The following is a 57,671-nucleotide window of genomic DNA, read 5'->3' as shown; positions in this document are numbered from 1 at the left end:
AGTAGCGCCTTCACGAATAGACATGATGCCTTCGTAACTTATATATCTTGTTACAAAAGCTCCAATCAGAATTAAAATAAATGCCAAATGCAGTGTTAGGGTTGCCCATTTTTCTTTTTTATACAATCTAAATCTGAAAATATTACCTGTGAAATTTATAACAAAGAACACCATAATGGCTTCAAACCACCAAGCATTATAAATTAGGTTTCTGGTTAATGGTGTTGGCGATGTATCTTGACTTGCATCTAAAAATGTTCCTGTTGCCATGGCAGCAGCAAAAAGTATGAATAAGACTGCCGTAAGACGTGTTGAAAAAAGTATTTTGATAAGTTTGTTTTGCATGTTAGAATATCTCTAAAAATGGGTCGTGCAAATTTAGTGTATTTAGTTTATTTGGCTATGTTAAAAAGGATGAAAATTTTAAGTTATGTTGATCTTGCCTCAAAAATCTTAAGATATAAAAATGTTCCCATTTTTCTTGCTCTGCGTTTAGCATTTTCTGCATGATCACCTTCAAAATGTTCTTCAATGGTTCCATACCAAAGATTTAACCAAACACCAAAATGTAATTCTGTAAGACTATTGTTATTTTCTTTATCTACTTTAACATGGGCCTCAAGCGGATTACCATAATATTTGGTTTTTAAAAACAAACTGGATTCCCAAAAATTGGTGAGTCGTTCTAAATGTTCGTCCCAATCTTTAATTTTATCATTAAAAAAAGGACCTAAAAGTTTATCCTTTCTAACTTTTCTATAGAATGATGTAACCAATAAATATACATCTTCTCTTGTTTTAATATCTTTTCGCTTCATTGTTTACAAAGATACCTTAACAAACTTTTAAATCATACTTTACTTACTTATTTTAGCACTATGATATCAGTTGTGATTTTAGGCGCAGGAAACGTTGCAACACATTTATTTAAGGCTTTTACTAAATCTGATGAGGTACAGGTGAAAACTTGGTACAATAGAGATATTGATAAATTAAAATCCTATAAGAATGATGTCTATATTACTAACAATTTAGCGCTTCTAAAAGAAGCTGATATCTATATTCTAGCTGTTAGTGATGATGCCATTTCAAAATTGTCATCAGCTTTACCTTTTGAAAATAAATTCTTGGTTCACACATCAGGAAGCGTAAGTGTTCATACACTGGATAAAAAAAACAGACGAGGTGTTTTGTATCCAATACAAACATTATCTAAAGATGCTGAAATAGATTTTAGCAATGTCCCTCTATGTCTAGAAACTTTAGAAAAAACTGACTTAAAAACACTAAAAAACCTTGCTGAAGCTATTGATAGTCCATATTATAAAATTAGCACCGAGCAACGTCTTACTTTGCATCTGGTTGCAATCTTTATCAATAATTTCACAAATCAATTGTACAGAATTGGTCATGAAATAGCTGATGCCAAACATATTGATTTTAATATCTTAAAACCACTTATATTGGAAACCGCAAATAAAGTACAAAATATGTCTCCGTATCTAGCACAAACAGGTCCTGCTATACGAAACGATGAAAAAACCATAAAGAAGCATTTAAAGCTTTTAGAAAACGAAAACTATAAAGAAATATACCGACTACTAACCCACTCGATACAACAAACACATGGAAGAAAAAAGTTATAAGGAATACCTAGAACATATTACAACATTTATTTTTGATGCTGATGGCGTTTTAACTTCTGGCGCTGTTATGATTACAACTGCAGGAGAGCTTTTAAGAACCATGACCACAAAAGATGGTTTTGCTCTAAAGACCGCGACGCAAGCAGGCTTTAATGTTTGTGTTATTTCTGGAGGAACCAATGAAGGCATAAGAAAACGCTTGGAAGGATTAGGAATAAAAGATATTTTTCTGGGTGCTCATAATAAGATCGAACAGTTTAACACCTATATAGATATTAACCAAATTAAAGCCAAAAATGTTTTGTATATGGGAGATGATATACCAGATATTCCTGTTATGAAATTAGTCGGTTTACCATGCAGCCCTCAAGATGCTGTACCTGAAGTAAAAGCTATATCAAAGTATGTGTCACATAAAAAAGGTGGTGAAGGTTGTGCACGTGATGTTATTGAGCAAGTCTTAAAAGTACAAGGCAAGTGGAACGGAAATTTCGATGCTAAATATGATTAGTTTCTTAAACCTCATTCGCTGGAAAAATTTATTACTGATTGCCATAGTGCAATATTTAATAAAATACGCTTTACTTATACCATTTGGTGTTACCATAACATTAAACTGGTTTGGTTTTCTACTTTTGGTTTTAGCTACACTATGTATTGCAGCTGCTGGAAATGTGGTTAATGATATTTTTGATGTAGAAACCGATACTATAAATAAACCTGATAAGGTTATTGTTGGTAAAACCATCTCTGAAAAAAGAGCTTATAACTTTTTTATCATTTTTAATATTATAGGAGTTGGAATCGGATTTTACCTATCAAATCTTGTTGGTAAAAATGGGTTCTTTGCCTTATTTGTTATCATTTCTGCTCTACTGTATATCTATGCTAGCTATTTAAAACAAATACTTTTGGTTGGAAATATAATAATCTCTATACTAATTGCATTGAGTATTATTATTGTAGGTTTGTTTGAACTGCTTCCAGTCATCAATACACAAAATCAAGAAACACAACTTACTTTTTTTAAGATTATTTTAGATTACGCACTATTTGCTTTCATTATTAATTTCATTCGTGAAATTGCTAAAGACATTGAAGACATTGATGGCGACTATAAAGCAGGTATGAATACACTGCCAATAGCAATTGGTAAAGAAAGAGCAGGAAAAATACTTTTTGTATTGTCTTTAATACCACTAATCGCAGTGGTCTATTATGTATTTACCTATTTGTATAAACAACTTATCGCAACTGGGTATTTTTTACTTTTTATTATTGCTCCCTTAATTTATGTGAGTATTAAGTTTTTTAGTGCTACAACAAAAAAGGATTTTCACAACATTAGTAATATGCTCAAAATTATCATGCTGTTTGGTATGCTTTCTTTGTTGCTTTATAAATACATTCTGTTGAATTAATGTTAAAAGAAAAACTAAAAAACCATCATATAATTTTAGCATCAGGGTCACCTAGACGTCAACAGTTTTTAAAAGAACTTGATTTAGATTTTGAAATACGTTTAAAACCAGTTGTCGAAGAGTATCCTGAATGCCTTTCTCATTATGAAATCACAGATTATCTGGCACAACTAAAAGCATTACCATTTAAGGAAGAATTAAAAGAGAAAGACATTTTAATTACAAGTGATACCATTGTTTGGCATAATAATCAAGCACTTGGAAAACCCAAAGATGAGCAAGATGCCTTCAATATGATACAAAGCATGAGCGGTAAAGCTCATGAGGTTATTACATCAATATGTTTTACATCTGTTGACTATCAAAAAACAGTAAATAATATTACCAAAGTAACGTTTAAAGATTTAACGGACGTGGAAATTTGGTATTACGTAAAAACATTTAAACCAATGGATAAAGCTGGCGCTTATGGTATTCAAGACTGGATTGGTTTAATTGGTGTCACAAAACTGGAAGGTTCTTATTTTAATGTTATGGGAATGCCAGTACATTTGCTTTACAAAACAATATTAGAGATTGTAAACTAAATTCAATATCTTTAATTTTACTTGATCAATTAATTTTACTAATGAACAATTTTTTTACGAGATACCAAGAAGAATTAATACAATCTATTATACTACTTTTTATATTTTTTATTCTTTGGTACATTTTAAGGTTTTCAATAAAAAAAATAGGAAAAAAGAGCAATATCAATGATGCACGAGTTCATTTAATTATAAGGTATACTAGTGTAACGCTATTGCTAATTGGGGTACTGATAGAAGCATTTATTTTAGGAGCAAAACCCGAAGATTTGACGGTTGTTTTTTCATCCGTTTTTGCGGTATTAGGTATAGCATTGTTTGCAATTTGGTCGATTTTAAGTAATGTCTCTTCTGGAATTATTATGTTCTTCTCTTTTCCATATAAGGTTGGTGATAAAATACAAATTCATGATAAAGATTTTCCAGTAGAGGCAATTATTGAAGATATAAGGGCTTTTCATTTGCATTTAAGATTAGATAATGGAGATTTGGTGACTTATCCAAATAACTTAATGCTCCAAAAAGCAGTGACGCTTGTTGAAAAAGATGCCATTGAAGACGATGGTGCTGATGTAGTTTAAATTAAACAATTATGGCAAAAAAAAGAACGACTGCATATAAAAAAAAGCTAGGAACAGCTCCTGGTTCAGTTATTTACACTGGGAAAAAAGAATCACAAAAACTTTATATTGAATCTTTTAGCTATACCACCGAAAGTTTAGAAGAAAAGGAACTTTTAAACATAGAAGAAGCCTTTAAAGATATAACTTCTGAAGCTATTTCATGGATTAATATCAACGGTCTTAATCATACAGATGCCATTGAAAAAATTGGAGAACACTATAATTTACATTCACTTGTTTTGGAAGATATCGTTAATGTTGGCCAAAGACCCAAAATTGATGAATACGAAGATTACCTCTTTGTAGTTTTAAAAATGATGTATTACGACAAAGATGAAAATGTGATTTCAGAACAGGTCAGCTTTATTATGGGCGAAAATTATGTGCTTACTTTTCAAGAAGCAGAAGGAGATGTTTTTGATAGCTTAAGAGATAGGATTAGATCTGCAAAGGGTAGGATAAGAACTTTGGGGTCTGATTATTTGTTATATGCACTTATAGATTCTGTAATAGATCACTACTATGTAGTTATTGAAACTATGGGAAATAAAATTGAAGACCTGGAAGATAGTTTATTCAGTGGCTCTTCTGAAAAAGAATTAAGTCATCAAATTCAAGGTCTTAAACGCGAAGTTTTAAAAGTGAGACGTGCTATTTTTCCTTTAAGAGAAATTATAAGTAGAATAGAAAAAATAGAAAGCAAACTTATTAAAAAGAAAACACTGCATTTTTACAGAGATATTTATGACCACATCATTCAAATCTCTGAAAATATTGATATCTATCGCGAAATGATTTGGGGACTTATGGATATGTATATGACCAATATAAGCAACAAAATGAATGAAGTCATGAAAGTCCTTACCATCATAGCCACAATTTTTATTCCTTTAACATTTATTGCAGGTATTTACGGAATGAATTTCGATAATATCCCAGAACTGCATTACAAGTACAGTTACTTCATTCTTTGGGGTATCATGATTATTCTTTTTGTTGCAATGCTTTATTATTTCAGAAGAAAGAAATGGCTATAATACATCTAAAATGACATGTTGACATTTTAATATTTCCTATGAGTCATTTGGCATATTTTTTGAAAAATTGCTTGTAAAAGTATTGTGTAATTTCAAAATATAAGATGATGAAAACATTAAAGTTAACTCTATTGTTTTGTCTTTTATTTTTTAATTGTTCAGGGCAAGACAAATCAAAAACTAAAGAAAACAGCATTAAACCAAATGAAAACATACAAGTAAATAAGGAATATGACGAGTTTGGAAATTTAACAAAGTATGATTCTATTTATTCCTATAGTTATTCATCAAATGGAAAATTAAACGATAGTATTAAAATGCAATTTCAAAGCCATTTTAATAATCATTCTTTTTTTAATGATTCTTTTTTTGATGACTTTTTTAAACAAGACTCTTTAACTGGTCATTTTAATCCCAAAAACTTTTTCTTTGATGGTTTTACAAATCAAGATGATGAAATAAAAAGTATGATGAAACGTATGGATTCAATACAAGACCTATTTTTTAATCAATACCAAAGAAGCATTATTCCACCAGAATCAGAATAAAAACAATAAAACCAAAAAGATCAATTTGAAATCTATAAAGAGTTAAATAAAAATTAAAACCAGCACTATTGCTGGTTTCTTTTTTATATTTGGTTTTGAGCAATTAAATACCAACTATGCCGAAATCACTTTTTACTTTAATTTTATCAACCTTATCTTTAGCTGTTATATCGGCACAACAGCCCAAAAAACCAAATACTTCAGATATATATGAATCTATAAAAAAACTTAACTTTTTAGGTTCTGTTATGTACGTTGCAGCTCATCCTGATGATGAGAACACACGTTTGATTTCCTATTTTTCAAATGAAGTAAAAGCACGAACTGCCTATTTGGCTATTACTCGTGGTGATGGTGGGCAAAATTTAATTGGTCCTGAAATTAGTGAAGAACTTGGCGTTATTAGAACACAAGAACTTTTGGCAGCAAGAAGAGTTGATGGTGGTGAGCAACGCTTTACAAGAGCCAATGATTTTGGGTTTTCTAAACATCCGGACGAAACTCTTAAAATTTGGAACAAGAATGATGTTTTGAATGATGTAGTATTATATGTAAGGACTTTTAAACCGGATGTAATAATCAATAGATTCGATCATAGAACACCAGGAACGACTCATGGTCACCATACCAGTTCTGCCATGTTAAGTGTTGAAGCTTTTGACCTTGCTAGTAACAGAAATATATTTCCTGAACAACTAAAAGTTGTTGATACTTGGCAACCAAAACGTGTCTTTTTTAACACCACGTGGTGGTTTTATGGTAGTCCTGAAAATTTTGAAAAAGCAGACAAGAGCAATATGCTCTATTTTGATACAGGAGTGTATTATCCGCAAAAAGGCCTTTCTAATAACGAATTAGCCGCTATTGCAAGTAGTCAGCATTTATCACAAGGGTTTGGCAGAACAACAACTCGTGGAACTGAAAAAGAATATATAGAATTAATTAAAGGCGATTTTCCGGCAGATGGACAAAATCCTTTTTACGGAATTGATACCTCTTGGAGTAGAATAAAAGGCGGACAAGCCATAGGGAATATATTATATGATGTTGAAGAAAATTTCAACTTTAAAGATCCTTCTGTACATATTCCAAATTTAATTGAAGCCTATAAATTAATTAATCAAATTGAAGATATACACTGGAAGGAAATTAAACTTAAAGAATTAAAATCTATAATTGAAGCCTGTGCTGGTTTATACCTTGAAGTCTCTGCTAATGAACCAACATTGGCTCCTAGAAGTCATGTAAACGTTGGTGTTGAAGTTGTAAACCGAAGTAACTCTAAAATTAATTTAAAAAGTGTTAGTATATCTTTAATTGGTTCGGTTGAAAATCCTAATATTAAATTAGAAAATAATATTAAACATAATTATGAGCTTTCTGGGACTATTCCAAATGATACGAAACCATCAAGTCCATATTGGTTAAATAAAAAAGGTACTTTGGGAATGTATAAAGTAGAAGACAAAAGTTTAATTGGTTTGCCTGAAAGTCCAAGACCGTTACAAGTACATTTTATTTTAGATTTCGATGGCTATTCAATTCCATTTTCAAAAGATGTTGTTTATAGATATTCAAAGCCAGATAAAGGTGAATTGTACAGACCTTTCGAAATCATTCCAGAGGCTTCAGCTAAAATTTCTGAAAAGGTGATTATTTTCGAAAATGATAAACAAAAAAATATTCAGGTTCTAGTAAAAGCTGGTAAAGACAGTTTACATGGTTTTGTGCAAATTGCACATCCAAATGATTGGACTGTATTTCCAGAAAAGCAAGAATTCGAAATAGTAAATAAAGATCAAGAGAAGACTCTAGAATTTACCATTATTCCTCCAAAAAATCAGAGCGAAGGTTTATTAACACCAATGGTTCATGTCGAAGATAATATATATACAAGAAAGTTAGTAGAAATAGATTATGAACATATTCCTTTCCAAACAGTACTTATACCTAGCGAAAGCAAAGTAGTAAGATTAAATATCCAAAAAAGAGGAGAAAATATTGCCTATGTTGAAGGTGCTGGTGATGTGCTTCCAGAAAGTTTAGAACAAATAGGATATCATGTTGCAATATTAAAACCAGAAGACATCAATCCTGAAACTTTAAGCCGGTTTGATGCTGTAGTTGTTGGTATTAGAGCTTATAATACCATAGACGAACTTAAACACAAACAGTCTATTTTATTTGATTTTGTTGAAAAAGGTGGTAATATGATCGTTCAGTACAATACCAATTTTAGGTTAAATGTTGATGAAATAGCACCTTATGATTTAAAATTGTCTAGAGATAGAGTGACCGAAGAAGATGCAGAAGTCAGATTACTAAATCCTAACCATGAAGTCTTGAATTTTCCAAATAAAATAACGGAAGATGATTTTGATGGCTGGACGCAAGAACGTGGATTATATTTTCCAAATGAATGGTCAGAAGAGTTCTCTCCTATTCTGTCTATGAATGATAAAGGTGAAACACCTAAAGATGGCAGTTTGTTGGTTGCAAAATATGGTAAAGGATATTATATCTATACTGGATTAAGTTTCTTCAGAGAATTTCCAGAAGGTGTTTCTGGCGCATATCGATTATTTGCTAATATGCTTTCTATCGGAAAAGAAAATCTGAAATTAGAAGCCAAACTAAATGATTAAAACATGAGTGAAAAAAAACTACATAATCAACCATGGCTTAAATTATACTCTATTGTTTTAATCGCCAATGCTATTTATATTATTTTGTTTTACCTAATCATGCAAACCTTTTAAATTATGCAAACTTTAAACTGGATTGATTGGGTTGTTCTTGCCTTAACTTTACTAACTATAGTTGGTTATGGTACATGGAAAACAAGAGGTAGTAAAAGTGTACATGAATATGTAAAAGGAGGAAATTCTGCACAATGGTGGACCATTGGTTTGTCAGTTATGGCAACACAGGCAAGTGCAATTACTTTTTTATCTACAACTGGTCAAGCATTTTCGGATGGGATGGGCTTTGTGCAATTCTATTTTGGTTTGCCTATTGCAATGGTTATTATTTGTTTGGTTTTTATTCCATTATATCATCGTTTAAAAGTTTACACTGCATACGAATTTCTGGAAAACAGATTCGATTTAAAAACCCGGAGACTAACAGCAATTCTATTTTTAATCCAGCGAGGTTTGGCAGCTGGTATTACCATTTTCGCACCGGCCATAATTCTTTCCGTTGTTTTAGGTTGGGATATCATTTTACTTAATATCATTATTGGTGTTCTAGTAATAATTTATACCGTTTCGGGTGGCACTAAAGCTGTTACAGTTACACAAAAACAACAGATGTTTGTCATCTTTTTTGGTATGCTTGTGGCTTTATTTGTGATTTTAAACTTAATTCCCGATGATGTTTCATTCACTAAAGCATTGGATATTGCTGGTGCTAACGGAAGAATGGAAATATTAGATTTTTCTTTTGATCTAGAAAACAGATACACCGTTTGGTCGGGATTAATTGGAGGTACTTTCCTTGCTCTAGCCTATTTTGGAACAGACCAAAGTCAGGTGCAACGCTATCTTTCTGGTAAATCTATGAAAGAAATGCAAATGGGTCTACTATTTAATGGTCTGTTGAAAGTACCTATGCAATTCTTTATTTTATTGGTTGGTGTGATGGTATTTGTGTTTTATCAATTTAATCAGGCACCATTAAATTTTATTGATGCATCAACCGAAAAAGTTATGGCTTCAGAATATTCGCAACAATATCTGGATCTTCAAGAAAAACAAAATTCGCTATTCAATAGAAAAAAAGAATTAAGTCTTGAACTTTCAAAAAGTGAAAATGAAGATCTACGTAAGGATTTGTTTTATTTGGATAGCATTGAAAAATTACACAGACTACAATCAAAATATCTTATTAAACGCGCTATAGATACATCTTATGCTAACAAATATGATAAGTTGAATGAAGAATTCAATAAATTGGCTCTTGATAGCGATGGGTATTTTGAAAAGAAAGAAGAATTGAATGCTTTGTATAAGGATGCTGCCAAAGACACACAAACCAATGATAGAGATTACATGTTCATTACGTTTATTCTTAAATATTTACCCAAAGGTTTAATTGGTTTATTATTAGCGGTAATTTTAAGTGCAGCCATGTCTTCTACAGCTTCAGAAATTAATGCTTTAGCTACAATTACTTCTATAGATCTATACGGAAGAAATACAAAGACAAAGAAAGATGATAATCATATGGTTAAAGCCTCTAAAGTCTTTACACTTATTTGGGGAATTTTAGCTATTATCATTGCATGTTTTGCGAATCTCGCAGAAAACTTAATTCAGTTAGTTAATATTATAGGTTCTATTTTCTACGGAAATGTTTTGGGTATATTTTTGCTAGCTTTCTTCTTTAAGTTTATAAAAGCTAATGCTGTTTTTATAGCAGCCATTATTACTCAAGTTATTGTCATCGTTGGTTGGTGGTTTGATTGGATGCCTTATTTATGGTTAAACCTTTTTGGTTGTATATTAGTCATCCTAATAGCTGTAATCATTCAACTAACACAAAAAACAAATGTCACAACAACTTAAACCCATTCGTTGGGGAATTATTGGCCTAGGTAATATAGCTCATAAATTTGCCAAAGATTTACTCACTATTGAAGACTCACAGCTTTATGCTGTTGCATCGAGAACACAAGATAAAGCCAATGAATTTGCTAATCTATATAACGCTGAAAAAGCTTATGCTATATATGAGGATTTAGCAAATGATAAAAATATAGATGCCGTTTACATTGCGACACCTCATGTGTTCCATAAAGAAAATACCATAATGTGTCTCAAAAAAGGTATTGCTGTGTTATGCGAAAAACCATTTGCTATGAATGTCCAAGAAGTGGAAGACATGATAGCTTGTGCCAGAGAAAATAACACTTTGTTGATGGAGGCCTTATGGACTTACTTCTTACCGCATTATCAATATGTTCTAGATATAATAAAAAATAAAAAGTATGGCGAAGTTTTAAAATTTGAGGCTGATTTTGGGTTCGTTGTAACACCTGACGAATCTTCAAGAACTTATAATAAATCTTTAGGCGGTGGCAGTTTATTAGATATTGGCATCTACCCTATTTTTGCTGCCTTGTCAAATTTTGGTGAGCCAAAAAGTATTGAGGCTAAAGCAACTTTTTTTAAGAACGAAACTGATTCTTCGTGTGATATGGTATTTCAATATAATAATCACAATTCCTATTTAAAAAGTTCTTTTATAGAAAACACACCTGTTGAAGCTATTATTACATGTGAAAAGGCTACTATTAAAATCAATAGAATGTTTCATATGCCTACTACAGTTTCAATAATCATTAATGGAAATGAGGAAATAATAGACTTTAGAAATAATACTATTGGCTATAATTTTGAAGCCATACATTTTAATAATCTTATTAAAGAAGGAAAAAAAGAAAGTGATGTCATGACCTTTGACTTTAGCCGAAAACTAATCAAACTACTTGATAATGTTAGCGATATTATTGGACTGAAATATTAAATAAAGAAATATATTTTTTACTTTAAGTAATTTTTGTTTGTCTATTTGTAAAGTTTGTTTTACTTTTGAACATCAATTTTAAAAACGAACAGTTATGCAAACAAATTATTTATTACCAAACAAGTATAAAATTCTAGGATGGGTTTTATTTACTATTGGATTAGCCTTTGGCATCTTTTTATTGTTAAACGAGTACGAATCAGATTTACTTAATGCAAAAGTGCTCGCAATTTACTACGAAGGAATTTTTGACAGTCAAGATGGATTCTTTAAAATAATCAATAATAATATTGTAGACGAGTTGGCAACTATTTGTATAATCATTGGAGGCTTGATCGTAGGCTTTACCAAAGAAAAAATAGAAGACGAATTTATTTATAAGTTGAGAAAGGATTCTTTGGTTTGGGCCATCATAGTCAACTATCTTATACTCATTTTTACCATTGTTTTTATTTATAACATGACCTTTTTCCATGTTTTGGTTTTAAACATGTTTACACCATTAATATTCTTCATTATTCGTTTTAATTTTTTAAAATTTAAATCTCAAAATCATGAAGAATAGTATCAAAGTACAGCGTGCTATACATGATATGACACAAGCAGATTTAGCATCCAAAATAGGAGTTAGCAGACAGTCTATAAACGCCATAGAAAAGAACAAGTACGTACCATCAACTGTTTTGGCATTAAAAATTGCCAAACTATTCAATACAACTGTTGAAGATATATTCTTTTTGGAAGAAAACGAATAAAAAAAGCGCAACTCAAGTTGCGCTTTTCATTTATATAATTAGAGTTTTATAAAGCTCCCCATTCTTTAAGAGAGTCTTTATTCATTTTTATGTAATCATCATTTTCAGATTTTTCAGCATCTGCTAACGATTTTTTAGCAAGCTCTATCGCTCCAGTTTTATCTCCTGCTTTAGCATAAATTAAAGATTGTTGTCTTAATTGCCAAAAACGAGGATTGTCGTTCATACTCATGGCTTTATCTATCCATTCTTTAGCTTTATTAATGTCTTTGCCTTCACTTAAATAATACGTTGCAGCAGCAAAATAATCGTTAAATCCTGGACCACTCATTACACTGGTTATGCTCTCGCTAACAATTTTATCTGTAGGAACAGCAAATGGAACTCCAACGTAAGCATTTTCCCAATAAAAATCTAGTGTAGCACCAGAATTTTTTAGGTTGCTAACACTTATTGTGAAGGTTTCTACACTAAAAGGAAGAGGATATACTTCGGCAGTCACTCTTGCAGCAACTTTAGATTCGTCTAATTCTGCAGGTGCTCCACCTCCATTATGGTCTGTATAAAAAATAATATCCCAACTTTCTGCTTGTGGTATTGTAAGTATGCCATAAGAACCAGCTCTTACTGCTTTACCATCTATAGAAACATCATCGCTAAAAGTAACTTTAGTTCTATAGTTAGCTCCTGTTCTCCATAGTTTTCCATACGGTACTAAATCGCCAAAAACGGTTCTACCTTTAACACTTGGACGAGAATATTCTATAGTAACATCTGTTAATCCTACTTTTTGTTCAATTTTACTTGCTGGGCTTGGTGCTGGTGTTTGTACTTGAGCATTAACGCTAATGGTAAGCGCCAAAGCAATCATCATAAGGGTGATTTTTTTCATAATTTTTTCGAGTTTTAGAGTTGTTATTTATGTATTCCATAAAAATACATATTTAATGACCTTCAAATGTTAACAAAAACTTAAATTAAGATAGCTTTTCTTCTATTTTAATTTAAGGTATAGAAAAGTTTATCTTGTAAACATATTGCAATTATTGATTTTGCAATTAATTAAAGCTAACTTCGCTAATGGTGTGATATAAACAATAATTAAAGTTCATATCATATCTTCGGCGGTAATTGGATAAATGATATCCTAAAAATCATTTATAAAATAGTATTATGGACAAGAATAAACTATTCCCTAAAACCCATATCTGGTTAATACTGCCTTTCATTGTCACAATTAGTGGCTTTTATTTTACCTATTGGACAAAATTCCTCGATGTCCCAATTTGACAGCACATACATGGACTTACTGCAACTTGCTGGTTTATATTGGTTATTGTTCAACCATACTTGTATCAAAATGGAAATATACGATTACATCGAAAAATTGGACTTATCGGATTGTTTCTAGCAGGTGGAGTTGTTTTCTCTATGTTACAAATGCTTCCTTTTATATTAAGTTCGGGAATACCTTCGGACATCGCATATGGAATTCTCTTCTTGGATTTTATTGCACTAGGAGGATTTTCTTTTTCTATTTGGATGGGTATTCGGAATGTTAAGAACATCCGCATTCATGGAAGATGGATGGTCGCGACTGTGATATGGTCATTTCAACCTGCTGTAATTAGGTTGATAGATTTTTCAATACCGAAGACTACTAATGGAAATTCCCCGTTCAATTTTACAGAATTGGTCTATATATCAAATGGAATAATATTTTTATCTATTCTTATTATAATGCTTGATGATTATAGAAAAGAAAAAGTTGTGTACTCAAGCTATACAGTGATATGCATTACGATGATTTTGATGTCTACTCTGTATAGTTATATGACTAAAGCATCATGGTGGGGTTATTTTTTAGAATCTGCATTAAAAAGTTAAATGAATCAACCTACCCTAAGATTGTATAAAAAATAATGCTTAAGTTTAATCCTAAATTTAAAGGCCAGTGCGTATTTGGTCACGCTGATTTTCCTGTGGAAAATCTTCGAATACAAAACCGCACTATTCTTATACGAAACCGATAAGCGTAACTCAAAAAACTTATCCTAAATACTCCAAAACATTCTCTTCTATCCTTTTTTGTATATCCGTGACATTTGCTTTTATAAATTCATCACCTGTAATATTTTCGTAAAGCTCTATATAACGTTCGCTCACAGTTCCTATATATTCGTCACTCATAAAAGGCACAGATTGTCCTGGTAACCCCTGAAATTTATTGGCTATAAGCCATTGTCGTACAAATTCTTTAGACAATTGTTTTTGAGCTTCTCCTCTATCCTGCCTTTCTTGGTAGCCGTTAGCATAAAAATAACGTGAAGAATCTGGCGTGTGTATTTCGTCAATCAAAACAATTTTACCCTCTTTTGTTTTACCAAATTCGTATTTAGTATCTACCAATATTAAACCTCTACCAGCAGCAATTTCGGTTCCTCTTTGAAATAGTTTTCTGGTGTAATCTTCCAATATCACATAATCTTCTTCACTAACAATGCCACGTTTTAAAATATCTTCGCGAGAAATATCCTCGTCGTGGTTACCCATTTCGGCTTTGGTAGCAGGGGTGATTATTGGTTCTGGGAATTTGTCATTTTCTTTCATACCGTCTGGCATTGGTACACCACAAAGTACTCGTTTTCCAGCTTTGTATTCTCTTGCTGCATGACCAGACAGATAACCTCTTATAACCATCTCTACTTTAAACGGTTCGCATAAATGACCAACAGCAACATTTGGATCTGGTGTAGCAATCAACCAGTTGGGTACCAAATCTTCAGTAGCTTTCATCATGCTGGTTGCAATCTGGTTCAAGATCTGTCCTTTATATGGAATCCCTTTTGGCATCACGACATCAAAAGCACTTAATCTATCGGTCGCAATCATGACTAGAACCTCATCATTAATGTTATAAACTTCTCTTACTTTTCCTTTATACACACTTTTTTGTCCTGGGAAATTGAAATTGGTATCTATAATAGTATTCTTCATTCTACTTAATTAAGCCTTTATTATTATCATTTGGCTGTAGCAAATCCCACTTATTGCCATATAAATCCTCAAACACAGCTACAGTACCATAATCATACTCTTGCGGTGGTCTAATAAAATTAACATTCTTACTCTTTAACTTTTCATAATCTCGTGAAAAATCATCAGTAAAAAGAAACAAAAACACTCTACCTCCTGTTTGATTTCCAATACTATTAGCTTGTTCTTCATTGGCAGCTTTAGCCAACAGTAAGCTACACTCTCTAGCTCCTTTCGGAGCAATAACAACCCATCTTTTCTCTTGACTCAATTTAGTGTCCTCCAACAAACTAAATTCAAGCTTGTTAATGTAAAAGTCAATAGCTTCATCATAGTCTTTAACAACTAGAGCAATATGCCCAATTCTTTGATACATGTCCTATTTAAAGTAAGAATAAAAGTTTCTATTCCCGGTTTTCTATACTCTTATATGCTGAAATAATCTTTTTAACCAATTTATGTCGAATTACATCCTTGTCATCCAGAAAGATCATACCAACACCTTCTACATCCTTTAAAATAAGTAATGCTTCTTTAAGACCAGAAATGGTACGACGAGGTAGATCTATTTGGCCTGGATCACCAGTTAACAAAAATTTTGCGTTTTTACCCATTCTGGTTAAGAACATTTTCATTTGATTGTGTGTTGTGTTTTGTCCTTCATCAAGAATCACGAAAGCATCATCTAGTGTGCGGCCGCGCATAAATGCTAAAGGCGCAATTTGAATGGTCCCATTTTCTATATACATGGCCAGTTTTTCAGCAGGAATCATATCTCGTAATGCATCATATAAGGGCTGCATATATGGGTCCAGTTTTTCTTTTAGATCTCCAGGAAGGAAACCTAAATTTTCTCCAGCTTCAACTGCAGGGCGTGTTAAGATAATTCTTCTTACCTCTTTATTCTTTAATGCTTGAACTGCCAAAGCAACACCAGTATATGTTTTTCCTGTTCCTGCAGGACCTATGGCAAAAACCATATCGTTTTTGCGCATACTTTCCACCAACCTACGTTGATTGACGGTTTGAGCCTTTATGATTTTTCCACTTACACCATGAACAATCACTTCTCCACCTTTATCAGAGGTATTGTAATCATCACTAGTATTGCTAGTTAAAACGCGCTCTATAGCATTTTCATCTAATTTGTTGTATTTGGCAAAATGCTTAAAAAGCATGGTTAATCTACGATCAAATTCTTCTAGTAGTTCTTCATCACCATAGGCTTTGATTTTATTTCCTCTGGCAACAATTTTAAGTTTTGGAAAGTATTTTTTTAAAAGTTCAATATTTAGGTTTTGGGCTCCAAAAAATTCCTTTGGACTTATCTCTTCAAGTTCAATAATTATTTCATTCAAAAGCTATTCGATTTAATTAAATTTATCAGTTAAGTTTTATTAGTTTTGTGCTTGAACAAAGCTACATAATTTTACTAGAGAACACTTAAAAAAATATCAACAATTAATACATGGCAATTATCACATTAACGACTGATTTTGGTGAAAAAGATCACTTTGCTGGTGCGGTAAAAGGAGCTATTTATAGTGAACTTCCAGAAGTAAGAATTGTTGATATCTCACACTCTGTTTCACCTTTTAACATTCCAGAGGCTGCTTATATTATTCAAAATGTGTATCATAGTTTTCCAAAGGGGACCATACATATTATAGGTATTGATTCTGAATTGAATGATGATAACAAACATATTGCTGTAAAATTAGACGATCATTATTTTATCTGTGCCAATAATGGGATTATGAGTATGCTGTGCAGTGAAATAGCGCCAGAAAAAATTGTGAAAATTAATATTCATGATAAGATACATTCCAATTTTCCTGTTCTGGATGTCTTTGTAAAAGTGGCTTGCCATATTGCAAGAGGTGGAACTTTGGAAGTTATTGGTAAAAATATTGATAGCATAAAACCAATTAAAAATATTTCACCTTATGTGAACGATGATAAAACACAAATTATTGGCAGTATCATTTACATAGATAACTACGGAAACGTAGTGACCAATATTAGAAAGAAGTTTTTTGAAACCATACAAAAAGGCAGAGCATTCGAAATATCTGCTCGCAATTATAAATTTAAAACCATTCATTCCAAATACAGTGATATTGTTAATTTTGAAATTCCAGAAGAAAAACGAAATGATGAAGGTCGTGGATTAGTAGTATTTAACTCATCTGGTTATGTGGAAATTGCGGTTTATAAAAGTAACAGTGCCACTGTTGGAAGTGCTTCTACTCTCATGGGATTAAATATTATGGATACTGTAACCGTTAACTTTTTAAAAGAATAAAGAATGTTAGTAAGAATTGTAAAAATGCATTACTTTAAAAATCACATTGGTGTTTTTCTTACTAGATTTAATCCTGCTAAATTAAGCCTACCATAATGTTTGCAATTTTAAGAAAAGAAATTAATTCATTTTTTGCATCGTCAATTGGGTATGTAGTTATTGCTATTTTTTTAATACTCAATGGATTATTTTTATGGGTTTTTAAAGGTGAATTCAATATTCTTGATTATGGATTTGCCGATTTGTCTTCGTTTTTTTTATTGGTACCATGGGTATTGATTTTTTTAATTCCTGCTGTAACTATGCGATCTTTTTCTGATGAAAAGAAGCAAGGTACATTAGAACTTTTACTCACTAAACCCATTGCTAAAAGCCAAATAGTTTTAGGAAAATATTTAGGTGCTTTCATTTTAATTCTTATCGCACTTGTACCTACTTTTTTATATGTATTCACCATCTACAACCTTGGAAATCCTGCTGGAAATCTTGACATGGGAAGCATTATTGGATCTTATTTTGGATTGTTGTTTTTAGTTGGTGCTTATACATCTATTGGCGTTTTCTCATCTACATTATCTGATAATCAGATTGTAGCTTTTATAATAGCCGTGTTTATATGTTTCTTTTTTTACATAGGATTTGAAGGCGTATCAGATTTTGTCTCAAGCAATTTTGTTGAGCAATTGGGTATGAACTCACATTATAAAAGTATGGGTCGTGGCGTCATTGATTCTCGTGATATTCTATACTTTTTAAGCATCACTATTTTCTTTATTTATTTAACAGTTAAACATATTAAAACCAAACCATTTAGTAAAAAAGACTATTCAACTCTTTTAATTATTCCTTTAGGTTTATTGGTTATTAATGCTTTTACTGTTAAAGTTGGAATATATAAACGATTTGATCTCACTGAAGATAAACGCTATACCTTAAATGATTCTTCATTAAATGTAATAAGTGAAGTTAATTCTCCCATAATTGTAGATGTTTTTCTTCAAGGTGATGATTTTCCATCAGAATTTAAGCGTTTACAAGCTGAAACCAAGCAATTACTTGAAGAATTTGCTGCTTATAACAGTCAGATAAAATTTAGTTTCATTAATCCACTTCAAGACGAATCCACTCGTGAACGTAACATACAGCAATTGAGTCAACGCGGTTTAAAACCCTTGCAGTTAAATGTTCAGGAAAATGGAAGATCGAGTCAGGAAGTTATTTTTCCATGGGCATTGGCCAGCTATAATAACAAAACGATTATTATTTCTTTGGTGAAGAATAAAATAGGTGCTTCTCAACAGGAATTAGTGACTAATTCTGTTCAAAATTTAGAATACGCATTTGCAGATGGTTTTAGTAAATTATTATTTCCCAAAAGACGAAACATAGCTGTTTTAAAAGGAAATAATCAGCTGGATGATAGGTTTTTACAAGACTTTATCTTAACACTTTCTGAATATTATAACATAGCACCTTTTACTCTGGATAGTGTTGCTAATAGTCCACAAAAAACACTTAAACAATTAGAAGATTATCATTTAATAATTTCAGCAAAACCTACAGAAGCATTTACTGAAAATGAAAAATATGTTTTGGATCAATACACAATGAACGGTGGTAAAAGTTTGTGGTTAGTAGATGTAGTTGCCATAGATAAGGATAGCTTATATAATGATTCTGGTAGTAATGTTGCTGTAACTAGAGATTTGAATTTAAATGATTTCTTTTTTAAGTATGGAGTACGTATCAATCCTGTTGTTGTGAGTTCTATGTACTCCGCACCAATTACATTGGCAATTGGAGAAGGCAGTGAGTCACAATTTCAACCTGTACAATGGCCTTATTCACCATTGGCACAAAGCACCAATAATCATCCTATTGTAAGCAATATTAATTTTGTGAAGCTTGATTTTGCCAATCAGATAGATACTTTAAAAAATGATATAAAAAAGACTATTTTATTAGAAAGTGCACCTGAAAGTAAAGTTGAAGGCACACCAATTGAAATTAGTCTGGATATTGTTACACAAGAACCAGATCCTTCTGTTTTCAATAAAGGAAGTCAAACTTTGTCTGTATTGTTGGAAGGTGAGTTTACTTCGGTGTACAATAACAGAATTAAACCATTTGAATTACAAAACCAAAAGGAAAAAAGTTTACCTACAAAAATGATTGTTATTGCTGATGGAGATGTCGTAAAAAATGACGTAAATAGAAATGGCCCACAAGAGTTAGGTTTTGATCGTTGGACAGGTCAAGTTTTTGGGAATAAAGAATTCTTATTGAATGCCGTGAATTATCTTTTGGATGACGACGGACTTATAAACATTAGAACAAAGAATATAGAAGTTGCTTTTCTGGACCATAGAAAAATAGCTGAACAAAAAATAACATGGCAAATAACTAATATCTTGTTACCATTGGTCTTAATAGGTGGATTTGGACTTGCTTTTAATTACATCAGAAAGAAAAAGTACGCTGCTTAAATGTTAATAAGTTTGTTTCCTATATTAAGCACTATAAGATATATTTGTATAATTAATTAATTTAGAATATAAACTCTTCAAGAGACCTATGAAATTTATAGTATCAAGTACATATTTACTCAAACAATTACAAGTTTTAGGAGGTGTCATAAACAACTCTAATACCTTACCTATTTTAGATAATTTTTTATTTGAATTAAACAATACTGCATTAACAGTTTCTGCAAGTGATTTAGAAACTACTATATCAGCAACATTAAAAGTAGAAAGTGATAATAGTGGAAGCGTAGCATTACCTGCGCGATTATTGTTAGACACTTTAAAAACATTTCCGGAACAACCTTTAACTTTTATCGTTGAAGAGAATAATACAGTAGAAATTAGTTCTAATCACGGAAAATACGCATTGGCCTATGCAAATGGTTCAGAGTTTCCTAAAGCAGTGGCACTTGAAGATCCAAGCTCAACTACATTAACAGGAGATGTTTTGGCAACGGCAATTAGCAAAACTATTTTTGCAGCTGGCAATGACGATTTAAGGCCTGTAATGAGTGGTGTATTCTTTCAGTTTTCTAAAAACGGCTTGACTTTTGTCTCAACAGACGCACACAAATTGGTAAAATATAGACGAGATGATGTAAGTGCAAATCAAGAAGCAGAATTTATTATGCCAAAAAAACCTTTGAATCTTTTAAAGGGAATTTTACTAGGTAGCGAAGAAAATGTGACTATTGAATATAATGATTCCAATGCAAAATTCTCTTTTGATAATACAGAATTGGTTTGTCGATTAATAGATGGTAAATATCCAAATTACGAAGCTGTAATACCTAAAGAAAATCCAAATAAATTGGTTATAGACCGAACACAGTTTCTAAATTCTGTGCGTCGTGTAAGCATCTTTTCAAATAAGACCACACATCAAATTCGCTTGAAGGTTGCTGGGGCCGAGTTGAATATTTCTGCTGAAGATATTGACTATAGTAACAAAGCTGAAGAGCGTCTTACTTGTGATTATCAAGGTGACGATATGCAAATAGGATTTAATTCTCGTTTTTTAACCGAAATGATCAATAACTTAAATTCTGATGAGGTTCAACTGGAAATGAGCTTACCTAATAGAGCTGGACTTTTAACTCCAGTAGATGGTCTCGACGAAGGCGAGCAAATTACAATGCTGGTGATGCCTGTGATGCTTAATAATTAAAGTTTTAATTGCATTAATTAAGATGTTGAGATAAAATGCCTTTCATGATTTCGGAATTATCATCCAAATCATGGTATTTAATGCGCTCATTAATAATTTCGGTTTTCATCTCCTCAATGATATCAGCATATTTTTTGTCATGAATAGCGTTGTATAATTCATGAGGATCATTTTGTAAATCGTAAAACTCCCAATTAGGTGTTGTTGTCACTTTTGAGGTTCCTTTTTTACCAAGATCCTGTCCATAAAAAAATATAAGTTTATATCTCTTATTTCTTAAGCCGAAATGTGAAGGACGTTCTGGGCTATGAAGCCAATATCTATAATACATTTGAGACCTCCAATTCGGAGAATTATTTTCTATTAAATTATCTCTGAAGCTCTCTCCTTGTACAAACTCTGGTTTTTCAATACCTGCATAATCTGCTAACAAAGCTGCAAAATCTATATTCAGAATAATATCATCAATTTCTTTGCCTCCTTTAATTTCTTTTGGGTAACGAATCACAAATGGCATTCTCAAAGATTCTTCATAAATAAGTCGTTTGTCAAAAAAACCATGTTCACCCAAAAAATATCCTTGATCTGCCGTATAAATTACAATGGTATTGTTAGCAATACCTTCTTCTTCTAAAAAATCCAAAAGTTTCCCAATATTATCATCAATTGCCGCTCCAGATCTCATAAAATCCTTTACAAGTTTTTGATAGATTTTTTTTCTGGCTTGAATACTATTTAATCCGTCTATTGAAAACGGTAAGCCAGGATATGTAGTCCACCAATTTTCTGGATCTTTTGTAGCCTGTACCCAACGATTTGCTAAAACTTCAAGTTTTTGACCTATGAATGTTCTACCTGTAGTTTCAGGACTAAAATCAAACAAGGTTTCTGGTTCAGGAATCTCTATGCCTTCATAAAGAGATTTGTAGCGTTCTGGATAATCGAAAGGTTCATGCGTTGCTTTAAAGTTGCAAAACATTAGAAAAGGTTTTGTAGAATCTCTTTCTTTTAAATGCTGAATTGTTAGATCTGTGATAACATCTGTTGAAAATCCTTTGTATTCAAGTGCTTGAGATGTGTCATAACCATCTTTCCAGTTGTTGTTTGATTTTAATAATGGATCCCAGTATCTTCCTTGCCCAGGCAATACATTAAAATAATCAAATCCTTCAGGTTTTTTTACCAAATGCCACTTACCTATAAGTGCTGTGTGGTATCCGGCATCTTTCAAAGACTTTGCTATATTTGGATAACCTTGTGGTAGAGGTTCATTAAGTGTAAAAACTTGATTTACGTGGCTGTATTGTCCTGTTAAAATACTGGCTCTACTAGGCGTACAAATAGAGTTGGTGCAAAAAACATTATTTAATAATGCCCCTTCTGCTGCCAAGCGTTTAATATTTTCGTTTTTTACATAATCCCGTAATTGGCCTCCATAAACGCCCCAAGCTTGAGAAGTATGGTCATCAGATAAAATAAATAAAATATTGGGTTGAACATTTTTAGATTGTTCATTTGTTTTGTCATTACAGGAAAATAAAAACAACAATAGTCCAAAAAATAAATAAGTAGAATAAAGTTTAATATGCATGAGTTAAAATTTTAAAAATTAATTAGTCAACACGTCCTACTTTTCTGTTCTCCTTTCCTTCTATATTGTACAATTTATCTCCTAGTTCATTTCTCATCGCATCCGCCAAAAGCTCAATTTCTTTTATTACTTCTGGGTAATCTTCTGCAACATTGTTTATTTCACTAATATCTGTATCCAGATTGTATAACTCAATGGAATTCATCACATTATATTCATAATCTACTGGAATACCATTTGTTCCGCCTGCCCTACCGTTTAAAGTTCTGTATTTGTGAGGAAAATACATTTTCCAATTTTTATATCGTACACTATGAAGTTCATTAACTCTATAATAAAAAAAGTAAGCCTCTTGTGGATTTTCGTTTGAATTACCAGTCCAAATATCCCAAACACTCTTTCCATCAATTTTATGTTTAGGTAATTCAGCATTAGTGATTTGAGCAATTGTTGGTAAAACATCAATAGTCATCATAGGTTCATCGATAACTCTTTCTCCTTTTATTTGATTAGGAAACCTTATAATACAAGGAACCCTTTGTCCTCCTTCTAGAGTTGTTCCTTTACCTTCTCTTAAAGGCAGTGCAGAGCCCGAATGATCTCCATAAGATAACCATGGACCGTTGTCTGAAGAGAAAATAACAAGTGTGTTATCATCAATATTTAGTGATTTAAGCGTTTCCAAAATTTGTCCTACTGACCAATCAATTTCCATAATCACATCACCATATAGTCCTCTTTCAGATTTCCCTTTGAATTTATCAGAAACGAAAAGTGGCACATGAGGTTGTGGATGAGCTACGTAAAGAAAAAACGGATTGTCTTTATTTTTCTTAATAAAGTCTACGCTTTTTTCGGTTATTTGGGTAGTTAACATGGATTGCTCCTGAAGCGTATCAATTATGGTTTCGTTTTCATATAGAGGCAATGGACCAAAATTAAAAATGGTTCCTTGTTGAGGATGATATGGCCACATATCTCCAGAATACAAAATGCCAAAATAATCATCAAACCCTTGCTTTCTAGGCATGAATTTAGGATTGTCTCCTAAATGCCATTTACCATAATGAGCGGTTTTATATCCTTTTTCTTTAAGAAGTTCTGCTATTGTAACTTCGTTTAAATTCAGACCTTTCTTACTATTTGGACCAAACGCACCATCAATCCCTAACCTATTAGGGTAACATCCTGTAAGAAGTCCTGCCCTTGAAGCAGAACAAACAGCTTGAGCAACATAAAAGTTGGTGAGCTTTATACCTTCTTTTGCCATATTATCTAAATTAGGCGTTTCAATGTTTGGTGAACCATAGCACCCAATATCTTGATAACCCTGATCATCAGTAAAAATAATGATAACATTAGGTTGCGTATTGTCAATATCTTCCTTATTTTTTTTTGAATTATATTGGCAATTATAAAGAATGAAACTGATTATAATGAAAACTAATAATACTGGTTTTTTCATGTGACAATCTTTTGGATAACTTAAACTTTATAAAAATTAAAGGCTCCTAAAATTAGGTTTCAAAATTCTAATTTTTATTTTAAATAAAGGAGCTATAAAATTAATCAGGAATTAAATAACTTAAAAATAGTCAGATATTTAAATTATTTCGACCGATAACAGTCTAATTAAGACTAATGCATAATGATTAATGTCATCATTGGTTCTGTTTATGATAAACTTATATAGATTGCAGTTAAAAAAAAGAAAGCGCTCACTAATGGTGAGCGCTTTTGATTATCTCATTACTAACTAACTAATAAAATTAAGAGATAAAGGGTATTGTGGAATTTCACCATTACTTGCTCTAATGGCATTTATTATTGGAAAAACAAAAGATATTATACCTAAAATAATTAAGCCTAAAATTCCTAATCCTAAAAGCAAAATCAAAGGAATGCATATCAGCATGTAAATTAAAAGGCTTAATTGAAAGTTGATAATTCTCTTACCATGCTCATTCATTTCATATACTTCATCCTTTTTGGTAAGCCATAAAAATAATGGTAATAACAAACTCCCAAAGCCAATAACTAGCGTTATTAATTGACTTAAATGCGTTAATACTATAAGTTGCCTGTTAACTTTCATGGTTAATGTATTTTTTTGATTGATACTTATTTGACGTACAAAGCAAAAAAATGTTACACTTCAAAAAGAAATTTAACCCTTTACCCCTAACCTTTCAAGAATAGTGTCCATTAAACACCATTTAGTAAGCGATGACTGTAATAAATTTGCCCCGACAAAAGCTGTGAACCACAACCAATTTTGATTTACATAAATTGCTAACAACAAACTAACAAGAATAAATGTTCCTGCGATACCTCTTACAACTCTATTTTTCATACTAATTTATTTTAAATATATTTTTCTATGGGAACAACAATCGCTTTTACAGGATTGTTGGTTTCTAAATTTGAATTAAATTCCTTTATCAAATCAAACAAGGACTCGATATGCTCTTCGTCAGTAAAAGAAAAAAACATCACCGATTCATTACCTCCTTTTTCGGATGCAAACCAATTAGACGACATTAGTAAAGCTGCATTGTTTTTATATCCATCAATGTCAGAACTACTATAACTTTCTATTTTAGCTTTTTTAAACAAATGTTGAATTTCTTTATGGAACTCTTCAACAACAGTTACAATAATTAATTTCATCATTTATAATTTTTACGTTCAATCATATAATATACAAGTGGTACAACCAACAAGGTTAAGAATGTAGATACGATGGTACCTCCCATTAATGAAATGGCCAAACCTTGAAATATTGGATCAAATAGAATAACAAAAGCACCAATGACAACAGTTCCGGCAGTTAATAAAATTGGAGTGGTTCGTACAGCTCCTGCTTCAATTACTGCCTGCTTTAATGGAATTCCTTCATTCAAACGAAGATTAATAAAATCAATTAACAAAACTGAATTTCTAACCATAATACCAGCCAAGGCAATCATTCCAATAAAAGATGTTGCTGTAAAAAAAGCACCCATAAGCCAATGCCCTAACACAATTCCGATTAACGATAACGGAATTGCCACCATCATAACTACAGGTGCTTTAAAGTTTTGAAACCAGCCAACAATCAATATATAAATCATGATAATTGCACCAATAAATGCAATTCCTAAATCCCTAAAAACTTCAAGTGTAATTTGCCATTCACCATCCCACTTTACAGTGTAATCATTTTCAAATTCAGGTTGACCTAAATACATTTCGTTAATTGAATAACCTTTTGGCAAATCAATATTTTTTAATTTTTCTTCCATTCCTAAAATGGCGTACACAGGGCTTTCTAATTCTCCTGCCATATCCGCCATGACATATACTACTCGTTTTTGATTTTTGCGATAAATACTTTTGTCACTAAAAACTTCTTCAATGTTTACCAAATCAGCAACGGGCATCATGAATCCTTGTTGTGATTTAATTTTTAATTGGGAAATATCGTTAATATTTGATTTTTCCTTTTCGTCAAGGGCTAGCACTACTCCAACTTGATGTGTCGCTTTCTCATCATACAAATTGGTTATAGCTCGATTTGATAAAGCCATGTTCATTGTATGAGTGATTTGTTGAGGTGTTACACCATAAAGCATAGCTTTTTCTCTATCAATTTCAAATTGATATTCTTTTTGATCAGCTTCAACCATCCAATCTATATCAACAACATCATCTGTTTTAAATAATATCTCTTTAATGCTATTTGCAACTTCTATCTGTTTGTGATAGTCTGGACCATAAACTTCAGCAACAATTGTAGATAATACTGGTGGTCCAGGTGGTACCTCTACAACTTTTACATTAGCGTTAAACTTTTTAGCAATATTTCTTATTTCAGGTCGTAACAATCTAGCTACATCATGGCTTTGGTCATTGCGCAGTTTTTTATCAATAAGATTCACTTGAATATCTGCCATATTACTTCCACCTCTTAAATCATAATGCCTTACCAAACCATTAAAGGTGATAGGTGCTGAAGTACCAACATAACTTTGGTAGCTTACAACTTCTGGCCTTGTTGATAAATATTGTGATATTTCTTTGGCTACTACAGCTGTACGTTCTAATGTAGTGCCTTCTGGCATATCTATAACTACCTGAAATTCGTTCTTATTATCAAAAGGTAACATCTTTACTGCCACGGATTTTGTAAAAAACATGGCTATAGAGCCCATTAGTAAAATGAATGTTAGCCCTAAAAAAACCCAACGTTTTGTTCTACTTTCAATTAAAGGTTTCTCAAACTTATTGTAAACTTTAAAGATGAAAGTTTCATGCATAGGTTTTTCAACTTTGCTTTCAACATTCTTCTTCCCTTTTTCACGTAAGAAAATGTATCCCAAATAAGGTGTAATGGTTAATGCAACAAACAATGACAAAATCATTGCAATTGAAGCGCCTATAGGCATTGGTGCCATATATGGGCCCATCAATCCTGATACAAAAGCCATTGGCAATACAGAAGCTATTACTGTAAATGTTGCTAGAATGGTTGGATTACCAACTTCGTTTATGGCATACAAAGCAGCTTGTTTAAAAGGCAATCTCTTCATCTTGAAATGTCTGTGCATGTTTTCTGCAATAATGATGGAGTCATCAACAACAATACCTGTAACAAAAACCAAAGCAAATAATGTGATTCTGTTTAAGGTATAATCTAAAATGTAATAACTTAAAAGAGTTAGTGCAAAGGTTATTGGTACAGATAAGAATACCACCAATCCACCACGCCAACCCATGGCTAACATAACTACAAATGTTACTGCAATAATAGAACCAATAAGGTGTAACAATAACTCTGAAACTTTATGTGAAGCGGTTTCACCATAATTTCTTGTAACCTCTACATGTACATCATCAGGAATTAAATTTGTTCTTAAATGTTCGACTTTTTCTAAAATAACATCAGCTATTTTCATAGCGTCTGCCCCTTTGCGTTTAGCAACCGATATTGTTACCGCTGGATATTCAGATTTATAGTTTTTAGCATTTACACTAGCTTGACCAAAACCTAAACTCACATAATTGACAGGAATTTCTGGACCATCAATAATATTGGCAACTTGTCTTAAGTAAATAGGTTGATTTTGCTGTGAACCAACGATTATATTTTCAACATCCACAACGGTTTCTAAAAACTTTCCTGTATGCACTAGAAACTCTGTATCATTATTACTAAAACTGCCAGAATTCAATTGTGAATTATTGGCTTTGATCATTTGTGAAACAGATAAAAAATCCAATTCAGATGATGCCAATTTATCTTTATCCAAAACGACTCTTAATTGACGATTTCTACCGCCAATTTTTTGAGTTATAGCTACATCATTTACCTTTTCTATTTCATCTGTAAGCTCTTGAGCTATTTGTCTTAATTGGTAATCATCATAGTTTTCGCTCCACAAAGTGAGTCCTAGCATGGGCACGTCATCAATAGCTCGTGTTTTTATTAATGGGAAGGTAACGCCTTCAGGCATTTGGTCCATGTGCTTGTTAATTTCATTATAAAGCTTAACAAACGAGCGTTCAATATCTTCTCCAACATAAAATTGAACAATGACCATAGCCTGCTCATTCATAGAAGTCGAATAAACATACTCTACACCCTTGACATTGGAAATCAATTTTTCAAGAGGTTTAACAACTCGAGACTCTACTTCTGTTGGACTAGCACCTGGATAGCCAACAAAAATATCAGCCATTGGTACATCTATTTGTGGTTCTTCTTCACGAGGTATTAAGAAAGAACTGTAAACTCCAATAACCATAAACACGATCATTAGAAGAATTGTAAGCTTTGAATCTATAAAGATCTTGGCAATTTTTCCTGCTAATCCTTCTTTCATTTTTTAAGTTTTATGATTATTGTATCTTAATTTTTGCACCATTATACAATTTGCTTTTAGCAGAAACTATATATGTTTCTCCAACTGACAAACCAGATAACACTTCTACTTGATCTCCATATGTTCTACCTAACCTCAACCACCTCAAAATGGCTGTATTACTTTGACTAACAGTATAAATTCCTGTCAATTGACCATTCGTAATTAGTGCCTTTGACGGAACTAAAACAACACTTATATTTCCGGCTTTTTCCACTGGAAATAGAATGGTTGCAAACATTCCCGATAGAATGTTCACTTCAGTTTTGTCTAATGAGACTTTAACAAAATATTGTCCACCGGTATTTTTTGCTGAAGCACTAACCTCTGAAATCTGACCTGTAATTGTTTTATTAATGGATTTTACTATAACTTTTACTTTGGTACCTTTTTTAATTTGTGATATCTCTAACTCTGGAACACTGCCAACAACTTCAAAATTACCCGGAGATTCAATAGAAATTAACGATTGTCCTGGATTAGCCATATCTCCCTTTTCTACCATTTTATTAGTTATCATGCCATTAAAAGGTGCAATAATATTAGTATATGCAAACTGTGCATTAACTTCATTTTTCATTTGTTTCGCAGATTCTAAACGTGCTTTAGCCATTTCAAATCTTGCAGTCATGTCATCTAATTCCTTTTGAGAAGCACTATTCTCTGAAAATAAATTCTTGAATCGGTTATAATCTTTTTCTGCGTTATTATAAGCAACCTGGGCCTCTGCGATACCGGCATCAACTTGAGCTTTTTTGGCTTGTAAATCGGTATTGTTTATTGATATCAATAACTGACCTTTACTTACTTTATCCCCTACATTGACTGGGACACTATTAACAAAACCCATAGTACGAGTACTTAAGTCTGCACTATTTTCTGCTTGTATTTTCCCGCTTATAGATAAAAAAGTATCATTTTCATTTGTTCCCACTTCGTTAACTTTTACCGGTATGGCTATTTCTTGTTCAATTTCTTTTTGGTCATTCTTACCACAACTTAACATTAAAGTTGATATCAATACTGCAATTAATAAATAGGTATAATTCTTCATGTTCTAATTATTCTTTAGTTAAAAAGTTAAGATATGCCAGTGTGTAGTTGTACTCAAATATCGTTTGATAGTATTCTAATTGCTTTTGGGCATACTGTGTTTCAGATAGTAATAAATCTGATGTTTTTTCAAGACCTTCTTTAAATCTATTTGTTCTTATTCTCAAAGATTCCTTTGATTGTTCTACAGCTAATTCTGTTAACTTCAATCTGTTTTTTGAATCGATTAACATTCGCTTTGTTTTATTCAATTCTAATTTACTTTGAGAAAGATATTGCTCATATTGAAGTTTGGCTTTGTCTAATTCTGCTTGGCTTTTTTGAGCCTTTCCAAAACGTTTTGACCCTTGAAAGATATCCCAACTCAATTGTGCTCCAAACAGGTATCCACTGGCAGCTCCTTGAAAAATTTGATCATCATAAAGCTCATAGCTACCAAAAGCATTCAAACGAGGTAAGAATGCCATTTTATCTGCTTTATTATTGGCTGTATAAGCTTCTGTAGCAAGTTGCATTGCCTTGATATCTGAACGACTTTCAGATAAAACTATATTGGCTTTAATGCTATAGCCGTCAACAACCAAACTATCAGATGGTTTGTAAATTACATCTTGTTGATCATTCATTAAAAATGAAAGATAATTGGATGCATTTTCAAGATTGCTTTTAGCTATTTGCATCTGATTTTGTACCTCTGTTGTTCTAACTTCAACAGATAATACATCAGATCGTTGTAAAAAACCTTGTTTGTAACTATTCTCTGCTAATTTTTTATTGGCATTGGCTGCTTCTAAGGCTTTTTCTAAAACCTCTAGATTCTTATACGCTAATTGTAGTTTCATATAAGCTTTGTCAATTTCAAGGATTAAAAAATCCGTATTACGTTCGGTCTGCAAATATGTAGCATCCATTTTAGCTTTGGCAGCTTTACGCTGATAAAGACCATCCATATTGATTAACGGTTGTTGAATTTCGAATTTTGTAGCAAAATTTTGGATTTGATCAGGATCATTTAAAAGGGCTGGATTAAAATCGCTTGCCGTTAAAATTTCTTGATTTAATTTTGATCCAAAAGCCATCAAGGGGTTTGTGGTTGAAATTCCTGTATGTGATGCCGTAATATTTGGTAAAAAAATGGCATTGGTTTGCCTATAGTCTGCCCTTGCCTGTTTAAAGTCTTCTTCGGAAATTTTAATGTTTTGATTGCCTTCAATTAATTTCTCTAAAACCAAGGACTTTGAAATCGGAACAACCTCCTGTGCATTTGAAGTTATAATAAAACCAATCAAGGTAAAAATTATAATGTGAATTCTATTCATTCTTTCTGATTTGATAGTGCAAAAGTAATTTCAAACCAAAAAGTGAATGGTAACAATGGTTACATAAGAAAGGTATTGGATTAATTATCTTCTAAACCATGGGCTTTCAAAATATTTTTAAACTCTGGATCGTCTTTTAGAAAGGCAAAAAAATCATCGAGTTCCCTTTTTAACATTCGTGTTTGATCATTTCGTGAATGGTCTAAATAAAATATGATACTATCTTTTTGTTTAAGACCAGCAAAGACAACAGAAGTCATATAATTAATCTCATGCTTTTGCCCTTCTCTTCTTATGGTTTGTATAGCCTTATAAGCATTTAAAGTATCGCCTAACTGACCATAACAATACCCCAAAAAGCGATTGTAGACAGGCTGCTCTTTAGCCAACATTTTTAAAGGTTTTATTGCTTTTTTATAATCTTTCATATCCATATAGAGCCTGAAATATGATCTGTTTATTACGAACTTATTATTTTCTGTACTACTTCTTTCAATTTGCTGCATAAGCCTTTCCGCTTCTTCATATTTATAATTGGCTATCAATGCTGTAAAGTAACTGTTTGCGGTGGCAAATGACAAAGGGTCTAATTTATAAGCTATTTTAGCTTGTTCTAATTGTTTTTCAGGTTGGTTGGTATAGTAAAAATATGTTGAATACTGATGTCTTGCTGTTAAATCGTTTGGTGAAAGCTGAATAGCAGTTTCAAAAGCTTTTTCTGCTTCTTCATATTTTTTCTCAATATTATAAATGAGTCCTTTAACTGTGTAGATACGAGATATTTTATTGTTTATTGCTTCAGCTCTTTCCAAATATTCTGTTGCCAAAGTAGCTGCTTCTTTTGGATTTCTTCCCGAGTAATAAGTCCCTAAATAGATAGAATTGGCAATTTCCGCATAGGCTTCTGCATAATCAGGATCTAGTTCAATAGCCTTTTCATAAAGCTCTATGCTTTTTGCTATGCTTTCTGCATTTCGTTTATCTGCTTCTCTGCGACCTAACAAAAACAGTTTGTAAGCTTCTAGATTTTTTGTTGGTATGGAAGCTAAACTCTGAATTTCATCAAACGACAAATTTAAATGTAATGCACTAACGATTTCTGATGAAACTTCAGATTGAATTTCAAAAATATCTGTCAGCGTCTTATCATAGTTTTCTGCCCATATATGCTCGTCTTTTTTACCATCAATTAATTGTGCTGTAACCCTAATGTCATCTCCATATTTTTGCACACTTCCTTCAAGTATATAAGATACTCCAAGCTCTTTTGCTATTTCTGGAATTGTTTTTTTGGTGCCTTTATATTGCATTATTGAAGTCCTCGAAATGACATGCAAATCTTTAATTTTGGCAAGGTTTGTAAGGATATCTTCGGTAATGCCGTCACTAAAAATTTCAGAGTCATCGTCAACACTCAAATTATCAAAAGGTAAGACAGCTATAGATTTATCATAACGTGTTTCATCAACTTCAAAAACATCAAGTTTATAAGCAACTAAAAATAGAATTAGAAGAATAATTGATACAAGAGCGATCTTTCTTGAACTGATTCTGGCTCGCTTTGGGTTATTAGACTGTTTTAATTTATTTTTAATGTCCTCTATTTGAGGCACTACTAGACCATCATTCGATATTGCAAAAACAGGGACAGCTTCATCAACATTTTTCAAATCAAAAACAGCTAAAAATTTAGACTCAATTTCTCTGCGGCTTCTAATCTGGTCATGAACTTTGTCTGAAATAAGGATGCTTCCGGCTTCACCTAATGCCTCAATTCTTGAAGCGACGTTTACCGCATCGCCAATAATCTCATTTTCAGAATATACAATATCTCCAACATGAATGCCTATTCTTACCGGTATAATCGGATCTTGCATAAATTTCAATTGCATTTCAATGGCACAGTTTACAGCTTCTACTGTGCTTTTGAAGATACTTAAAGTTCCATCTCCAAAATATTGTATGATTTTTCCATTATGCTTTGTTGTTGATGCTTGAAAAATTTCTCGATGTCTTTCCCTTAATGCAATAGCCTTTTTCTCGTCATACCTCATAATAGAGGTATAACCTTGCATGTCTGTAAACATGATAGCAGATAAATGACGGTGTACTGACATAAATTATTAGGTGAATAGTGTCAAAATTAATTATAATAATGTAAAATAGCTTTGTCTTAAATTAAAAACAGAACCAAAAAAAAAGATATTTTTATTTAATTTTATTGAGCAAGGCTACAAATCTAGGTTCGTCTTTAATAGGATTAAATTTAACATCTCTTTTCAAGCCCCAAAAGAACAAACCTAAACCACCAGTATTATAATCTTTCTCAAGCCAAGTCAAAGTGTTTTCCTTGTCTCCTAACCCCATATAAATAGTCGCAATCATATAAGGTGGAACATAAGTAGTTTCGTGTTTTTCTAACAGATAATTAAGAATTTTTTTAGCTTTTTCTGTTTGTCCAGACTTGGCATAAGCATATGCCAACATCCAATTTGTATTAATGCCAACTGTTCTCTGATTAAACACCTTAATAGCTTCTTCATATTTATTTGCACCTGTAAGAAGATTTCCTTTCATAAACAATAACATATTATCTTCTGGAAATCTTTTAAGAGCATCGTTAAGTACTTTGATACCCTTGTCATATTCATGAAAATAATAATGAGAAAAAGCAATGTTTGCTATATTTTTGGTTGATAATGGATCTAACTCCAAGACTTTATTAAACAATCGAACGGCTTCCTTCAAGTTTCCTTCAAACAATCTTATCCAAGCCAATTTATCATAAGCGCCAACATAATTTGGGTTTATTTCTATAGCTTTTTCAAGGTAACTTACGGCTGTTTCCTTTTCAAATCTGTAATAGCTTATAGAACCAAGTGCACCATAACTTCCGCCTTCAGCAGGACTTAACTCAAGAGCTTTAAGTGCTGGTGTTAAAGCCTTTTCTAATATTTCTTTTGGCGCTTCACGGCCCCAATAAATATATTCTAAATAGGTGTCTGACAAACCTACATAAGCTCGACAAAAACTGGGATCAATGTCTATGGCCTTTTCAAATAAATCTTTTGCCTTTTCGAGTTCTTCAACCTTACCTCCGCCTCGATTTAAAAACATTTGCGCTTCTTTGTAATAATTATAAGCTTCTGAACTCTCAGTTGGTAATTTATTTAAACTTAAAATTTCATTTTCACTCAAAGTTATTTTTAAAGCTCTAGCAATCTCATTGGATACCTGACTTTGTATTTCGAAAATTTCAGTAAGAGTTTTATCATAATTTTCAGCCCACAAATAATTATTATTTTGTGCATCAATTAATTGAGCATTGATCCTAACCTTATCTCCATATTTCCTAACACTACCCTCTAGCACATAAGAAACCCCAAGCTCTTTCGCTATATCTGAAATAGACAAATTTGACTCTTTGAATTGCATGATTGATGCCCTAGAAATAACCTGAAGTTCTTTGATTTTAGATAATTGTAACAAAATATCTTCTGTTACTCCATCTGTAAAGTTTTCTGAATCTGTATCATTACTCATATTTGAAAATGGTAATACGGCAATAGATCTATTTAAAGCAACATCTCCATTATGCGATGAATTAAACGATTGATAATAATAAAACAAAGCCACTAAAATAGCGACTATTCCTAAAGTGACTAAAACACTTTTTCTTTTATAGGCTTTAAAGGATTGACTTTCTTTTTCTTTAGTCTTACCAGATAATTCGTCTTTTTTTGGAACTACAATGCCTTGATTTGCAATAGCAAAAACAGGCATGATTTGATCAACATTTTTAAATTCAAAATTGCTGATAAATTTTGAATTGATATCGTTTTGATTACGAAGTTGATCATTTACTTCTCCAGAAATCAAAATGCTACCAGCAGCAGCAAGAGATTCTATTCTAGAAGCCACATTAACAGCGTCACCAATAATATCTGATTCTGTACGAATAATATCTCCAACATGTACACCTATTCTAACTGGAATTGAAGGTTCTTTCTGAAAGGCTCTTTGCATTTCGATACCGCATTTAATAGCTTCTACGGAACTACTAAAAATACTTAAGGTACCATCGCCATAATATTGAATGATTTCGCCACCGTATTTTTCAGTAACAGAATTAAAAATTTCACGATGTTTAAATCTAATATGAACAGCATCTTTCTCGTCATTCTGCATTAGTGCAGTATAACCTTCAATGTCAGTAAACATTATTGCGGCAAGCTGTCTTTTCTGAGACATTAAAATGCTATTAGTATTAATAATTTACTAAATTATAATAATTTCTTGATTATGTTACCCCTTTTGTAATTACTTAACATGCCTAAATATTCATATATTTATACAATACATTTGATTACTTAACCAAAATATGAAACCAACCGAATTTAAAGACATTTCTTCATTCCTAAAACAAGTATCATTTTTTTCAGAAGTTTCAACAAAATCACTAGAACATTTTAGTAAAAATTTACAACCTGAAACCTATAAAAAGAATGAGAATATTTTTAAAAAGAATGATAAAGGTAATAGTATGTTTGCCATTCTTTCTGGTAAAGTTAAAGTACATGAAAATAATCATATTTATGGTTATCTATCTCAAGGTGAATGCTTTGGCGAATATGCTTTAATTGACAATCAGTCTCGCTCTGCATCTATAACAGCTACAGAAGATACTAAAGTTTTAAAAATTGATAGAGAACATTTTCTCGATCTTATGAAAAATGACAGTGGTTTTTCTCAAGGCATTCTTTCCGTAATGATAAAACGCCACAGAGAACTTGATGCCATTCAAGAACGATTGGCAACTTCTAATCATGAGGTAGAATTAGCAAACATTAAAATGAGTGGTTTGATTAATGGAGCTATGGATGCAATTATTATGTTTAATAGTGATTTTAGAATCGTGCTAACCAATCCTTCAGCTAATAAATTGCTTGAAAACAATGATGTATTACAACGTAATGTTTTGTTTTTCTTTGATGATGAAAGTGCAAATCTTATTGAATCTATTGTGAATTCAACAAAAGAAGGTGAAGACAAAACTACAAACAAATATCTTCCCAATATTGTAAAGGTCATTGGTTCTAACGAAACCGAATCCTTAAACGAAGGTACTATAAGTAAATATGGTAGTGATGAAGATACATTTTACACACTTATTTTAAGAAATATAGAAGAACGCCTGATTGCCGAAGACAAAATTAACTTACTTACCAAAAAGACAGAATATCTTGAAGAAGAAATTCAAGAATTAACAAGTAACTACGGAATTATTGCTGAAAACAAAAGTATGAAGCATGTTCTAAATCTTATAAACCAAGTAGCAAAAACAGATGCCACAGTTTTGGTTACAGGCGAAACCGGCACAGGAAAAGAATTGGTTGCGCGAGCAATACATAAAGGAAGTGAAAGAAACGACAAACCACTGATTAGAATAAATTGTGGTGCAATTCCGGCTAATTTGATAGAAAGTGAATTGTTTGGGCATACAAAAGGAGCTTTCACAGGTGCAACAGCAGATAGAAAAGGCCGTTTTCTATTAGCAGATAAAGGCACCATTTTTCTTGATGAAATAGGTGAATTACCTTTAGAACTACAACCAAAATTATTACGTATTATCCAAGAAGGAGAATTTGAGCCTGTAGGAAGCTCAGAAACCATCAAAGTAGATGTTCGGATCATAGCGGCAACACATAGAAATTTACTAGAACTTTCTAAAAGTGGAAAATTCAGAGAAGATTTATATTACAGATTGAATGTCTTTCCTATCGAAATTCCTCCTCTACGAAATAGAGATAACGATATTTGCCTGATTGCCCATGAAATGATAAATCAATTCTCAAAAAAACTAGGGAAATCTATAAATACTTTAAATGATAACGATAAAGCCATTTTGTTGTCTTACAATTGGCCAGGAAATGTAAGAGAATTGCAAAACCTAATAGAGCGTGCAGTTATTATTTCACAGGAAGGAAAAGTAAATTGGCAAGCTATTATTCCAAATAATAAAAATGTTCAACAAGTAAATTCAGAAGTTAAAACAACAAGAATATTAACTACAAAAGAGCTAAATGAACTAGAAAAAGAGAACATTTTAAGGGCTTTAAAACAAACACGTTGGAAAATATCAGGAAAAAATGGAGCGGCAGAATTGCTACAGTTACCACCAACAACATTAGCTTCAAGAATAAAAGCATTAGGAATTGAGCGACCTATTTAACTATGATAAAATTCTTCCGTAACATCCGTAAAAAATTATTAGCTGAAGGTAAAACCGCTAATTATCTTAAATATGCCATTGGCGAAATAATTCTTGTAGTAATTGGTATCCTTATTGCGTTACAAATAAATAATTGGAATGAAAATAAAAAAGCTAAAGAAAAAGAAGTTAAGCTTTTAATAGAATTAAAAGGTGACCTCCTTGAGACCAAGAATGATTTACTAACTGATATCGAAAAAACGCAGCATATTCTGTCTACTACTAATATGCTTTACAAAGCCATTATCGCAGACCAAGTTTTTGAAAAAAAACCTTTTAAATTATCAACAAGTTATATTTTAGAAACCGCTTCACTCTTTCCAAAATTAAGTGCGTATGAAGCAATACAATCAGAAGGTATAACTATAATTTCCAATGATAGTTTAAGAAAAAAGGTTACCGATTTTTATCAGTTACATTTAAAAAGAGTAGCTGCTGCTGAAGAATATTTAGAAGATATTAATAATAAAGTATTAAAGCCTTATTTAAATAAGTTTTCGAAATATGGAAGTAAATGCAAAGACTGCAAGGATTTATATGAACTATATAGTTCTAATCAAGAAGCCCGACTAAACTTATACTTAATATCTAAAGTAGATGATGAATTAGTGCATATGCTTAAAGAAAAGTTTAATGTCTTTAAAACGCTAAATCAACGATATTTAGAATTGTCTTCCTTAATTGATGAAATTATTATTTCAATAGATTACGAAACCAATCCGAAATTATGATAAAATTCTTTCGTAAAATCCGTCAAAACCTCATTATGGAAAACAAAACGTCCAAGTATTTTAAATATGCCATTGGTGAAATTATACTAGTCGTTATTGGTATTTTAATCGCTTTGCAAATCAATAACTGGAATAAGCAAAGAAAAGACAATAAACTTGAAGCCGAATACTACTGCAGATTACTTGAAGATATTGAACAAGACAAACAACAAATTAATCAACTAAAATTATTTGCTGATAATAGGCTTAAAGCATCAAACGAAGCACTTCGGTTACTACAACAAGAAAGTCCAAATAGTATAGATGTTGGCAAGCAAAATTCTCTAGCAATTAAAGCTATTTATTTTGACTTTAAACCAAATAACACGGCTTTTGAAGACTTAAAATCTGGCGCAAAATTAAGTGTAATAAAAGACAAAGACATTATTAAATCTCTCAATATTTATTACAATAATATTGAAACTTTGAAAAGTATAATTATCGTTAATGGTAAACGAGCTGTTGATATTTCATTTGCACATGAAGATAGATTTGCTAATGGGCATACACAAGCTTCAATAGAATATGGTCGATTTAAAGAAGGAATGGATAAAGATGTATTAAAAAACATTAGTACTGATACCATACCTTTATTAACCAAAAGTATGCACAAAAGATTATATAATGAAGCTCTAGTTTATATTTCTACCAATACACGTCAGATTGAATTATTAAATTATCTTATAGATTATACGTCTTCAATGAGTATGTTATTACAAAATAAATGTGTTTCTACTGATTAAATTCTTATAAATTTAAAACCATGAAAACAATATTTACAATATTAAGCGCCTTAATCCTTACAACGTCCTTATATTCTCAAAACGGGAAATTAATTGCAAAAAAAGCTGTTGTTTTTCATGATAGTATTCAACAAAAATTTAAAGAGAACGCTAGCTTTTCAGAATTTCATTCAACAACAGATCTATTCAAGATTACCTATTTATCTGACGGATTAAAAATAAATGGGTACATGGCACAACCCAAAGAATCTGGTGTATATCCAGTAATTATTTTTAATCGTGGTGGTAATCGTGATTTCGGTTCAATTAATGATATTCGTGCTAACTTTTTATTACGAAAAATGGCATCTTGGGGCTATGTGGTTGCCGCAAGTAATTATCGTGGCGGTGGTGGCAGTGAAGGTATGGAAGAATTTGGTGGCGCCGATGTCAATGATGTACATAATCTTATTCCCTTACTGGCAAATGAAAAAATGGCTGATACATCAAGAATGGGCATTTATGGTTATAGTCGTGGTGGCTTAATGACCTATAGAACTATATCTGAATCCTGCAAATTCAAGGCCGCTATTATTGGTGCTGGAGTTACCAATTCAATAAGAGGCATTGATAAAAGGCCAGAAATGGAGCAATATGTATATTCTCAATTAATCCCAGATTATAAAAACAATAAAGAAAAAGGGTTAAAAGATCGTTCGCCAATATTTTGGACTGATAGATTATGTAAAACAACACCAATTATGTTGTTACATGGATCATCTGACTGGCGCGTTTCTCCAGAAGATGCTCTAGATATGGCCGATTCTCTTTATAAATATAAGCATCCTTTTAGATTTCATTTTTATGAAGGTGCAGATCATGGTTTGTCTGAATATCGTTCAGAAGTATGGCAGGACGTACAAGAATTTTTTGATTACTACGTAAGAGATTTAGAGCCTTTACCAAATATGGAACCTCATGGTAGATAAAACATTAAGCTATGATCAAATTCTTTAGAAATATCCGTAAAAGATTACTGGCAGAAGGCAAAACAGCCAACTACTTAAAATATGCCATTGGGGAAATTGTATTGGTGGTCATAGGAATTTTGATTGCCTTGCAGATTAATAATTGGAATGAAAACAGAAAAGTATTGTTACAAGAAAAACAACTATTATTAAATCTACAGGCCGAATTTAAAGACAATCTTCAAGATTTGGATTCTATTACGCTTGAAGTAGATAAAGTTATCGGCTCTTTAGAAAAAGTGTTTGATTTGTTTTCACCAACCCATATAAATCAACCTGTGGATTCATTAAACATCTGGTTATCAAAAGCTCTAAATTCTCCAAACTGGAAACCTAGTGAATATCTTCTAAATAGTTTAAATAATTCAGGAAACATAACAGGATTTAAAAATGAAAACTTAAAACTTTTACTATATAAATGGTCTAGACAACAAAAAGAAATGAATGAGGTACAGCAAAGAACAGAAAAGACTGGCGAAGAAATTATATCTTACCTTAAAGAATTTGGTTCATTAAGAAATGTAGATGTAGCTAATAAAGAATTTAATTACAGGCCTTCAACTATATTCACATGTAATAATACCCTGCTATCCGATTCAAAATTTGAAAATTATATGGATGATAAATTATACATGTATAAGATTACCCAAAAATCGCTACAGAATGCGAGAAAAACAATTGTTCAGTTAATTGAAGAAACAAGAATATAAACTAGGCAAATAGTATGATCAAATTCTTCAGAAATATTCGAAAATCACTACTTATGGAAAACAAAACCTTCAAATACCTAAAATATGCTATTGGCGAAATTGTCCTCGTTGTCATTGGTATTTTGATTGCCCTTCAAATTAATAATTGGAATGAACAAAGAAAGCTAAAAAAAATTGAGCTTGATCTTCTTGTTGAACTTAATAATGTTCTAGAAGGAAGCAAAATGGAAGGAGGAAAGCATGGAGGAGAACTAGAATTTCAAAAAATTCAAATTGATGAAAATAAAAAATCACTTGCCTCAAGTAACTATCTTATAAATCATTTTGACCAAGAACTTCCGTTTAATGATTCTTTGAAATTTCATTTTGCAAATGCGCATACACGATACATAGCTTTTATTAGAGATCAAGCCTATGAAAATATAAAAAATTATGGTTTAGGTTTTATTAAAAATGACTCTTTAAGAGCTGAACTTATAAGAGCATATGAAACAAATACCCAGTGGTTACTTGAACTAAATACACGAAATAATTTATATGAAAGTAATACGGTAATTCCTCTACTTGTTGAGCTTTTCGAAAATGTTAGGATGGAAGATTATGAACAAGATAAATTTATGATTCCGACTAATTTTGAGTTGTTAAAAAACAATATTAAATATCTAACTATTTTAAAAACTACCAAATCAAGGAGAGTTGAGTATTTATTATATCAAGAAAGAAGATATCAAAGATTACAGATGATACACAAGTTCCTCCAAAAAGAAATAGCTTTTAGGACTGATTATAAAAATAATGATTAAATTCTTTAGAAACATCCGTAAAAAACTACTGGAAGAAGGGAAAACCACTAAATACCTAAAATATGCTATAGGCGATATTGTACTCCTAGTATTAGGTATTTTAATCGTTTTGCAATTCAATAATTGGAACGTAAATGCCTAAAAAAAAGCTTTTTAAATAACTCATCTATAAATGATAAAACTTCTCTTGAAATTTATTTCATTACTGCTACTTTTAAATATTATTTTTTCTTGCCAGCAAAAGCATTTTAAAAAAGAAAAATTGTTTAACCATGTGCAAACTCAAATCAATGCCATACATGGAGATGTAGCGGTAGCTTTTTTAGACCTTTCAGACCCTACAGATAGCCTTTACATCAATGCCAATGAAACGTTTCATGCCGCTAGCACGATGAAAGTTCCCGTAATGATCGAATTGTTTAAACAACAAGAGGAAGGTACTATCAATTTAAATGATTCAATCCTATTAATTAATGAATTTAAAAGTATTGTTGATGGCAGCCCTTATCGTATGGATATTGCCGATGACAGTGACGATGTCATTTACAACAAAATCAACACTAGTGTAGCTCTTAAAGATTTAATGTACAGCATGATTACAGTAAGTAGTAATCTTGCCACCAACGTGTTAATAGAGCTGGTGGATGCCAAAAATGTTACAGCTACCATGCGTAATCTGGGTGCAGAAAAAATTAAGGTATTAAGAGGTGTCGAGGACCAAAAAGCATACGACTTGGGTTTGAGTAACATGACAACAGCAAGAGACTTGTTGATTATTTTTGAAGCCATTGCAACTAATAAGTCAGGATCCCAAGGCAATTGTAAAGCAATGATTGATATTTTGAAAGATCAACGATTTAATGAGATCATTCCATATTACTTGCCCAAAGAGGTAGAAGTTGCACATAAAACAGGTTCAATTTCTGGTGTTCATCACGATGCAGGAATAATATATTTACCCAATGGAAAATCTTATATACTCGTAGTACTTTCCAAAAATTTGGCTGATTTTGAAAAAGGCACTCAACAATTAGCAGAAATATCAAGAACCATTTATGATTATATGACAAAAAAATAATAAATTCAGTATTTGAAAAGTGATTCTCTATAGGAAGTTATTGAAAACTCATGCAATCAAATATAACTGACCAAATTATATGATCAAATTCTTTCGTAAAATCCGTCAAAACCTGATTATGGAAAACAAAACAGGAAAATATTTAAAGTATGCCATTGGTGAAATTATACTTGTAGTTATTGGTATTCTTATTGCATTGCAGATCAATAATTGGAATGAACAAAGAAAGAGCAACGATCTATATTACTCTTATCTTTTAAGACTTAAAGAAGATTTTACCAGCATTTATAATTCTACGACAGATGCTCTAGAAATTGAAGAAAGGTTACTTAATTTAGGAAAGTTGGTACTAGACTTTAACTTAAACAACAAAGAAGATGTCAATCCTTTAGAACTTGCTATCGGTATAGACTATACTGCAGGAAGGCAATTCTATAACAAGAGTAGTCAAACTTGGAAAGATTTAGTCTCAACTGGGAATTTAAAGCTTATTGAAAATAAGCAATTAAGAAATGACATAGGAGCTTATAATAATTTAGCAAATCAAAGAGATTTTCAAATTGAAGAATGGTTTAGATTTAAGGAGCAGTATAGAGACTTAACGAGACACATCTTAAAACCGGAAGAACGATTATTGATTCCTGATAATTGGCCAAATACAAATGTTTCAGAATCAGGTTTTGATGACTTAAGATCTATTTTCAATTCTAGTTTAGATGAAATCAAATTCAAATTACAAGAAATTCCTGAATTAAATGGAGTACTATCAGATGTTATAATTACTCGTGAAATCACTACTCATATGATGCATGGAGAATTAAAAATTCTTAATGGGATTCTTGATATTATAGAATTTGAAATTTCTAAATTTAAATAATTATTAAATTTTTTTACAAATACTAGTTGTCATGTTGCGCATAATTGGTACTTATCTTTATCAAATATCCCATTTCAGACGATTGTTTAAATCGCATCATATAAAAATAACTACTTCTCTCTTACCAAAACTCACGACATCTCATAAATAATCTAACGATATTTCGTTAATATACGAATAAACATAATACTTTAGTATTTAAATTTTATTTATAACTACTTGATTTATAGTTTTTTAAAATATATGGCATAGCATATGCTTAAAACAAGGCAACAAAATGTTTAACAATTTAAAAAACTAAAAAAATGATTACAACAGCAAACATTAAAAACGGAGTAAATGTAGATCAGCTAGTAGATACTATTGGTCACATTCAAGAGCAACCTGAATTAGCAAAATTCGAATTCAGAGCAAAAAACAATTGGATAGATGGAGGTCATTGTGCTTCTAGCATCAAAAGTTTTTATGGTGCAGGTCAAGAAGATACTACACGTCAGGAAACATTCACTTTAGAGTGTAGCCACCCAAATGTATTATTAGGAGAAGACGAAGCTCCAACGCCACCAGAAGTCGTTTTACATGCTTTGGCTTCTTGTTTAACAGGTGCCATGGTGTATCATGCAGCTGCTAACGGAATTGATATTCAAGGTGCAGAGTCTACAGTAAAAGGTACAGCAGATTTACATGGCTTTTTAGGATTGGATCCTGAAGTAAGAACAGGTTTTGATGGTGTTACTGTATCTTTAAAAGTAAAATCAGATGCCACTGCAGAGCAACTAGAAAACCTAGCCAAATTCTCTCCAGTATTCGATATCATTACTAATCCAACTCCAGTAAAAATCGAGATCATAAAGTAAATCCAAAAAAAAATGGCTACTCGAATGATAAATAGAGTAGCCATTTTTATCATCACTTCAAAAAACATAAAAACAACACTCCTAAAATGAAATCCAAAAATTACATAACAGTTACAGGTAATGAAGTGGTAGCTAAAATAGCTTACCAAACCAATGAGGTTTGTGCCATCTACCCTATTACACCTGCATCTGAAATGGGTGAATTGGTCGAACAATGGAGTGCAGAAAACAAACAAAACATATTTGGAAGTGTTCCAACAGTATTCGAAATGCAAAGTGAAGCAGGAGTTGCAGGCTCAATGCATGGAGCATTACAAACAGGATCACTCTCAACAACATTTACAGCATCACAAGGATTGTTGCTCATGATGCCAAATATGTATAAGATTGCTGGCGAGTTAACTCCAAATGTCATTCATGTGGCTACAAGAAGCATTGCAACACATGCACTTTCTGTTTTTAATGACCATAGTGATATTATGGCAGTAAGAAGTACTGGTTATGCTATGTTGGGAGCAGCATCTGTTCAGGAAGCCCAGGATTTTGCATTGATTTCGCAAGCAGCAACTCTAAAATCTAGAATTCCTTTCGTGCATTTTTTTGATGGCTTCAGAACATCTCACGAAACATCGAAAATTGAGGCTGTTTCTGAAAATGTTCTTCAAGAAATGATGGATATTGAAACGGTATACGAACATAATAATAGAGCTCTTAATCCTAATGATCCTATTATACGAGGCACATCTCAAACATCAGATGTATTCTTTCAAAGTCGCGAAGCTATCAATTCATTTTACGATGCATGTCCTGACATCGTACAAAATACCATGGATAAATTTTATGAACTTACTGGAAGACAATATAAGCTCTTTGACTATGTTGGACATCCAGAAACTGAACGTTTGATTATTTCAATGGCATCTTCAACAGAAACTATTGAAGAAACCATAAATCAACTCATTATAAAAGGCGAAAAAGTTGGTTTAGTCAAAGTACGTTTGTTCAGACCATTCAGTGTCAAACATCTTGTACAATCAATACCGTTAACTGTTAGATCTATAGCGGTTTTAGATCGTACCAAAGAACCTGGTGCATCAGCTGAACCATTGTATCTAGATGTTGTGCAATCGCTTTCTGAAGCTTTTCAGAATAAAGAAATTAAAACGCTACCAAGAATTGTTGGTGGACGATATGGATTATCGTCCAAAGAATTTACACCTTCAATGGTAAAGGCTGTGTTCAAAAATTTGCAACTGCCAAAACCAAAAAACAACTTCACTATAGGCATTCATGATGATGTTACAAACTTAAGCTTGTCTTACAACAAAAATGACAATTTATACACCGAAACTTATCAAGCTTTATTTTATCAATCAAAAATAGATAAAAATGGGTTACCAAAATTAATCGGCAATACCAAAAATAAATATGTGCAATCTTTTACAGAGTGCAACTACAACAAATCAGACTCTACAAGCATTGTGCATCTACGTATTGGTAACAATCCAATAAATGCACCATATTTAATAACGAATGCTGACTTTATCGCTTGCCAAAATGTTCACTTCACTCAAAATGACAATCTTTTAAACAACATCAAACCAGAAGGCACACTTTTGGTTAATTCTTCACTTTCTCCTTCCGCATTTTGGCAATCGCTTTCAGCAGAAATACAAGAAAAAGTAATTCAAAAAAACATTGCGGTTTATATTGTAAATCTAGACAACTTAAAATCAAGCTATGAATTAAAAAGCCATATGATCACTCCATTGGAAGCTTGTTTTTTAATGTTCAAAAACAATAAAATATATGAGTCTTTCAAGAGAATAAAGAATCAAATCCATAAAGTTAATACAGTAATACAAACTAACTATAAATCACTTGAAAAGGATACGGCTTTTTCAGAAACGCTTCTTGGAAAACTATTAGCTAACCAAGGTAATGATATTGCAGTTAGCGAATTGCCAGTCGATGGTACGTACCCAACAGATACATCCAAATTCAACCAGTTAAATCATACAACCCTAATTCCAAAATGGGAAGCTGATCTATGTACCCAATGTGGTGCTTGTAGTATGGCTTGTCCACAAAGTGCCTTGAGAATTAAAGTTTTTGATGATTCTTATTTTGAATCTATGCCAGAACATTTTGAGATTCTGGCTTCAGAAGATTTCGATTTAATGAACTACACTATTCAAATTAACCCAGAACAATGCAATAGTTGTAACAATTGTATAGATGCTTGTCCTGTCAAAGCGCTAACAATGATCAATAAGATGCCTGTTAAAGAAGAAACAAAAGAAAACTGGGACTTTTTTGAAACCATTCCTGAATTTGATAGAACAAAAATCAATAGCAATAAATTAAGTCAACAACAGTTACAAGAGCCTTTATTCAAATATCCATTAGCTGATATAGGTTGTGGTGAAACACCTTACATAAAGTTGCTATCTCAATTATTTGGAGACAGATTAATAGTAGCCAATGCAACAGGTTCAAGTTCTATTTTTGGTGGAGCTTTACCTACAACACCTTGGGCAAAGAATAAGGATGGTCGAGGTCCAGTATGGTCAAACTCTTTGTTTGAAGACAACGCAGAATTTGGTTTGGGATTTAGATTATCTATTGATAATAAAGTACAACAAGCAAAAAGATTGCTAGAAAACCTGTTACCACATTTAGATTTCAACTTGGTATATGATGTATGCAATGCAAGCCAAAAAAGCGAAATAGAAATATTAGAACAGCGAAAAAGAGTTGATCAATTGAAAGAACAGTTAAATACAATCGCATCTAACGAGGCTAAACAACTATTACAAATCATAGACAACATTGTTAAAAAAAGTGTTTGGATTGTAGGCGGCGATGGTTGGGCTTATGATATAGGTTTTGGTGGTCTAGATCATGTTATGGCTTCTGGAGAAAATGTAAACATCCTCATATTGGATAACGAGGTATATGACAATACAGGTGGTCAAGCTTCTAAAGCAACACCTTTTGGAGCACATGGTAAATTTAGTTTTGGAGGTAAACAAAAACAAAAAAAGGATCTTGACAAAATGGCCATGACCTACAATAATGTCTACGTAGCTTCTGTAGCCATTGGTGCCAACCAGGAGCAAACCTTAAAAGCCTTTACAGAAGCAGAGAGCTTTAATGGTCCTTCTGTGATCATTGCATATTGTCATAGTGAAAAACATGGTATAGATATGGAAAGACCAAGCCAGTACCACAAGGCTGCTGTAAACTCTGGCCAATGGTTATTGTACAGGAACGACCCAAGAAAACCGAAAGCTTTTCAAATGGACAGTGAAGCGCCAAGCATTTCGGTTGGGGCATATTTAAAGCTCCAGAAAAGGTTTGACAAGCTAACATCCAAAAACTCAAAGGATGAATTGCAAAACATACAAAGCAAAATAGACAGCAGATATTCAGAGTATGTGTCTTTTACAACAACTGAATCTAAAGATATACTCAATGTTTAAAATGAAAAGGCTTATCATATTCATAGCAATCATAGTTTCGGCAAAAGGCTTCTCTCAAGAAACATATGTACAAAGTAATGCCGTCCAAATAACCGATGAAAAATCATTTAACGAAACTTTGAGTCTAAATCAAATTCTGAATTTGAAATGGAAACACGATTTAAGCACTCATAATTTCAGCCCAAAACGGAATGAAAAATTTATAACTGGTAAAGTCAATGCGTATCATTTCGCTGTCTTTGAAAAAGATATTTTAATCACCGAAGTAGTCGATTTGAAAGTTGAATTCCATATGGATAAATACAATAACAAAATGGCACTTTTAAATGTTCATATTCCACTGAAATTCATACAATAAAACTCACGAAATGTCATAAAAAATACTAACGATATATCGTTATTTCACGACATTTAGAATATCAATTCAATTCAAAATAAAACATAACTATTTGTGCTACAATAACTTAATAATATGGCATGACAAGTGTATACATATTACCAACAAATTAATATTTAAAAAACTAAAGAAAATGATAGCATTAAATTTAAACTACCTGAACAAGATCTTAAAAGAGAAAACACCTCAAGACATTATAGCTTGGGCATCAATGCTATCCAACAAAAAAATAATAACTACAAGTTTTGGAAGCCATTCAGCAGTATTGCTTCATGCCATAACTCAAAAAGATCAGGACATAGATGTGGTTTGGTGTGATACAGGATATAACACGCAAGAAACCTACGCACACGCTCAAAACCTTATCCACAAATTAAAATTGAATATTGATATCTATAAACCGCTACAAAGCAAGACGGTTACTGATACAGTGTTGTCATTACCAAAATTAGAAGGATATGAATATGATAAATTCAAAGACATTGTTAAGCTAGAGCCTTTCAGAAGAGCCTTAAAAACACACAATCCAGAAGTATGGTTTACAAACATAAGATCTGGACAAACCAAACACAGAGATGCGTTGGATATTTTAAGCTATAGTAAAGATGGCATATTAAAGGTAAGCCCTTTTTACTACGCATCAGATCAAGATTTAGACAAGTATTTAGAAAAATATGGTCTGCCGAAAAACGAAACTTATTTCGATATCACTAAAGTATTAAAACACAGAGAATGTGGCATTCACTTTCAATAAACATAATTAATAACCAATAAAACAGGAAAAACATGAAAACAATCAACGACAATTCTAGAAGACAATTTTTAGGTGCCTTGGCGCTTGGAGCTACAGCAAGTACATTATCTGTTCTTGCAAACCCATTATTTGCAAACGTTCCATCTTTTGAAAAGAAAAAAATGAGTGAAGCAGAAGATTGGTTCAAGAACATTAAAGGCTCACATCGTATTGCTTACGATGGTTCTACACCGCATGCCGGTTTACCAATATTGTGGAATTGGGCATTCTATTTAACCAATAATGAAACTGGCAGTCCAGATAGTGACATTACAGCATTAACAGTGTTAAGGCACAAAGCTATTCCATTGGCTTTGGAAGATAGACTTTGGAAAAAGTACAACCTTGGGGAATTCTTCAATGTTAAAGATTACACCAAAGAATTTGCGGTTCGCAATCCATACAACGAACCAAAAGATGGTGATTACCCAATTAATGGCCCAGGAGGTATTAAGAGCCTGCAAGAACGTGGTGCTATGTTCTGTGTTTGTAATTTGGCATTAAACGTTTATAGTGGCTTCATTGCTCAAGGTATGTCATTGGATGCAACGGAAGTTTATAATGACTTTTTATCAGGTGTGCTTCCTGGAGTACAAGTAGTACCTTCTGGTGTTTGGGCTTTAGGCAGAGCACAAGAAAATGGTTGTGGTTATATTTTCGCAGGAGAATAAAATCAATTATATTTAAATATGAAATTTAAAACAATTTATATAATCGTATTAGTCTTTGCGAGTAGTTTGGTCTACTCGCAGGCTAATATTAACACGCAAAGTGGTCTATTACAGCATGTCATAATGATTAAATGGACAGACAATGCAGACAAAACTGCAATAAATGAAGTCTTGTCATTGTTCAATAATCTTCCAGATAAAATAGATGGGTTTGAACGTCTTGACGTGCATAAGGTGGTTCAATCTTCAGGTGATTTTGAGATTGTCATAGTTATGCAGTTTGTCTCACAAGAAGCATTAGATCGGTATCAAGTACACCCAGACCATTCTCGTATCAAAGACATTGGAACTCCTCTTCTATCTAATTTTGCAGAGGTGGATTATTGGAAAGATTAATGTTTGAATAAATTTGTTTAGGATTGAAGTCCCGCCCAAACTTTAAATAAAAGGCTGTGATTATTATAGAATGTATTTTTTTATTAAAAATTTTGTAATAACATATTAAAATGAATCAACGAGCCAAACTCCTTTATGGTCAAACTTGTTCATATTAGGTAAAGCTTGAGTACATTCTTCAAGAGAAATATTTTTTTCTATAAGTTTTTCAGGATGTAGCTTTCCTTTCTTAATCATTTCCAACAATTCAGGATATTTATATGCTTGCATTCCGTGGCTACCTATTATTTCTAATTCATTGGCTAAAACTTTATCCATGGGAACTTTGGCATGACAATGATCTCCTGTCATTAAACCTACCTGAATATGCCTGCCTCTTTTTCTTAAATTGGCAATGGAGTTAAAACATGTTGTAGCACTGCCAAGTGCATCCACAGACACATGAGCACCGCCTTTGGTCAATGATTTAACTTGTTCAACTATATGTGGATTATTAAATGCATTAATGGTAGCTGTTGCACCTAATTTTGTAGCTAAATTCAAAGTCTCATCATTAATATCTATAGCAATTACTTGAGCTCCCAAGGCATGGGCAATCATTATGGCAGATAAACCTACCCCTCCGCAACCATGTATTGCTACAAATTCACCTCCTAAAACTTTTCCTTGTGCAACTATTGCTCTATAAGAAGTAATAAAACGGCAGCCCAAGAGAGCAGCGGTTTTAAAACTTATTTCTTCAGGTAACTTTACCAAGTTAGTATCTGCGTAATCTACAGCAACATATTCGGCAAATGAACCCCAATGAGTAAACCCAGGCTGTGATTGATTGTCACAAACTTGATGATTGCCCGATAAACATTGACCACAACTACCACATCCACATACAAAAGGTACAGTAACTCTGTCTCCTATTCTAAAATTTCTGACATTTTTCCCCACGGATTCAACTATTCCGGAAAATTCATGTCCAGGAACATGAGGCAATTTTATATCTTGATCATGACCCATCCAACCATGCCAATCACTGCGACACAATCCAGTAGCTTTAACTGAAATAACAACTCCATATTCTTTAGGTGTCCTTTCGCTTACATTCTTTAGAGTTATTGGACCTTGAAATGATTCATAAATTACAGCTTTCATATTTAATTTATTAAATTGACCTATATCAAGTACTTAAAAAAAATTAATTTAAAACTAGTCATTTACTTTCCATTAATGCAATGAAATCAGGTTCTTTTTGTAAACTATAAAAATCTGGATCGTGTATGAGGTAATTATAATTTCTAAAACCATTATCTATTGCTTTTTTCAGGTTCTCAATAGCGGTTGCTTTTTCACCTATTAATGCATAAAAACAAGCGGCATTATAAATAATAATTGGGTCATTGGAGTTTTGTTCAATTCCTTTTTGCATTTCTTTTTTTGCTTCCTCCAATTGACCAAGCCGTTTCAATGTGAAGGCATAAAATTGGTGAGCACGAGAATCATCAGGGTGATGCAACAAATAGTTGGGATAAAATAATGCCGCTCGTTCAATAGTTTTCTGTAGATTTTTTTCATCATGTAGCGTTTCGTAAGCCATCTGTAAATCACCATAAACAGTATGGAAATTGTTATTAAGATCTAATGCCTTGCTGAAATCATTTACGGCTTCAGAATCTCTATCAGTCAATCTGTATAATCGCCCTCTGACCCAATAGGCAAAAAAATTGTCGGGATCTAATGAAATTGCCTTTTCAACGGATAAGAACGCTTCATTTAATAAGTTTTTGTTATAATAAACCAGACCAAGTGAACTATATGCTTCAGAAGAATTTGGATTATAGATTATTGCTTTCATGGATGATTCTTCTGCTTTAGCAAGCCAATCAGGGTTTCTGTCATGAGTTTCATATAACAACCCACAAGCTTCACTCATACCGGCATAAGCAGCATCATATTTTGGATCTAAATTTATTGCTTTTTGAAAAAGCTCTACAGCTAAAAGAAGATATCTCTTTGTATATCTAAACAAAAATTCACGAGCTCTTAAGTTTGCATCATGAGCATCTATATTCATCGTTGCTTTTTTACATAGTGCTATCTTTTCCTTTTGGCTTAACTTTAACTGCAATGACTTTACAATCTTTTTAGATACTTTCTCCTGAATGTCAAAAACATCTACTAACTTGCCTCGATAAATTTTGGCCCATAGCTCTGAATCCTTTTCTAAATCAATTAATTCTACAGATATTCTCAATTCGTTGTTATGCTTACGTACTGTTCCTTGCAACAGGTATCTCGCTTTTAGTTCACGACCCAATGATAAAATATCTAATTCTGAATTTTTATATTGCATTGAAGTAGTTCTTGAAGCGATATCTAGCTGTTTGATTCCAGATAAACGGATAATGATTTCCTCGGTCAACCCATCGCTAAAATAATTACTATCAATATCAGAACCAATGTTCTTAAATGGTAAGACAACTAATTTCTTATTATTGATTTGTAGTTGATGGTCAAAACCTTTTGTTTTTATTTTTTCGATCTTCATGCTTTGGGTTTTTTCAATTCCTTTGGGAGAGAACTTATATACCCAAGCAAAAATTAAACTTATTGGGAAGCCAATGATCAATACAAAAATTAAAGATTTCATAAAATAAGTAGGTAAATTGAAAGCAGGAAAAACAATAGAAGAAACTTGAGCTATTAACCATGCAATTACCAAATAGGTTATTGCCGCTCTGAAAATATTGCGTTTTTTAAGCTCCGATATGTAGTTCTTAAAATTCAATTTAACTCTTACAAATACTTCCTGATACAATTAAACCATGAAAATATACTTTAGATTAAAACCTAAAGATTTATTCTCAAAATCAAAGATTTAACCGTAATATTTTTTCATAATTCTTAATGGGATCTTTTAAAAATTAATTTTATAAGATAGCCATATCACTAATTGCGGGCAATGAGGAATATCAGTTTTGTATAAGACCTGTGAGAAGCTTTTCCTTATTTGGAAGGGCTTTTTTTATTTGAACAATTGAACTTTAAAAATGATTTTTTTTACTTGTTGTAAAAGGGTGCAATAATTTTTTGAGGAATATTAAAATTTAATTAAGAAAATACAATTCGTTATCCTTGAAATTTAGGACTGTTTTCTGATATGATAAGAATCTATAGCCCAATAAACCATCCAACATATCCACCTTGTGTGCACCACCAAACAGATTACCAAAAACAAAGTCCATTTCATAAGGTCTCTCTTTTATCTGTATATCCTTCATCGAAACTTTAATAACATCTACATAGTTGTTTTCTGCACCTCCTAATTTATCCTTTCGCACATTGCTATAACTATTTTTGAGTTCTTTCTCCCATTTTGTTTCTAACATATTACCTTGAGCACCACAATCTATTCCTAATTTGATTTCTTGTTTTCCTATTTTGGCTTGAAGTACAGGAATATGATAAGCCATAGATAGTGGAACTATTTGATTGGATTTAATATTATATGCTTTTTTTACTAAACTTGAATTTTGCCATAATATCAATTGGCTATGATTATAATCAAACTCAATAATAAAATTCTTTAATAGACCATAGCCAATCGTTCCTGCAAATTCATCAATTTTGGTTCGCTTTCCTAAATGATCCAAATTAGAAACTACAGCTTTAATGTTATTGAAGATTAATTTATTCCAAGTAAAACTTTCAATCATTACCTCACCGGCATCACCAACCTCACCTGATACGCCAAGAGGTTTTTTTGATAGTTTGGTAGTATCATAACTACTATATTGGGAGTTTAGCATTAGATTGTCTGAAGTACCACTATCAACAATGAAATTGCCTTTTTTTCCATTAACTATGGCCTCTACAACAATATGGCCAGTTTCTGTCAACCAAAACGGCATTATTATTTTTTCATCGTTTTTGAAAGGGTTATTATTCTCATTTTCATTTGAAGAACTGCCAGTAGCTCCATGGCCCTGAAGTGCAATTTTTGCAATATCTGCCTGTATAATATTATAATTGGAGTCAAGAATTATTTTTCTGTCTGACACTCCATTTTTAGAATAGATCTTGGTGTCTAAATAAATTTTATTCTTATCATTTTTAGAGCCTATTACAACCAGAGAATCTATAATAGGGTATTGATTCATCACCTGTGTTAAAATATTGATAGACATTGGACGTTCAATTCCCTGATAGTTAAAATCTTCTGCCAAATGATCTGATATTGCAGAAAAGTCTTTATTATTAAATGCAAATTTTAATTTTTCAAGGGTTTGAGAAACTGAAAGTTCTTGTGAGTGTGATAATGTAAACAATAACATTAAGGCGAAAATTAAACCAAATTTTGTTTTCATGACATAGGATTTTAAATTTTGCCCAAATATATTTCGTTGGAAATGAATCTGCGACTCAACCTAATGGATGAGACCAATTATTTTTGAGACTATTACTCTGAATTTTTTTTTCTATATTCAGAAGGAGTACAGTTTTCAAATTTTTTAAAAACCCTATTGAAAGTTGCCTTAGAATTAAACCCAGCTTCAAAGGCAATTCCCAAAATAGAATAATTTTTAAACTCCTCGTCTAGCATTAGTTTTTTTATTTTCTCCACTCGATAACGATTTAAGTAATCATAGAAGTTTAAATCTGATTTGGTATTTATTATTTGAGATAATTTGTTCGGAGTTACATCTATTTGATTTGCTAATTGACTCAAATCCAATTCTGGATCTAGAAAGGGTTCCTTCGATTGCATTGTATATTCTAGTTTATCCCATATGTCATCAGCGTCTTCGTCAAGAATTTTTGATTTTTTATATTTTTCACCGACTATTTTAGGAATATCTGTATTTAGAATATTTTCCTTAAAACCAAAATAACTAATGAGATATACAAAGCCTGTTAATGATAAAAATATAAATGAATTTATTTTTATTTGATTCTGATGATCAATTAAATCTGGAAGCAACAGTGAGAAAAGAGATGATAGCCAAATTACCCCAACGAAGATAATCAAAACTCTAACCCATAATGTGTTATTAGACCCTAATTTACTATCTAGAAGAGTTCTTCTAAAACTTATAATTATATAAACTGGAAGCGATATTAAAAAGAAACTATTAAATAGGTTTACATTATCAAAAAAACCTACAAATGAATTATTTACTTCATTTAGTTGCGTATGGATCGGTGCATTGTATTTGATAATTTGGTAAACAAAAAAAGAAATAAATGGAATAACATGTAAAAAATGGATTGGTTTTAGCCTGCTTTTTTGGTTTGTTTTGGTAATCACATAAATGAAAAGAAGTGGGCCCTGTAAAAAAGGGAAAGCAACATTAATCATGGACAAGTAAACATTAAAAATTATCTGTTCATGCATCAAATAATAGATAAGGGTATGCAAGCCAATTAAAAAAAGCCAAACAAGTAAAACGTAATCAGAGGGTTGTTTGTTCTTTTTTATTCCAATTATAAGACTTGAAAAGAACCAGGATTGTATTGTAGTCAGTAGTAATAATAAATACATTTAAATAACCCACTTATTAAAATTATTCTTTCAAAATAGTTATACTTTATCAATTTTTAAGAATAAGCAATATAAATTAATTCAGTTAGAATTGCCATATTCTTAGCGAAGTGCATTGCTTCTAATAATTTTTTTCCCTTCCTTTTTCTTTCCAAAATTGATGAATGGTAAATGAGGCTATAATTAAGAATATGGAAAGTCCAATGATCCCTATGATCATCAAATATCCAAATGCGAGTGAAAAGCCACCAAAAATAAGGAGAATACCACTTATTCTAACCATGATCTTTGGGGCAATTAAACCTTTTCTCGTAGAATACTCCTCATAAATTTCAGTATTTATTAAGTGACTTATACCGTTTAGAATAAAAAAAACACCTAATAAAATTAAAAGAACGGTCTTTATCATTGAATAATATATATTAATAACGGAATATCTAAATCTACAAATTAATTGATAAATAATCTGTTTGAAAGATATAAACAGTTACTTGAATTTAAATATAAATCATAAACTTAATGAACTAAACTGATGACAAACAAAATGATACATTAGTCATAAAAATGTGATAAAATAATTTAAAATAGTTGGCAATATGTATAGTAAATAATGAAGAAGGAACTGCAACAATTTTTATAGTAAAGAATTAAATTGTTTTTGAAACAAACGAAATGTCTGATAAATGTGTTTCGAGCCCAGTTCAGACCACAAATAAATGTTTTGCTTTTCTTTTTCTTAACTGAAAATTAAGATGCTTTTTGTTTTAGTTATTTACATTTATCCATTTATCAAAAAATAGTTTGAGTAAATAATAAAGAATATTATTCTCTTTAACTGATTAATTTGTTTTTTGAATTAATTATTAGTACTTTCATAAATACTAAATTATTTGATTAATAGCACTTTATTATAAACTGTGCACTCCTATTTAAAATAAATAGTGCACCCTCAAATTTAAATCTTTCCTACTTAAGGGACCAATTGGTTTAGATATTTCTTATTAATTCCATAGTGTCTAGTTATAAGGTTGAATTGTTATTTAATTAGGTACCATGAAAAACAATTACCTTCTTTCTGTTTTCCTTTTCTTTTTGTCTTTGGCAAGTAATACCATTTATGCTCAAAATGAATCAGGAATTTACGAGAGTTATGCCATTCTTAACAGTAATGGAGGTGGTAATATCTACTTTGATTTACAAGCCGCTACTGCAAATACTGATTTTGATGGAGCAAACTTGGGAACATTTACCCCTTCAGGTACCTTAATCTTAAATGGTGCCCAAAACAAAACCTATAAATGTGGGGCCGATAATATATTGAATGGATGGTTATATTATAGAATTTATGAGCAAAGTTCTGTCCCTCCTGGTTTCATTTCTACTCCTATTTTTTTTAATTCAGACATTGGTAATGGAAATCATGGTGGATGCATCAGTGCCTTGCAACAAATTTGGGAGTCAAGTGGTGCTGGCATTGATGTTCTTAATGGATTAGGATCGGGTGATTATTATTTGGAAGTTTATACAACAGCTGATTTTGATTTTACAAATGATGACATATTTGATGGAACTCATTATGCAAATAATGATCCTGATGGAGGTGGTCCGACATCTCCAAATAATTATAAGGCAGTTTTTAGAGTAGACAACCCTCCAACAGCAGCTTGCCAAAATATAATTGTGCAACTTGATGGATCTGGTAATGCCACAATTTCTGCAGCTGACATTGATAACGGAAGTACAGATGATTTTGATGACCCACCAAATTTAAGTATTGATATCAATTCATTTAGCTGTTTGAATGTTGGATCACTAGTGACCGTAACTTTAACGGCAACAGATTCTTTGGGTCAAACCGATACTTGTATGGCTCAAGTGACTGTTGAAGATAATGTAAACCCGACAATTACTTGTTTGGGAAACCAGACTAGAAGTGCAGATCCAGGGCAATGCTATTATACAGTTTCTGGAACCGAGTTCGACCCTATCTCATATAATGACAATTGTAGTGTGGCCTCCATTGTAAATGATTTTAATGGTCTTTCCACTTTGGCTGGAGCACAGATCCCAGATGGAACACCCATAGAATGGACTGTGACCGATACCTCTGGCAACTATGTAGGCTGTATTCGAATGGTTACGGTAACTGACAATGAAGCGCCTGTCGCCAACTGCCCAACGCCAAACGCTTCATACAATGCCGATGCGGGCCAGTGCGACGCGACGTTGTCCTT

General features: G+C 32.0%; 52 protein-coding genes and 1 pseudogene (1 of these 53 running past the window's edge). 32 read left to right on the top strand and 21 right to left on the bottom strand.

Going from position 1 to position 57,671, the window contains the following annotated elements; all coding sequences use genetic code 11:
* Positions 1-345: the 5' end (the start) of a cytochrome c biogenesis protein CcsA gene (gene ccsA / locus AAFP94_RS13520; protein ID WP_316663285.1), read on the bottom strand. It extends 2,835 nt beyond the left edge of the window; only the first 345 of its 3,180 coding nucleotides appear in the window; the start codon lies at positions 343-345; its stop codon lies off the left edge, out of view.
* Between the two features lie 83 nt (positions 346-428).
* Positions 429-818 carry a group III truncated hemoglobin gene (locus AAFP94_RS13515; protein ID WP_316663287.1) on the bottom strand — a complete coding sequence of 130 codons (390 nt, stop codon included), beginning with the start codon at positions 816-818 and terminating at the stop codon, positions 429-431.
* Between the two features lie 60 nt (positions 819-878).
* On the opposite strand from AAFP94_RS13515, the gene AAFP94_RS13510 reads away from it, so the two are divergent.
* From AAFP94_RS13510 to AAFP94_RS13455, 12 genes are all read left to right on the top strand, one after another.
* The gene (locus AAFP94_RS13510; protein ID WP_316663289.1) at positions 879-1,646 is read left to right on the top strand and encodes a Rossmann-like and DUF2520 domain-containing protein; all 768 of its coding nucleotides are present in this window, start codon (positions 879-881) and stop codon (positions 1,644-1,646) included.
* Positions 1,627-2,157, top strand: a complete 531-nt coding sequence (locus AAFP94_RS13505; protein WP_316663291.1) for a KdsC family phosphatase — start codon at positions 1,627-1,629, stop codon at positions 2,155-2,157. The genes AAFP94_RS13510 and AAFP94_RS13505 overlap by 20 nt, the downstream gene beginning before the upstream one ends.
* A complete protein-coding gene (locus AAFP94_RS13500; protein ID WP_316663292.1) occupies positions 2,150-3,067 on the top strand; it encodes a geranylgeranylglycerol-phosphate geranylgeranyltransferase in 918 nt (305 codons plus the stop codon). Before AAFP94_RS13505 ends, AAFP94_RS13500 begins: the two co-directional genes overlap by 8 nt.
* Entirely contained in the window at positions 3,067-3,654 is a 588-nt protein-coding gene (locus AAFP94_RS13495; RefSeq protein WP_316663294.1) for a Maf-like protein, read from the top strand. Before AAFP94_RS13500 ends, AAFP94_RS13495 begins: the two co-directional genes overlap by 1 nt.
* A 41-nt stretch (positions 3,655-3,695) precedes the next feature.
* Complete coding sequence (locus AAFP94_RS13490) at positions 3,696-4,235, top strand: mechanosensitive ion channel domain-containing protein (protein ID WP_316663296.1); 540 nt, start codon at positions 3,696-3,698, stop codon at positions 4,233-4,235.
* An 11-nt stretch (positions 4,236-4,246) separates the two neighbouring features.
* On the top strand, positions 4,247-5,314 hold the full coding sequence (gene corA, locus AAFP94_RS13485) for a magnesium/cobalt transporter CorA (protein WP_316663299.1): 1,068 nt from the start codon (positions 4,247-4,249) through the stop codon (positions 5,312-5,314).
* A 107-nt stretch (positions 5,315-5,421) separates the two neighbouring features.
* Positions 5,422-5,862 (top strand): hypothetical protein, encoded by a 441-nt coding sequence (locus AAFP94_RS13480; RefSeq protein ID WP_316663301.1) that lies wholly within the window; start codon positions 5,422-5,424, stop codon positions 5,860-5,862.
* Positions 5,863-5,978: 116 nt separating this feature from the next.
* Positions 5,979-8,507 carry a PIG-L family deacetylase gene (locus AAFP94_RS13475; protein ID WP_316663303.1) on the top strand — a complete coding sequence of 843 codons (2,529 nt, stop codon included), beginning with the start codon at positions 5,979-5,981 and terminating at the stop codon, positions 8,505-8,507.
* 117 nt (positions 8,508-8,624) lie between these two features.
* On the top strand, positions 8,625-10,430 hold the full coding sequence (locus AAFP94_RS13470) for a sodium:solute symporter family protein (RefSeq protein WP_316663305.1): 1,806 nt from the start codon (positions 8,625-8,627) through the stop codon (positions 10,428-10,430).
* On the top strand, positions 10,414-11,391 hold the full coding sequence (locus AAFP94_RS13465; RefSeq protein ID WP_316663307.1) for a Gfo/Idh/MocA family protein: 978 nt from the start codon (positions 10,414-10,416) through the stop codon (positions 11,389-11,391). Before AAFP94_RS13470 ends, AAFP94_RS13465 begins: the two co-directional genes overlap by 17 nt.
* A gap of 94 nt (positions 11,392-11,485) precedes the next feature.
* On the top strand, positions 11,486-11,956 hold the full coding sequence (locus tag AAFP94_RS13460; protein WP_316663309.1) for a hypothetical protein: 471 nt from the start codon (positions 11,486-11,488) through the stop codon (positions 11,954-11,956).
* Complete coding sequence (locus tag AAFP94_RS13455) at positions 11,946-12,146, top strand: helix-turn-helix transcriptional regulator (RefSeq protein ID WP_316663311.1); 201 nt, start codon at positions 11,946-11,948, stop codon at positions 12,144-12,146. Before AAFP94_RS13460 ends, AAFP94_RS13455 begins: the two co-directional genes overlap by 11 nt.
* 46 nt (positions 12,147-12,192) lie before the next feature.
* On the opposite strand, the gene AAFP94_RS13450 is transcribed toward AAFP94_RS13455, so the two are convergent.
* A complete protein-coding gene (locus AAFP94_RS13450; RefSeq protein WP_316663313.1) occupies positions 12,193-13,038 on the bottom strand; it encodes a DUF2911 domain-containing protein in 846 nt (281 codons plus the stop codon).
* Between the two features lie 437 nt (positions 13,039-13,475).
* On the opposite strand from AAFP94_RS13450, the gene AAFP94_RS13445 reads away from it, so the two are divergent.
* Positions 13,476-14,033 (top strand): hypothetical protein, encoded by a 558-nt coding sequence (locus tag AAFP94_RS13445; RefSeq protein ID WP_316663314.1) that lies wholly within the window; start codon positions 13,476-13,478, stop codon positions 14,031-14,033.
* A 162-nt stretch (positions 14,034-14,195) separates the two neighbouring features.
* On the opposite strand, the gene AAFP94_RS13440 is transcribed toward AAFP94_RS13445, so the two are convergent.
* The 3 genes from AAFP94_RS13440 to AAFP94_RS13430 are packed head-to-tail and all read right to left on the bottom strand — an operon-like array spanning position 14,196 to position 16,540.
* Positions 14,196-15,143 (bottom strand): phosphoribosylaminoimidazolesuccinocarboxamide synthase, encoded by a 948-nt coding sequence (locus tag AAFP94_RS13440; RefSeq protein ID WP_316663316.1) that lies wholly within the window; start codon positions 15,141-15,143, stop codon positions 14,196-14,198.
* A gap of 1 nt (position 15,144) precedes the next feature.
* A complete protein-coding gene (locus AAFP94_RS13435; RefSeq protein ID WP_316663318.1) occupies positions 15,145-15,558 on the bottom strand; it encodes a VOC family protein in 414 nt (137 codons plus the stop codon).
* 28 nt (positions 15,559-15,586) lie between these two features.
* Entirely contained in the window at positions 15,587-16,540 is a 954-nt protein-coding gene (locus AAFP94_RS13430) for a PhoH family protein (protein ID WP_316663320.1), read from the bottom strand.
* Between the two features lie 110 nt (positions 16,541-16,650).
* Here AAFP94_RS13430 and AAFP94_RS13425 point away from each other — a divergent pair, with 110 nt between their 5' ends.
* The 3 genes from AAFP94_RS13425 (at position 16,651) to dnaN (ending at position 21,180) form a co-directional block, all read left to right on the top strand.
* Positions 16,651-17,487: an SAM hydrolase/SAM-dependent halogenase family protein gene (locus AAFP94_RS13425; RefSeq protein WP_316663321.1), complete on the top strand. Its 837-nt coding sequence runs from the start codon at positions 16,651-16,653 to the stop codon at positions 17,485-17,487.
* Between the two features lie 95 nt (positions 17,488-17,582).
* The gene (gldG, locus tag AAFP94_RS13420) at positions 17,583-19,973 is read left to right on the top strand and encodes a gliding motility-associated ABC transporter substrate-binding protein GldG (RefSeq protein ID WP_316663324.1); all 2,391 of its coding nucleotides are present in this window, start codon (positions 17,583-17,585) and stop codon (positions 19,971-19,973) included.
* Positions 19,974-20,061: 88 nt separating this feature from the next.
* Positions 20,062-21,180, top strand: coding sequence for a DNA polymerase III subunit beta (gene dnaN / locus AAFP94_RS13415; protein WP_316663325.1), 1,119 nt, complete (start codon positions 20,062-20,064; stop codon positions 21,178-21,180).
* A 13-nt stretch (positions 21,181-21,193) separates the two neighbouring features.
* Here dnaN and AAFP94_RS13410 read toward each other — a convergent pair whose 3' ends face one another.
* The 10 genes from AAFP94_RS13410 to AAFP94_RS13365 all read right to left on the bottom strand — a co-directional run bounded on the left by AAFP94_RS13410 (position 21,194) and on the right by AAFP94_RS13365 (position 35,297).
* The gene (locus tag AAFP94_RS13410; RefSeq protein WP_316663327.1) at positions 21,194-22,771 is read right to left on the bottom strand and encodes a sulfatase family protein; all 1,578 of its coding nucleotides are present in this window, start codon (positions 22,769-22,771) and stop codon (positions 21,194-21,196) included.
* Positions 22,772-22,793: 22 nt separating this feature from the next.
* The gene (locus tag AAFP94_RS13405; protein ID WP_316663328.1) at positions 22,794-24,236 is read right to left on the bottom strand and encodes a sulfatase family protein; all 1,443 of its coding nucleotides are present in this window, start codon (positions 24,234-24,236) and stop codon (positions 22,794-22,796) included.
* A gap of 291 nt (positions 24,237-24,527) precedes the next feature.
* Positions 24,528-24,866 (bottom strand): DUF4870 domain-containing protein, encoded by a 339-nt coding sequence (locus tag AAFP94_RS13400; RefSeq protein ID WP_316663330.1) that lies wholly within the window; start codon positions 24,864-24,866, stop codon positions 24,528-24,530.
* Between the two features lie 72 nt (positions 24,867-24,938).
* Positions 24,939-25,124: a YgaP family membrane protein gene (locus AAFP94_RS13395; RefSeq protein ID WP_316663333.1), complete on the bottom strand. Its 186-nt coding sequence runs from the start codon at positions 25,122-25,124 to the stop codon at positions 24,939-24,941.
* A gap of 11 nt (positions 25,125-25,135) precedes the next feature.
* Positions 25,136-25,441, bottom strand: a complete 306-nt coding sequence (locus AAFP94_RS13390; RefSeq protein WP_316663335.1) for a hypothetical protein — start codon at positions 25,439-25,441, stop codon at positions 25,136-25,138.
* Positions 25,441-28,635 (bottom strand): efflux RND transporter permease subunit, encoded by a 3,195-nt coding sequence (locus AAFP94_RS13385; protein WP_316663336.1) that lies wholly within the window; start codon positions 28,633-28,635, stop codon positions 25,441-25,443. Before AAFP94_RS13385 ends, AAFP94_RS13390 begins: the two co-directional genes overlap by 1 nt.
* Before the next feature lie 16 nt (positions 28,636-28,651).
* A complete protein-coding gene (locus AAFP94_RS13380) occupies positions 28,652-29,728 on the bottom strand; it encodes an efflux RND transporter periplasmic adaptor subunit (RefSeq protein WP_316663337.1) in 1,077 nt (358 codons plus the stop codon).
* A 7-nt stretch (positions 29,729-29,735) separates the two neighbouring features.
* A complete protein-coding gene (locus tag AAFP94_RS13375; RefSeq protein ID WP_316663338.1) occupies positions 29,736-31,046 on the bottom strand; it encodes a TolC family protein in 1,311 nt (436 codons plus the stop codon).
* Between the two features lie 80 nt (positions 31,047-31,126).
* Positions 31,127-33,163 carry an adenylate/guanylate cyclase domain-containing protein gene (locus tag AAFP94_RS13370; protein ID WP_316663339.1) on the bottom strand — a complete coding sequence of 679 codons (2,037 nt, stop codon included), beginning with the start codon at positions 33,161-33,163 and terminating at the stop codon, positions 31,127-31,129.
* Positions 33,164-33,254: 91 nt separating this feature from the next.
* Positions 33,255-35,297, bottom strand: a complete 2,043-nt coding sequence (locus AAFP94_RS13365) for a tetratricopeptide repeat protein (RefSeq protein WP_316663340.1) — start codon at positions 35,295-35,297, stop codon at positions 33,255-33,257.
* Positions 35,298-35,427: 130 nt separating this feature from the next.
* Here AAFP94_RS13365 and AAFP94_RS13360 point away from each other — a divergent pair, with 130 nt between their 5' ends.
* The 15 genes from AAFP94_RS13360 to AAFP94_RS13290 all read left to right on the top strand — a co-directional run bounded on the left by AAFP94_RS13360 (position 35,428) and on the right by AAFP94_RS13290 (position 49,904).
* Entirely contained in the window at positions 35,428-37,278 is a 1,851-nt protein-coding gene (locus tag AAFP94_RS13360; RefSeq protein ID WP_316663341.1) for a sigma 54-interacting transcriptional regulator, read from the top strand.
* Between the two features lie 2 nt (positions 37,279-37,280).
* Positions 37,281-38,048, top strand: coding sequence for a DUF6090 family protein (locus AAFP94_RS13355; protein ID WP_316663342.1), 768 nt, complete (start codon positions 37,281-37,283; stop codon positions 38,046-38,048).
* The gene (locus tag AAFP94_RS13350) at positions 38,045-38,830 is read left to right on the top strand and encodes a DUF6090 family protein (protein WP_316663344.1); all 786 of its coding nucleotides are present in this window, start codon (positions 38,045-38,047) and stop codon (positions 38,828-38,830) included. Before AAFP94_RS13355 ends, AAFP94_RS13350 begins: the two co-directional genes overlap by 4 nt.
* A gap of 20 nt (positions 38,831-38,850) precedes the next feature.
* Complete coding sequence (locus AAFP94_RS13345) at positions 38,851-39,798, top strand: alpha/beta hydrolase family protein (RefSeq protein ID WP_316663346.1); 948 nt, start codon at positions 38,851-38,853, stop codon at positions 39,796-39,798.
* Between the two features lie 11 nt (positions 39,799-39,809).
* The gene (locus tag AAFP94_RS13340; protein ID WP_316663348.1) at positions 39,810-40,547 is read left to right on the top strand and encodes a DUF6090 family protein; all 738 of its coding nucleotides are present in this window, start codon (positions 39,810-39,812) and stop codon (positions 40,545-40,547) included.
* A gap of 53 nt (positions 40,548-40,600) precedes the next feature.
* On the top strand, positions 40,601-41,350 hold the full coding sequence (locus AAFP94_RS13335) for a DUF6090 family protein (protein ID WP_316663350.1): 750 nt from the start codon (positions 40,601-40,603) through the stop codon (positions 41,348-41,350).
* A complete protein-coding gene (locus AAFP94_RS13330) occupies positions 41,343-41,492 on the top strand; it encodes a hypothetical protein (RefSeq protein WP_316663352.1) in 150 nt (49 codons plus the stop codon). The genes AAFP94_RS13335 and AAFP94_RS13330 overlap by 8 nt, the downstream gene beginning before the upstream one ends.
* Before the next feature lie 30 nt (positions 41,493-41,522).
* Positions 41,523-42,428: a serine hydrolase gene (locus AAFP94_RS13325; protein ID WP_316663354.1), complete on the top strand. Its 906-nt coding sequence runs from the start codon at positions 41,523-41,525 to the stop codon at positions 42,426-42,428.
* A gap of 118 nt (positions 42,429-42,546) precedes the next feature.
* The gene (locus AAFP94_RS13320; protein ID WP_316663356.1) at positions 42,547-43,305 is read left to right on the top strand and encodes a DUF6090 family protein; all 759 of its coding nucleotides are present in this window, start codon (positions 42,547-42,549) and stop codon (positions 43,303-43,305) included.
* Between the two features lie 305 nt (positions 43,306-43,610).
* A complete protein-coding gene (locus AAFP94_RS13315; RefSeq protein WP_316663357.1) occupies positions 43,611-44,162 on the top strand; it encodes an OsmC family protein in 552 nt (183 codons plus the stop codon).
* Positions 44,163-44,248: 86 nt separating this feature from the next.
* The gene (locus AAFP94_RS13310) at positions 44,249-47,647 is read left to right on the top strand and encodes a 4Fe-4S binding protein (protein ID WP_316663359.1); all 3,399 of its coding nucleotides are present in this window, start codon (positions 44,249-44,251) and stop codon (positions 47,645-47,647) included.
* Between the two features lies 1 nt (position 47,648).
* Positions 47,649-48,005 carry a hypothetical protein gene (locus tag AAFP94_RS13305; RefSeq protein WP_316663361.1) on the top strand — a complete coding sequence of 119 codons (357 nt, stop codon included), beginning with the start codon at positions 47,649-47,651 and terminating at the stop codon, positions 48,003-48,005.
* 172 nt (positions 48,006-48,177) lie between these two features.
* Complete coding sequence (locus AAFP94_RS13300) at positions 48,178-48,798, top strand: phosphoadenosine phosphosulfate reductase domain-containing protein (RefSeq protein ID WP_316663363.1); 621 nt, start codon at positions 48,178-48,180, stop codon at positions 48,796-48,798.
* 32 nt (positions 48,799-48,830) lie between these two features.
* Complete coding sequence (locus tag AAFP94_RS13295; protein WP_316663365.1) at positions 48,831-49,508, top strand: Tat (twin-arginine translocation) pathway signal sequence containing protein; 678 nt, start codon at positions 48,831-48,833, stop codon at positions 49,506-49,508.
* 18 nt (positions 49,509-49,526) lie between these two features.
* Entirely contained in the window at positions 49,527-49,904 is a 378-nt protein-coding gene (locus AAFP94_RS13290; protein WP_316663367.1) for a Dabb family protein, read from the top strand.
* A 105-nt stretch (positions 49,905-50,009) separates the two neighbouring features.
* On the opposite strand, the gene AAFP94_RS13285 is transcribed toward AAFP94_RS13290, so the two are convergent.
* The 5 genes from AAFP94_RS13285 to AAFP94_RS13265 form a co-directional block, all read right to left on the bottom strand.
* Positions 50,010-51,050 (bottom strand): zinc-dependent alcohol dehydrogenase family protein, encoded by a 1,041-nt coding sequence (locus AAFP94_RS13285; RefSeq protein ID WP_316663369.1) that lies wholly within the window; start codon positions 51,048-51,050, stop codon positions 50,010-50,012.
* 58 nt (positions 51,051-51,108) lie between these two features.
* Positions 51,109-52,545, bottom strand: coding sequence for a TPR end-of-group domain-containing protein (locus tag AAFP94_RS13280; RefSeq protein WP_409628807.1), 1,437 nt, complete (start codon positions 52,543-52,545; stop codon positions 51,109-51,111).
* 457 nt (positions 52,546-53,002) lie between these two features.
* Positions 53,003-54,262: a pepsin/retropepsin-like aspartic protease family protein gene (locus tag AAFP94_RS13275; RefSeq protein ID WP_316663371.1), complete on the bottom strand. Its 1,260-nt coding sequence runs from the start codon at positions 54,260-54,262 to the stop codon at positions 53,003-53,005.
* Between the two features lie 92 nt (positions 54,263-54,354).
* A complete protein-coding gene (locus AAFP94_RS13270; protein ID WP_316663373.1) occupies positions 54,355-55,290 on the bottom strand; it encodes a helix-turn-helix domain-containing protein in 936 nt (311 codons plus the stop codon).
* A 268-nt stretch (positions 55,291-55,558) separates the two neighbouring features.
* Positions 55,559-55,846, bottom strand: coding sequence for a DoxX family protein (locus AAFP94_RS13265; protein WP_316663374.1), 288 nt, complete (start codon positions 55,844-55,846; stop codon positions 55,559-55,561).
* A gap of 644 nt (positions 55,847-56,490) precedes the next feature.
* Here AAFP94_RS13265 and AAFP94_RS13260 point away from each other — a divergent pair.
* Positions 56,491-57,671 (top strand): annotated as a pseudogene (locus AAFP94_RS13260) (hypothetical protein); the annotation flags it as partial.

This window comes from Gilvirhabdus luticola, from assembly GCF_040117515.1.
Taxonomy (GTDB): Bacteria; Bacteroidota; Bacteroidia; order Flavobacteriales; family Flavobacteriaceae; genus Gilvirhabdus; species Gilvirhabdus luticola.
The sequence above is the reverse complement of the archived record's forward strand: the minus strand, read 5'-3'. Positions and strand labels throughout refer to the sequence as shown.

What these genes read in the sequence shown, in the direction of transcription:
- AAFP94_RS13295 (WP_316663365.1), top strand. Translation starts at nt 48,831, where the DNA reads ATGAAAACAATCAACGACAATTCTAGAAGACAATTTTTAGGTGCCTTG.
- corA (WP_316663299.1), top strand. Translation starts at nt 4,247, where the DNA reads ATGGCAAAAAAAAGAACGACTGCATATAAAAAAAAGCTAGGAACAGCT.
- AAFP94_RS13305 (WP_316663361.1), top strand. Translation starts at nt 47,649, where the DNA reads ATGAAAAGGCTTATCATATTCATAGCAATCATAGTTTCGGCAAAAGGC.
- AAFP94_RS13385 (WP_316663336.1), bottom strand. Translation starts at nt 28,635, where the DNA reads ATGAAAGAAGGATTAGCAGGAAAAATTGCCAAGATCTTTATAGATTCA.
- AAFP94_RS13470 (WP_316663305.1), top strand. Translation starts at nt 8,625, where the DNA reads ATGCAAACTTTAAACTGGATTGATTGGGTTGTTCTTGCCTTAACTTTA.
- AAFP94_RS13270 (WP_316663373.1), bottom strand. Translation starts at nt 55,290, where the DNA reads ATGCATGAACAGATAATTTTTAATGTTTACTTGTCCATGATTAATGTT.
- AAFP94_RS13315 (WP_316663357.1), top strand. Translation starts at nt 43,611, where the DNA reads ATGATTACAACAGCAAACATTAAAAACGGAGTAAATGTAGATCAGCTA.
- AAFP94_RS13495 (WP_316663294.1), top strand. Translation starts at nt 3,067, where the DNA reads ATGTTAAAAGAAAAACTAAAAAACCATCATATAATTTTAGCATCAGGG.
- AAFP94_RS13330 (WP_316663352.1), top strand. Translation starts at nt 41,343, where the DNA reads ATGATTAAATTCTTTAGAAACATCCGTAAAAAACTACTGGAAGAAGGG.
- AAFP94_RS13325 (WP_316663354.1), top strand. Translation starts at nt 41,523, where the DNA reads ATGATAAAACTTCTCTTGAAATTTATTTCATTACTGCTACTTTTAAAT.
- AAFP94_RS13465 (WP_316663307.1), top strand. Translation starts at nt 10,414, where the DNA reads ATGTCACAACAACTTAAACCCATTCGTTGGGGAATTATTGGCCTAGGT.
- AAFP94_RS13400 (WP_316663330.1), bottom strand. Translation starts at nt 24,866, where the DNA reads ATGAAAGTTAACAGGCAACTTATAGTATTAACGCATTTAAGTCAATTA.
- AAFP94_RS13510 (WP_316663289.1), top strand. Translation starts at nt 879, where the DNA reads ATGATATCAGTTGTGATTTTAGGCGCAGGAAACGTTGCAACACATTTA.
- AAFP94_RS13320 (WP_316663356.1), top strand. Translation starts at nt 42,547, where the DNA reads ATGGAAAACAAAACAGGAAAATATTTAAAGTATGCCATTGGTGAAATT.
- AAFP94_RS13280 (WP_409628807.1), bottom strand. Translation starts at nt 52,545, where the DNA reads ATGAAATCTTTAATTTTTGTATTGATCATTGGCTTCCCAATAAGTTTA.
- AAFP94_RS13310 (WP_316663359.1), top strand. Translation starts at nt 44,249, where the DNA reads ATGAAATCCAAAAATTACATAACAGTTACAGGTAATGAAGTGGTAGCT.
- AAFP94_RS13350 (WP_316663344.1), top strand. Translation starts at nt 38,045, where the DNA reads ATGATAAAATTCTTTCGTAAAATCCGTCAAAACCTCATTATGGAAAAC.
- gldG (WP_316663324.1), top strand. Translation starts at nt 17,583, where the DNA reads ATGTTTGCAATTTTAAGAAAAGAAATTAATTCATTTTTTGCATCGTCA.
- AAFP94_RS13390 (WP_316663335.1), bottom strand. Translation starts at nt 25,441, where the DNA reads ATGAAATTAATTATTGTAACTGTTGTTGAAGAGTTCCATAAAGAAATT.
- AAFP94_RS13365 (WP_316663340.1), bottom strand. Translation starts at nt 35,297, where the DNA reads ATGTCTCAGAAAAGACAGCTTGCCGCAATAATGTTTACTGACATTGAA.
- AAFP94_RS13355 (WP_316663342.1), top strand. Translation starts at nt 37,281, where the DNA reads ATGATAAAATTCTTCCGTAACATCCGTAAAAAATTATTAGCTGAAGGT.
- AAFP94_RS13265 (WP_316663374.1), bottom strand. Translation starts at nt 55,846, where the DNA reads ATGATAAAGACCGTTCTTTTAATTTTATTAGGTGTTTTTTTTATTCTA.
- AAFP94_RS13395 (WP_316663333.1), bottom strand. Translation starts at nt 25,124, where the DNA reads ATGAAAAATAGAGTTGTAAGAGGTATCGCAGGAACATTTATTCTTGTT.
- AAFP94_RS13375 (WP_316663338.1), bottom strand. Translation starts at nt 31,046, where the DNA reads ATGAATAGAATTCACATTATAATTTTTACCTTGATTGGTTTTATTATA.
- AAFP94_RS13490 (WP_316663296.1), top strand. Translation starts at nt 3,696, where the DNA reads ATGAACAATTTTTTTACGAGATACCAAGAAGAATTAATACAATCTATT.
- AAFP94_RS13290 (WP_316663367.1), top strand. Translation starts at nt 49,527, where the DNA reads ATGAAATTTAAAACAATTTATATAATCGTATTAGTCTTTGCGAGTAGT.
- AAFP94_RS13425 (WP_316663321.1), top strand. Translation starts at nt 16,651, where the DNA reads ATGGCAATTATCACATTAACGACTGATTTTGGTGAAAAAGATCACTTT.
- AAFP94_RS13515 (WP_316663287.1), bottom strand. Translation starts at nt 818, where the DNA reads ATGAAGCGAAAAGATATTAAAACAAGAGAAGATGTATATTTATTGGTT.
- AAFP94_RS13405 (WP_316663328.1), bottom strand. Translation starts at nt 24,236, where the DNA reads ATGAAAAAACCAGTATTATTAGTTTTCATTATAATCAGTTTCATTCTT.
- AAFP94_RS13380 (WP_316663337.1), bottom strand. Translation starts at nt 29,728, where the DNA reads ATGAAGAATTATACCTATTTATTAATTGCAGTATTGATATCAACTTTA.
- AAFP94_RS13370 (WP_316663339.1), bottom strand. Translation starts at nt 33,163, where the DNA reads ATGTCAGTACACCGTCATTTATCTGCTATCATGTTTACAGACATGCAA.
- AAFP94_RS13505 (WP_316663291.1), top strand. Translation starts at nt 1,627, where the DNA reads ATGGAAGAAAAAAGTTATAAGGAATACCTAGAACATATTACAACATTT.
- AAFP94_RS13410 (WP_316663327.1), bottom strand. Translation starts at nt 22,771, where the DNA reads ATGCATATTAAACTTTATTCTACTTATTTATTTTTTGGACTATTGTTG.
- AAFP94_RS13340 (WP_316663348.1), top strand. Translation starts at nt 39,810, where the DNA reads ATGATCAAATTCTTTAGAAATATCCGTAAAAGATTACTGGCAGAAGGC.
- AAFP94_RS13440 (WP_316663316.1), bottom strand. Translation starts at nt 15,143, where the DNA reads ATGAAGAATACTATTATAGATACCAATTTCAATTTCCCAGGACAAAAA.
- AAFP94_RS13335 (WP_316663350.1), top strand. Translation starts at nt 40,601, where the DNA reads ATGGAAAACAAAACCTTCAAATACCTAAAATATGCTATTGGCGAAATT.
- AAFP94_RS13275 (WP_316663371.1), bottom strand. Translation starts at nt 54,262, where the DNA reads ATGAAAACAAAATTTGGTTTAATTTTCGCCTTAATGTTATTGTTTACA.
- AAFP94_RS13455 (WP_316663311.1), top strand. Translation starts at nt 11,946, where the DNA reads ATGAAGAATAGTATCAAAGTACAGCGTGCTATACATGATATGACACAA.
- AAFP94_RS13450 (WP_316663313.1), bottom strand. Translation starts at nt 13,038, where the DNA reads ATGAAAAAAATCACCCTTATGATGATTGCTTTGGCGCTTACCATTAGC.
- AAFP94_RS13285 (WP_316663369.1), bottom strand. Translation starts at nt 51,050, where the DNA reads ATGAAAGCTGTAATTTATGAATCATTTCAAGGTCCAATAACTCTAAAG.
- AAFP94_RS13480 (WP_316663301.1), top strand. Translation starts at nt 5,422, where the DNA reads ATGAAAACATTAAAGTTAACTCTATTGTTTTGTCTTTTATTTTTTAAT.
- AAFP94_RS13500 (WP_316663292.1), top strand. Translation starts at nt 2,150, where the DNA reads ATGATTAGTTTCTTAAACCTCATTCGCTGGAAAAATTTATTACTGATT.
- AAFP94_RS13345 (WP_316663346.1), top strand. Translation starts at nt 38,851, where the DNA reads ATGAAAACAATATTTACAATATTAAGCGCCTTAATCCTTACAACGTCC.
- AAFP94_RS13460 (WP_316663309.1), top strand. Translation starts at nt 11,486, where the DNA reads ATGCAAACAAATTATTTATTACCAAACAAGTATAAAATTCTAGGATGG.
- AAFP94_RS13300 (WP_316663363.1), top strand. Translation starts at nt 48,178, where the DNA reads ATGATAGCATTAAATTTAAACTACCTGAACAAGATCTTAAAAGAGAAA.
- AAFP94_RS13435 (WP_316663318.1), bottom strand. Translation starts at nt 15,558, where the DNA reads ATGTATCAAAGAATTGGGCATATTGCTCTAGTTGTTAAAGACTATGAT.
- dnaN (WP_316663325.1), top strand. Translation starts at nt 20,062, where the DNA reads ATGAAATTTATAGTATCAAGTACATATTTACTCAAACAATTACAAGTT.
- AAFP94_RS13360 (WP_316663341.1), top strand. Translation starts at nt 35,428, where the DNA reads ATGAAACCAACCGAATTTAAAGACATTTCTTCATTCCTAAAACAAGTA.
- AAFP94_RS13475 (WP_316663303.1), top strand. Translation starts at nt 5,979, where the DNA reads ATGCCGAAATCACTTTTTACTTTAATTTTATCAACCTTATCTTTAGCT.